This is a genomic window from Sagittula sp. (assembly GCF_052825245.1).
Genome location: NZ_JBRBWD010000015.1, coordinates 1 through 56650 on the forward strand (window position 1 = coordinate 1; position 56650 = coordinate 56650).

Annotated in this window: 52 protein-coding genes (1 of these 52 cut by a window edge); 25 read left to right on the plus strand and 27 right to left on the minus strand. The window is 67.3% G+C overall.

Translation table 11 applies throughout. The features are described 5' to 3' along the window. Positions 1-54: 54 nt before the first annotated feature. A complete protein-coding gene (locus ACU0DV_RS04605) occupies positions 55-1662 on the minus strand; it encodes a chloride channel protein (RefSeq protein WP_446241248.1) in 1608 nt (535 codons plus the stop codon). A 144-nt stretch (positions 1663-1806) separates the two neighbouring features. On the opposite strand from ACU0DV_RS04605, the gene ACU0DV_RS04610 reads away from it, so the two are divergent. Beyond that, on the plus strand, positions 1807-3180 hold the full coding sequence (locus ACU0DV_RS04610) for an FAD-binding oxidoreductase (RefSeq protein WP_446241122.1): 1374 nt from the start codon (positions 1807-1809) through the stop codon (positions 3178-3180). Positions 3181-3387: 207 nt separating this feature from the next. On the opposite strand, the gene recN is transcribed toward ACU0DV_RS04610, so the two are convergent. From recN to ftsZ, 4 genes are all read right to left on the minus strand, one after another. Beyond that, on the minus strand, positions 3388-5040 hold the full coding sequence (gene recN, locus ACU0DV_RS04615; protein WP_446241123.1) for a DNA repair protein RecN: 1653 nt from the start codon (positions 5038-5040) through the stop codon (positions 3388-3390). Between the two features lie 36 nt (positions 5041-5076). Next, positions 5077-5931, minus strand: coding sequence for an outer membrane protein assembly factor BamD (locus tag ACU0DV_RS04620; protein WP_100929885.1), 855 nt, complete (start codon positions 5929-5931; stop codon positions 5077-5079). A gap of 232 nt (positions 5932-6163) precedes the next feature. Continuing rightward, entirely contained in the window at positions 6164-7093 is a 930-nt protein-coding gene (gene lpxC, locus ACU0DV_RS04625; protein WP_446241124.1) for a UDP-3-O-acyl-N-acetylglucosamine deacetylase, read from the minus strand. Between the two features lie 532 nt (positions 7094-7625). Further along, positions 7626-9266, minus strand: coding sequence for a cell division protein FtsZ (gene ftsZ / locus ACU0DV_RS04630; RefSeq protein WP_100929883.1), 1641 nt, complete (start codon positions 9264-9266; stop codon positions 7626-7628). 445 nt (positions 9267-9711) lie between these two features. Here ftsZ and ACU0DV_RS04635 point away from each other — a divergent pair, with 445 nt between their 5' ends. Continuing rightward, positions 9712-10089, plus strand: a complete 378-nt coding sequence (locus ACU0DV_RS04635) for a hypothetical protein (RefSeq protein ID WP_446241125.1) — start codon at positions 9712-9714, stop codon at positions 10087-10089. 276 nt (positions 10090-10365) lie between these two features. Here the strand turns inward: ACU0DV_RS04635 and ftsA are convergent, their stop codons facing one another. The 8 genes from ftsA to ftsW all read right to left on the minus strand — a co-directional run bounded on the left by ftsA (position 10366) and on the right by ftsW (position 19363). Then, the gene (ftsA, locus tag ACU0DV_RS04640; RefSeq protein WP_005856862.1) at positions 10366-11694 is read right to left on the minus strand and encodes a cell division protein FtsA; all 1329 of its coding nucleotides are present in this window, start codon (positions 11692-11694) and stop codon (positions 10366-10368) included. Between the two features lie 31 nt (positions 11695-11725). Then, on the minus strand, positions 11726-12625 hold the full coding sequence (locus ACU0DV_RS04645) for a cell division protein FtsQ/DivIB (protein ID WP_446241126.1): 900 nt from the start codon (positions 12623-12625) through the stop codon (positions 11726-11728). Next, entirely contained in the window at positions 12613-13527 is a 915-nt protein-coding gene (locus ACU0DV_RS04650; RefSeq protein WP_370313290.1) for a D-alanine--D-alanine ligase, read from the minus strand. The genes ACU0DV_RS04645 and ACU0DV_RS04650 overlap by 13 nt, the downstream gene beginning before the upstream one ends. A gap of 285 nt (positions 13528-13812) precedes the next feature. Beyond that, positions 13813-14736, minus strand: a complete 924-nt coding sequence (murB, locus tag ACU0DV_RS04655) for a UDP-N-acetylmuramate dehydrogenase (RefSeq protein WP_370313291.1) — start codon at positions 14734-14736, stop codon at positions 13813-13815. Positions 14737-15101: 365 nt separating this feature from the next. After that, complete coding sequence (locus ACU0DV_RS04660; protein ID WP_446241127.1) at positions 15102-15356, minus strand: DUF2484 family protein; 255 nt, start codon at positions 15354-15356, stop codon at positions 15102-15104. A 196-nt stretch (positions 15357-15552) separates the two neighbouring features. Beyond that, a complete protein-coding gene (gene murC / locus ACU0DV_RS04665; RefSeq protein WP_446241249.1) occupies positions 15553-16950 on the minus strand; it encodes a UDP-N-acetylmuramate--L-alanine ligase in 1398 nt (465 codons plus the stop codon). 13 nt (positions 16951-16963) lie between these two features. Further along, a complete protein-coding gene (gene murG, locus ACU0DV_RS04670) occupies positions 16964-18106 on the minus strand; it encodes an undecaprenyldiphospho-muramoylpentapeptide beta-N-acetylglucosaminyltransferase (protein ID WP_283980683.1) in 1143 nt (380 codons plus the stop codon). A gap of 90 nt (positions 18107-18196) precedes the next feature. Next, a complete protein-coding gene (ftsW, locus tag ACU0DV_RS04675; protein WP_446241128.1) occupies positions 18197-19363 on the minus strand; it encodes a putative lipid II flippase FtsW in 1167 nt (388 codons plus the stop codon). 227 nt (positions 19364-19590) lie between these two features. On the opposite strand from ftsW, the gene ACU0DV_RS04680 reads away from it, so the two are divergent. Then, entirely contained in the window at positions 19591-20775 is a 1185-nt protein-coding gene (locus ACU0DV_RS04680) for an NAD(P)/FAD-dependent oxidoreductase (protein WP_446241250.1), read from the plus strand. On the opposite strand, the gene murD is transcribed toward ACU0DV_RS04680, so the two are convergent. From murD to mraZ, 8 genes are read right to left on the minus strand one after another with little or no spacing between them, the layout of a single operon-like run. Then, positions 20772-22235, minus strand: a complete 1464-nt coding sequence (gene murD / locus ACU0DV_RS04685) for a UDP-N-acetylmuramoyl-L-alanine--D-glutamate ligase (RefSeq protein WP_446241251.1) — start codon at positions 22233-22235, stop codon at positions 20772-20774. The genes ACU0DV_RS04680 and murD overlap by 4 nt on opposite strands. A 31-nt stretch (positions 22236-22266) precedes the next feature. Then, entirely contained in the window at positions 22267-23349 is a 1083-nt protein-coding gene (gene mraY, locus ACU0DV_RS04690) for a phospho-N-acetylmuramoyl-pentapeptide-transferase (RefSeq protein ID WP_100929872.1), read from the minus strand. Positions 23350-23360: 11 nt separating this feature from the next. After that, positions 23361-24797 (minus strand): UDP-N-acetylmuramoyl-tripeptide--D-alanyl-D-alanine ligase, encoded by a 1437-nt coding sequence (locus ACU0DV_RS04695; RefSeq protein ID WP_446241252.1) that lies wholly within the window; start codon positions 24795-24797, stop codon positions 23361-23363. Next, the gene (locus ACU0DV_RS04700) at positions 24794-26284 is read right to left on the minus strand and encodes a UDP-N-acetylmuramoyl-L-alanyl-D-glutamate--2,6-diaminopimelate ligase (RefSeq protein WP_100929870.1); all 1491 of its coding nucleotides are present in this window, start codon (positions 26282-26284) and stop codon (positions 24794-24796) included. Before ACU0DV_RS04700 ends, ACU0DV_RS04695 begins: the two co-directional genes overlap by 4 nt. Positions 26285-26342: 58 nt before the next feature. After that, positions 26343-28139: a peptidoglycan D,D-transpeptidase FtsI family protein gene (locus tag ACU0DV_RS04705; RefSeq protein ID WP_100929869.1), complete on the minus strand. Its 1797-nt coding sequence runs from the start codon at positions 28137-28139 to the stop codon at positions 26343-26345. Then, on the minus strand, positions 28136-28483 hold the full coding sequence (ftsL, locus tag ACU0DV_RS04710; RefSeq protein WP_100929868.1) for a cell division protein FtsL: 348 nt from the start codon (positions 28481-28483) through the stop codon (positions 28136-28138). Before ftsL ends, ACU0DV_RS04705 begins: the two co-directional genes overlap by 4 nt. A 1-nt stretch (position 28484) precedes the next feature. Then, a complete protein-coding gene (gene rsmH, locus ACU0DV_RS04715; RefSeq protein ID WP_446241129.1) occupies positions 28485-29480 on the minus strand; it encodes a 16S rRNA (cytosine(1402)-N(4))-methyltransferase RsmH in 996 nt (331 codons plus the stop codon). Continuing rightward, positions 29481-29987, minus strand: coding sequence for a division/cell wall cluster transcriptional repressor MraZ (gene mraZ, locus ACU0DV_RS04720; RefSeq protein WP_100929866.1), 507 nt, complete (start codon positions 29985-29987; stop codon positions 29481-29483). 723 nt (positions 29988-30710) lie between these two features. On the opposite strand from mraZ, the gene ACU0DV_RS04725 reads away from it, so the two are divergent. From ACU0DV_RS04725 to ACU0DV_RS04745, 5 genes are all read left to right on the plus strand, one after another. Then, a complete protein-coding gene (locus tag ACU0DV_RS04725; protein ID WP_446241130.1) occupies positions 30711-31532 on the plus strand; it encodes a TatD family hydrolase in 822 nt (273 codons plus the stop codon). After that, positions 31529-32329: an MBL fold metallo-hydrolase gene (locus ACU0DV_RS04730; RefSeq protein WP_283980688.1), complete on the plus strand. Its 801-nt coding sequence runs from the start codon at positions 31529-31531 to the stop codon at positions 32327-32329. Before ACU0DV_RS04725 ends, ACU0DV_RS04730 begins: the two co-directional genes overlap by 4 nt. Positions 32330-32565: 236 nt before the next feature. Further along, positions 32566-33501 carry an AEC family transporter gene (locus ACU0DV_RS04735; protein WP_100929862.1) on the plus strand — a complete coding sequence of 312 codons (936 nt, stop codon included), beginning with the start codon at positions 32566-32568 and terminating at the stop codon, positions 33499-33501. A 76-nt stretch (positions 33502-33577) separates the two neighbouring features. Next, the gene (locus tag ACU0DV_RS04740; protein WP_446241131.1) at positions 33578-34498 is read left to right on the plus strand and encodes a DMT family transporter; all 921 of its coding nucleotides are present in this window, start codon (positions 33578-33580) and stop codon (positions 34496-34498) included. A gap of 140 nt (positions 34499-34638) precedes the next feature. Continuing rightward, positions 34639-35574: a DMT family transporter gene (locus tag ACU0DV_RS04745; RefSeq protein WP_446241132.1), complete on the plus strand. Its 936-nt coding sequence runs from the start codon at positions 34639-34641 to the stop codon at positions 35572-35574. On the opposite strand, the gene ACU0DV_RS04750 is transcribed toward ACU0DV_RS04745, so the two are convergent. Beyond that, positions 35498-36181: a thiamine diphosphokinase gene (locus ACU0DV_RS04750; RefSeq protein WP_446241133.1), complete on the minus strand. Its 684-nt coding sequence runs from the start codon at positions 36179-36181 to the stop codon at positions 35498-35500. The two genes, ACU0DV_RS04745 and ACU0DV_RS04750, sit on opposite strands and share 77 nt — an antisense overlap. A 141-nt stretch (positions 36182-36322) precedes the next feature. Here ACU0DV_RS04750 and ACU0DV_RS04755 point away from each other — a divergent pair, with 141 nt between their 5' ends. Beyond that, a complete protein-coding gene (locus ACU0DV_RS04755) occupies positions 36323-38875 on the plus strand; it encodes a hypothetical protein (RefSeq protein WP_446241134.1) in 2553 nt (850 codons plus the stop codon). Between the two features lie 151 nt (positions 38876-39026). Here ACU0DV_RS04755 and ACU0DV_RS04760 read toward each other — a convergent pair whose 3' ends face one another. Continuing rightward, the gene (locus tag ACU0DV_RS04760; RefSeq protein WP_446241135.1) at positions 39027-39257 is read right to left on the minus strand and encodes a DUF2842 domain-containing protein; all 231 of its coding nucleotides are present in this window, start codon (positions 39255-39257) and stop codon (positions 39027-39029) included. A gap of 4 nt (positions 39258-39261) precedes the next feature. After that, positions 39262-40557, minus strand: a complete 1296-nt coding sequence (locus ACU0DV_RS04765) for an adenylosuccinate synthase (protein ID WP_446273482.1) — start codon at positions 40555-40557, stop codon at positions 39262-39264. Between the two features lie 163 nt (positions 40558-40720). On the opposite strand from ACU0DV_RS04765, the gene ACU0DV_RS04770 reads away from it, so the two are divergent. Further along, on the plus strand, positions 40721-41116 hold the full coding sequence (locus ACU0DV_RS04770; protein ID WP_283980693.1) for a DUF6524 family protein: 396 nt from the start codon (positions 40721-40723) through the stop codon (positions 41114-41116). A gap of 148 nt (positions 41117-41264) precedes the next feature. Then, positions 41265-41645, plus strand: coding sequence for a preprotein translocase subunit SecG (gene secG / locus ACU0DV_RS04775; protein WP_100929854.1), 381 nt, complete (start codon positions 41265-41267; stop codon positions 41643-41645). 80 nt (positions 41646-41725) lie between these two features. On the opposite strand, the gene ACU0DV_RS04780 is transcribed toward secG, so the two are convergent. Further along, positions 41726-42115, minus strand: a complete 390-nt coding sequence (locus ACU0DV_RS04780; protein WP_446269801.1) for a hypothetical protein — start codon at positions 42113-42115, stop codon at positions 41726-41728. A 425-nt stretch (positions 42116-42540) separates the two neighbouring features. Here ACU0DV_RS04780 and ACU0DV_RS04785 point away from each other — a divergent pair, with 425 nt between their 5' ends. Continuing rightward, complete coding sequence (locus ACU0DV_RS04785; protein WP_283980696.1) at positions 42541-44184, plus strand: CTP synthase; 1644 nt, start codon at positions 42541-42543, stop codon at positions 44182-44184. Between the two features lie 381 nt (positions 44185-44565). On the opposite strand, the gene ACU0DV_RS04790 is transcribed toward ACU0DV_RS04785, so the two are convergent. Further along, a complete protein-coding gene (locus tag ACU0DV_RS04790; protein WP_100929851.1) occupies positions 44566-44826 on the minus strand; it encodes a hypothetical protein in 261 nt (86 codons plus the stop codon). A 427-nt stretch (positions 44827-45253) separates the two neighbouring features. Between ACU0DV_RS04790 and ACU0DV_RS04795 the strand changes: the two genes are divergently transcribed. The 6 genes from ACU0DV_RS04795 (at position 45254) to ACU0DV_RS04820 (ending at position 49431) form a co-directional block, all read left to right on the plus strand. After that, positions 45254-46057, plus strand: coding sequence for a 23S rRNA (adenine(2030)-N(6))-methyltransferase RlmJ (locus ACU0DV_RS04795; protein WP_100929850.1), 804 nt, complete (start codon positions 45254-45256; stop codon positions 46055-46057). 34 nt (positions 46058-46091) lie between these two features. After that, positions 46092-46535 (plus strand): tellurite resistance TerB family protein, encoded by a 444-nt coding sequence (locus ACU0DV_RS04800; protein WP_283980698.1) that lies wholly within the window; start codon positions 46092-46094, stop codon positions 46533-46535. Positions 46536-46589: 54 nt separating this feature from the next. Next, positions 46590-47030, plus strand: a complete 441-nt coding sequence (locus ACU0DV_RS04805) for a tellurite resistance TerB family protein (protein ID WP_283980699.1) — start codon at positions 46590-46592, stop codon at positions 47028-47030. Beyond that, positions 47027-47752 (plus strand): PhnD/SsuA/transferrin family substrate-binding protein, encoded by a 726-nt coding sequence (locus ACU0DV_RS04810; RefSeq protein ID WP_446241138.1) that lies wholly within the window; start codon positions 47027-47029, stop codon positions 47750-47752. The genes ACU0DV_RS04805 and ACU0DV_RS04810 overlap by 4 nt, the downstream gene beginning before the upstream one ends. A gap of 104 nt (positions 47753-47856) precedes the next feature. After that, positions 47857-48630 carry an ABC transporter ATP-binding protein gene (locus ACU0DV_RS04815; protein WP_446241139.1) on the plus strand — a complete coding sequence of 258 codons (774 nt, stop codon included), beginning with the start codon at positions 47857-47859 and terminating at the stop codon, positions 48628-48630. A 75-nt stretch (positions 48631-48705) separates the two neighbouring features. Continuing rightward, positions 48706-49431 carry a transporter substrate-binding domain-containing protein gene (locus ACU0DV_RS04820; protein WP_100929845.1) on the plus strand — a complete coding sequence of 242 codons (726 nt, stop codon included), beginning with the start codon at positions 48706-48708 and terminating at the stop codon, positions 49429-49431. A 39-nt stretch (positions 49432-49470) separates the two neighbouring features. Here ACU0DV_RS04820 and ACU0DV_RS04825 read toward each other — a convergent pair whose 3' ends face one another. Then, positions 49471-49677, minus strand: coding sequence for a hypothetical protein (locus tag ACU0DV_RS04825; RefSeq protein ID WP_100929844.1), 207 nt, complete (start codon positions 49675-49677; stop codon positions 49471-49473). 187 nt (positions 49678-49864) lie between these two features. On the opposite strand from ACU0DV_RS04825, the gene ACU0DV_RS04830 reads away from it, so the two are divergent. The 7 genes from ACU0DV_RS04830 to ACU0DV_RS04860 all read left to right on the plus strand — a co-directional run. Beyond that, positions 49865-50746 (plus strand): ABC transporter permease, encoded by an 882-nt coding sequence (locus ACU0DV_RS04830; RefSeq protein ID WP_100929843.1) that lies wholly within the window; start codon positions 49865-49867, stop codon positions 50744-50746. A 91-nt stretch (positions 50747-50837) separates the two neighbouring features. Beyond that, positions 50838-51644: an ABC transporter permease gene (locus ACU0DV_RS04835; RefSeq protein WP_100929842.1), complete on the plus strand. Its 807-nt coding sequence runs from the start codon at positions 50838-50840 to the stop codon at positions 51642-51644. Between the two features lie 347 nt (positions 51645-51991). Next, positions 51992-52195 (plus strand): hypothetical protein, encoded by a 204-nt coding sequence (locus tag ACU0DV_RS04840; protein ID WP_100929841.1) that lies wholly within the window; start codon positions 51992-51994, stop codon positions 52193-52195. A gap of 68 nt (positions 52196-52263) precedes the next feature. Then, positions 52264-53610 carry a glutamine synthetase family protein gene (locus ACU0DV_RS04845; RefSeq protein ID WP_370313308.1) on the plus strand — a complete coding sequence of 449 codons (1347 nt, stop codon included), beginning with the start codon at positions 52264-52266 and terminating at the stop codon, positions 53608-53610. A 70-nt stretch (positions 53611-53680) separates the two neighbouring features. Beyond that, on the plus strand, positions 53681-54364 hold the full coding sequence (locus ACU0DV_RS04850; RefSeq protein WP_446241140.1) for a type 1 glutamine amidotransferase: 684 nt from the start codon (positions 53681-53683) through the stop codon (positions 54362-54364). Next, entirely contained in the window at positions 54361-55719 is a 1359-nt protein-coding gene (locus ACU0DV_RS04855; RefSeq protein WP_100929838.1) for a glutamine synthetase family protein, read from the plus strand. The genes ACU0DV_RS04850 and ACU0DV_RS04855 overlap by 4 nt, the downstream gene beginning before the upstream one ends. Before the next feature lie 99 nt (positions 55720-55818). After that, positions 55819-56650 carry the 5' portion of an NAD(P)/FAD-dependent oxidoreductase gene (locus ACU0DV_RS04860; protein ID WP_446241141.1) on the plus strand. 470 nt of this gene lie beyond the right edge of the window, so only the first 832 of its 1302 coding nucleotides appear in the window; it begins with the start codon at positions 55819-55821; its stop codon lies off the right edge, out of view.

The window sequence follows — 56650 nt, forward strand, 5'->3', positions numbered from 1 at the left end:
CGCCGGGGGCGCAGCCCCCGGCGGATCGCCTGCGCACCGCGCGGGCGAAACCCCTCAGGAATGCTCTTCCTCCGCCGTCGCCGCCAGCGCCCGGTTGTAGGCCTTCAGCGCGTCGACGTGGAACAGCGCGCCCTGGAACACCGGCACCCCGTCCTCCATCTTCACCACCGGCAGGAAGGCCACGCCGGAGCGGTCGAACATCGGCAGCGCGGTCTCCAGCGTCGCCGTCGACTGCACGAACAGCTCGCGCTCGATCATTCGCAGGCACGCCTCCTCGTCGGCGGCGCGCTCGTCGTCGGGCCTGCGCATCACCCCCTGCACCCGGAACATCGCCAGCAGGTAGGCCTGCGGTCCCGCCGCCAGCTGCACCTTGCGCCGCGCCAGCTGCGTCAGGAAAAACGACCGGTCGACCACCCGGCTCGCCAGCGCGGTCGACATCGACACCGACACCATCACCGCAAGTCCCGTCTGCCAGTCCCCGGTCAGCTCGAAGACGATGAGCGTGGTCGAGATCGGCGCCCCCAGCACCGCCGCCGCCACAGCACCCATCCCCGCCAGCGCATAGAGCGTGAAGGCTGAGGACATGTCCGGCGCCATCCCCGTGGCGACATGGCCGAAGGCCAGCCCCACCAGCGCCCCGACCATCAGCGACGGCGAGAAGATCCCGCCGCCCATCCGGCCCGCCATGGTGATCGACACCGCCGTGACCTTGATCACCGCAAAGACCACGGCCTCCCACATCAGCAGGTTGCCGGTCAGCGCGCGCGAGGTCGTCTCGTAGCCCACCCCGATGATATGCGGATAGAAGATCGCGATGCCGCCCAGCAGCAGCCCCGCCACCGCCGGGCGCAGCCAGTAGGGCAGGCCCAGCTTCTTCTGCAGGGCCGTCTCCACGTCGTCGGCAAAGAAGATCGCCCGCATCATCATCACCGCGACGATCCCGCAGACCAGCCCAAGCAGGAAAAACGCCGGCAACTCGAGGTAGAACTCCACCACCGTCGTCCCCGGCAGGGTGAACTCCGTCACGTCGCCATAGACCAGCCGGTTGATCACCGTGCCCGCCGCGCTCGCCACCACGATGGGCGCAAAGGCGTGCAGCGCGAAGTGCCGCAGCACCACCTCCAGCGCGAACAGCGCCCCGGCAATCGGCGCGTTGAACGAGGCAGAGACCGCCGCCGCCACCGCGCAGCCCAGAAGGTCGCGCCCGGTGATGCCGTCCACCTTCATCCGGTTCGCGACCCACGTGGCCGCCAGCGAGGCCATGTGCACCACCGGCCCCTCCCGTCCCGTGGAGCCGCCGGTCGACAGCGTGATCCACGAACAGAGCACCGAGACCACGCCCGCGCGCCTTTCCACCCGGCCGTCGTTCAGCGCCGCGCCCTCGATCACGTCGGCGACCGACCGCACCCGCCCGTCCGGCGTGAACTTCTGCAACAGCGCCCCCACCGCGATGCCGCCCAGCACCGGGATCACCAGCACCCAGGCCCAGTGCAGCTCGCCTGCCCAGCTCGCCAGCATGTTGACGTCGCGCGTGCCGTAGACCGCCGCCTGCAGGGTCTCGACCGCAAAGCGGAAGCCGATGGCGGCAAAGCCCGACACCATGCCGAGGAACAGCGCGATGAACCAGAAACTGACCTGTCCCGGCCCGTTGTGACGGATCATGTCCCAGCCGCGCGAAAAGTCGCCCCTGATGGTGGCAAGGTGTTGCGCGAATACGCCCGGCACGGCCTTCTCCTCCAAACCCGCGGGTTTCCCCGCCCCGCGTCGCCCGGTAAGGTGGCCTCCTGTCACTCACCGGAGACCAAGATGCCTATCGAACAGGCGCTCGACGACTTGCAGGCCTTCCTAGGCGAACGTCTCAGCCGGTCCAAGCCCGATCTGGACGCCCATGCCGGATCGGAGTCCTATTTCCCGCCCATCGCCCCCGATGCGGTCGCATATCCCGAAAACACCGCCGAAGTGTCGCGCATCGCGCAGATATGCCACGCCCACGGCGTGCCGCTGGTTGGCTTCGGCGCGGGCACCTCGCTCGAGGCGCAGACCCAGGCGCTGCGCGGCGGCATCTCGGTCGACTTCACCCGCATGAACAGGGTGACAGAGATCCGCCCCGCCGACATGGACGTGACCGTAGAGCCCGGCGTCACCCGCGAGGCCCTGAACGAGGAGCTGCGCGCCACCGGCCTGTTCTTCCCGGTGGACCCCGGCGCCAACGCCTCCATCGGCGGCATGGCGATGACCCGCGCCTCCGGCACCACCACCGTCCGTTACGGCACCATGCGCTCCAACGTCCTGGCGCTCGAGGCGGTGCTGGCCGACGGCACCGTGATTCGCACCGGCACCCGCGCGCGCAAGTCCTCCGCCGGCTACGACCTGACCGCGCTGCTCGTGGGTTCCGAAGGCACCCTCGCCCTCGTGACCGAGCTGACCCTGCGCCTGCACGGCATCCCTGAATCGATCTCCGCGGGCATCTGCGCCTTCCCCGACATGGATTCCGCCGTGACCGCGGTGATGGAGACCATCCAGATGGGCCTCCCCCTCGCCCGGATCGAGTTCGCCTGCGCCGCCACCGCGCGCGCCTTCAACGCCTACGCGGGCGCCGACATGGCCGAACAGCCGCACCTCATGGTGGAATTCCACGGCTCGCCGGAATCGACCGCGCAGGATGCCGAACGCTTCGCCGAGATCGTGGCCGACCACGGCGCCTCCGCCTTCCGCTGGTCCTCGCGGACCGAGGAACGCAACGCGCTCTGGGCGATGCGGCACAACGGCTATTACGCGATCCTCGCCTCGCGCCCCGGCGCCCGTGCCGTGGTGACCGACATCTGCGTGCCGATCTCCGAACTGGCCCGCGCGGTCGAGGAAACGCAGGCCGACATCGCCGCCTCCGGCATCAGCGGGCCGATCCTCGGCCACGTGGGCGACGGCAACTTCCACGCAATCCTGCTGCTGGACCCCGACAAGCCCTCCGACCTCGACGAGGCCAAGGGGATCTCCGCCCGCATGGCCGAGCGCGCCCTGCGCCTCGGCGGCACCTGCACCGGCGAACATGGCGTGGGCGTGGGCAAGAAACCCTTCATGGAGGCAGAGCACGGCGCCGCCTGGACCGTCATGGGCATGCTGAAGAACGCGCTCGACCCCACGGGCATCATGAACCCCGGCAAGCTGGTGCCCGGCAACTGACGGCCCCCTGCCCTCGACGGCCGGGAAACGCGGTGTCCTCCCTGCAGGGGACACCGGGGACAGAATGTTGGGGGCCGCGCGAAGCGCATTGTGCAAGATGACAGCCTGCCCGCGCCTCACCCGGCACCACGCCAGGCCGGGGCGTGGCCGGGAGGGTGGGCCGCCGGGGACCGCAAGGTCGCCGGTCGGGGCGCCCGGAGGCCGCGCCTAGCCTGCCAGCAGCGACCGTGCCGCGGCCCGCGCCGCGTCCGTCACCGTGTCGCCCGACAGCATCCGCGCCAGTTCCGCCTCGCGCGCGCCCGCGTCCAGCGCCACGACCTCCGACAGGGTCATCCCGTCCTCGACCCGTTTCGCCACGCGCCAGTGGTGCGCGCCAAGCGCCGCCACCTGCGGCGAGTGCGTCACCACCAGAACCTGCCCGCCATCGGCCAGCGCCTTCAGGCGCCGCCCCACCGCGTCGGCGGTGGCCCCGCCCACGCCGCGGTCGATCTCGTCGAAGATCATCGTCACGCCCTGCCCCGCCTGAACGTGCAGCGCAACCTTCAGGGCCAGCAGGAACCGCGACAGCTCCCCGCCCGAGGCGATGCGGTTCAGCGCCCCGGCAGGCGCGCCGGGGTTTGTGGCCACGCGGAAGGTCACCGCGTCGCGGCCCTCCGGCCCGGCCGTGGCCTCGGCCACCTCTGTCTCGAACACCGCGCGGCCCATCTTCAGCGGCTCAAGCTCCGCCGCCACCGCCGCGTCCAGCCGCCGGGCGGCATCGCGGCGCAGGGCGGTCAGGCGGCCCGCCGCATCGTCGAACCGCGCCTCCGCCTCGCGGATCGCCTTCTGCCACTCGCCCAGCCTGGCCTCGCCCGCATCCAGCGCCTCCAGCCGTTCCGACAGCGATGCGGCCAGCCCCGGCAACTCGTCGGGCATCACCTGATGTTTCCGCGCCAGCCCCCTGATCGCGAACAACCTTTCCTCGCAGGACTCGAGCTCTGCCGGATTGAAATCCAGCGCCTCGAGGCAATCCGCCACCCCGCGCGCCGCCTCGTCCAGCTCCGCCATGGCGCGCACCAGCGCCTCGATCGGCGCATCAAGCCGGCCCGACGCCTTCTCCGCAGCCCCTTCCAGCCAGCGCAGCGCGCCCGACATCGCGCCCTCCGCGCCCTCGTATCCCAAGGCGGCAGAGGCCTGCGCGATGTCCTCGCGGATCTTCTCGGCGGCCTGCATCGTCCGGCGCTGCGAATCCAGCGCCTCTTCCTCGCCCTCTTCGGGGGCGAGCGCATCCAGCTCGGCCACGGAATGGCGCAGGAAGCCCTCTTCGGCCCGCACCGCATCCATCGCCTTCTGCGCGTCCGACAGCCCCTTCCGGGCCGCCGCCAGCGCGCGCCAGGCCTCCCTAACCTCCGCCTGCAGGTCCTCGGCCCCGGCATAGTCGTCCAGGATCGCGCGATGCCCCTTGGGGTCCAGCAGGCCCTTGTCGTCGTGCTGCCCGTGCAGTTCCACCAGCGTGTCCGACAGTTGCCGCAGCACGTCGCCCGACACCCGCCGGTCGTTGACCCAGCCGGTCTTGCGCCCGTCCGCCGTGTTCACCCGCCGCAGGATCAGCTCGTCGCCCGCGGGCAGCCCGGCCTCCTCCAGCACGCCGCGCGCCGCATGGTCCGGCGCAAGGTCGAAGACCGCCACGACCTCGCCCTGCTCGGCGCCCGCGCGCACCAGTTCGGCGCGCCCGCGCCAGCCCAGCACGAATCCCAGCGAATCCAGAAGGATCGACTTCCCGGCCCCGGTCTCGCCGGTCAGCACGTTGAGACCGGGCTGGAAGTCGAGATCCAGCCGGTCGATGATCAGCATGTCGCGGATTTCAAGCGCCCGAAGCATGTCCAGCCGTAGGGTGGGTGTTCAGCCCACCGCCCCTCAAAGCCACTGGCCGCGCACCATCTGACGATAGACCTTGCCGAGCCAGTTGTTTTCGAACGCACGCGGTTCCAGCCCCTGCTTCGTCAGAAGCGCGTAGCTGTCCTCGTACCAGTCGGTCGACTGGTAGTTGTAGCCGAGGATCGCGGCGGCCGTCTGCGCCTCTTCCACCAGACCCAGCGACAGGTAGGCCTCCACCAGCCGGTGCAGCGCCTCCGGCGTGTGGGTCGTGGTCTGGAAGTCCTCCACCACCACGCGGAACCGCGAGATGGCGGCGCCGAAGTGGTCGCGCTTCAGATAGTAGCGCCCGATCTCCATCTCCTTGCCCGCGAGGTGATCGAAGGCGAGGTCGAACTTCAGGATCGAGGAGCGCGCGTATTCGCTGTCGGGATAACGCTCGATCACCGCGCGCAGCGCCTGCAGCGCCTGGAACGTCAGGCCCTGGTCCCGGCCCACCAGCTCGATCTGGTCGTAGTAGCTGAGCGCCAGCAGGTACTGCGCATAGGCCGCGTCGTCGTCCGCCGGATAGAAATCGATATAGCGCTGCGCCGCGGCGCGCGCGTTCTCGTAGTCCTTGTTCTTGTGGTAGGAATAGGCCTGCATGATCAGCGCACGCTTGGCCCAGTCCGAATAGGGATAAAGCCGCTCGACCTCGCCGAAATAGAACGCGCCGTCCTCGTAGTCCTTGCGCGACATCTCGTATTCGCCGCGCTCGTAGATCTGCTTGGCCGTGTAGGTTTCCAGCGGCTGGCCGTCCGGCCCGATGTCCTTGCGCTTGAGTTCTCCGCAGCCCGACAACAGCAGAGCCGCTACGCTCACCCCGAACACCAAAGCCCGCGATCTGCCCCCTGTCATGACACCGTCCTTCGTTCTTTTCGAACCCTTTGCGCCAACCTGCATAAAGGCCCCGTTGCGCAGGGTCTAGCACAGAAAATCAGCGGGCAAAACGCCCTATTGGCGGTGCCCCTGCCAATCCATCGCAAGATATTGCCGGTGGACGCAAGGGCATTCCGCAAGATGTGGAAAGCGCCGGTTTCTCCAACCGGCGCAGTACACATATACGTCATCGTTGATGTGGATAAGCGGGTCAGGCGACGGCCGGGATCTCGTCCAGCACGACACCTGCGCCCGGCAGCGTCGCCGCGGTCGCCGCGTCGCAGTCCACGAAGCGCCAGGCCTGTGCATCGGCGAACAGCGCGTGCAGCAGCGCGTTGGTCATGGCGTGCCCGGCCTTGTGCCCTTCGTAGAGGCCAAGGATCGGCGCACCGGCCAGCGCCAGATCCCCCAGCGCGTCCAGCATCTTGTGGCGCACGGCCTCGTCGGCGTGACGGAAACCGCCCGGCGACAGGACCTTGTCACCATCGACCACAACGGCGTTCTCATAGGTGCCGCCAAGCGCCTTGCCCGCCTTCTGCATCGCGTCCACGTCGGAGGCACGGCAGAAGGTGCGGCAGTCGCTCAGCTCGCGCACGAAGGTGCCGTTGGCGAGGTTCAGGCGCTTTTCCTGCACACCGATGGCCGCGTCGGCAAAGTCGATGCGGAACACCATGTCGAGCCCCTGCCCGGTCTTCGACGGGGACAGGCGGGCCCAGCCGCCCTGGGTTTCCACGGTGACCGGCTTCAGGATCTCGATGGCGCGCACAGGGGCGCCCTGCGCCCGCAGGCCCACGTTCAGGATGCCGCGCACGAAAGGCACGCTCGACCCGTCGAGGATCGGCGCCTCGGGGCCGTCGATCTCGACCAGTGCGTTGTGCACGCCGCAGCCGGCAAGCGCCGCCATCACGTGTTCCACGGTCGAGACGGAGACGCCCGCCCGGTTCTGGATCAGAGTGCAGAGCGGCGAGCGCACGACGTTGTCCCAGCGCGCCGGGATCATCGTGTCGCCAAGGTCGACGTCGGTACGTTTGAACCAGATACCACGGTTCACCACCGCCGGACGGATGGTCAGGCGCGCGGGTCGGCCGGAATGCAGGCCGATGCCGTCGAAGCTGATCGCTGAGCGGATGGTTGTTTGCACGTCGACTTCCCGAATTTGTGATGCGCACCGTCTGACAGGCGCGTCCTTGTACAATGGGATAAAGCGCAGGCGGCTCCGGTCTCAAATCAAAGATTGTAACCGAGTGAAACATCCCCCCGCCCCCCTAGGCGCCCCCCCGCCGCTGCAGGTGCACACTCAGGACAACCCTCTGGAATGCATAGGGAAATATGCCGGCCTGAGCGCGGTTTTATCAGGCGCCTGCGCCGCCAATGTGACCGCGATTTTGCACCTTTGTTGCAGAAGGGCGCCGAGACCGCGCGAAAAACCGTGGATCGGCCGGTTCGTTACCGCCATTCACGTCCACGAGCCCCGCACCTCATGATTCCTGAAGCGCCACCGGAAGAAGCCCAAGAGGCGTCAGGGATTTAGGCCGCGACCTTCGCGTTAACGCGGCCCGCCCGGTCACACAGGCGCCCACACAAAGGTAAAGAAAAAGGAAAGGCGCCCCCTGTTGCCAGAGGGCGCCGTCCACGAGGGTCTCGGGCGGGCCGAGGGTAGTGCCGTGTCCGCCTCAGTTCGCCTGGCGGCGCAGGAAGGCCGGGATCTCGATACGATCTTCTTCCGGATCGGCCTCCGGCGCCGGGGCCGGAGCGGGACGCTGCGCCTGCATCGGCGGCTGGCGGCGTGCCGGCTGCTGTTGCGGCTGCGCGTTCTCGGAGCCGTGCCCGGTCATCCGGCCGATCAGCGAATTGACGCTGAAGCGCGGCTTCTCCTCCGACGCATGCGCCGGGATGGCGCCGTGCTGGCGGACGGTCTCTTCGCGGGTCCGGGCGGCGGCCGCCTTCAGGCGGTCCAGCGTGTCCGGGCTCGGCACGCCTGGGGCGGGCTTGCGCGGTGCGATGAAATCGTTCGGATCGGCTTCGATGCTGTCCGGCTGCGGACGGAAATCGGCGACCTGCGGCTGGTAGGCCGGCGGCGGAAGGCCGTCGTCCTGCATTGCCGGGGCGGCCGGGGTCTGCGCCTCGTCCTCGAAGATGTCTTCCATCTCGTCCTGGGCTGCGGCGCGCTCTGCGTCCAGCTCACCGAACAGCGGCGCCTGCACGGGCTGCGCTGCGGGCGCCGTCTGTGCGACGACCTGCTCCGGGGCGCGCTGCTGCGGAGCGGGCGCCGGTGCGGCTTCCGCTTCCTGCTGGCGCAGCGGCTGGGACAGCTTGCGGCGCGGCACCGGCATGTCGCCGACGTTGTCCGACGCATCGATACCGGTCGCCACGACCGACACGCGCATCAGGCCGCCCATGCCTTCGTCCAGCGTCGAGCCGACGATGATGTTGGCGTCCTGGTCCACTTCCTCGCGGATGCGGTTCGCCGCCTCGTCCAGTTCGAACAGGGTCAGGTCCGCGCCGCCGGTGATGTTGATCAGCACGCCCTTGGCGCCCTTGAGGCTGATCTCGTCCAGCAGCGGGTTCGCTATGGCTTTCTCGGCCGCCTGGATCGCGCGATCTTCGCCCTCGGCCTCGCCGGTGCCCATCATCGCCTTGCCCATCTCGTCCATGACCGCGCGCACGTCGGCGAAGTCGAGGTTGATGAGGCCCGGACGGACCATCAGGTCGGTCACGCCCTTGACGCCCTGATAGAGCACGTCGTCGGCCATCGAGAACGCCTCGGTGAAGGTCGTCTTTTCGTTGGCAAGCCGGAAGAGGTTCTGGTTCGGGATGATGATCAGCGTGTCGACCATCTTCTGCAGCGTCTCGACGCCTTCCTCTGCCTGGCGCATCCGCTTGGCGCCTTCGAACTGGAAAGGTTTCGTGACAACGCCGACGGTTAGCACGCCAAGTTCACGTGCTGCCTGAGCGATGATCGGCGCCGCACCCGTCCCGGTGCCGCCGCCCATGCCCGCCGTGATGAAGCACATGTGAGCGCCGGCGAGGTGATCCACGATCTGTTCGATCGACTCCTCGGCCGCCGCCGCGCCGACCGATGCCCGCGCCCCTGCGCCAAGGCCCTCGGTCACCTTCACGCCCAGCTGGATGCGGCTTTGAGACATGCTCTGCTGCAGCGCCTGTGCGTCGGTGTTGGCCACCACGAAGTCCACGCCTTCGAGGTTCTTTTCGATCATGTTGTTGACAGCGTTGCCGCCTGCCCCGCCCACGCCAAAGACCGTGATGCGCGGCTTCAATTCATCCTGTCCGGGCATGGATAGGTTCAGTGCCATGGTGTCGTCCGCCTGTGTTCTTGTCGTGTGTGTCTTTTCGACCCGTCCAGGCACGTCGTTGGCCTGTTAGGGTTCAGTTTACTCACTGCAACCCTGATCGTCACGCAAAAATCAGCAGTTATCCACCAAATATGCCACATTTCCGGCCCATTTCCGCGAGTATTCGCCGAAAGCGCGATATCGTGTGGTCCGCGGCATACTTGGCACAAGCACGACAAAGCCACCACCCGCAGGGCGGCGACTCAACTGTGGTGTTTCAAGGATCCTGCCCGATCCTCCGGCCGCGGATTTCCCGCTGTTATCCACATGCTTGTTAACAGGGCGGGCGGGTTCTGTCACGGGGCGAAATGTCCTCTCCCGCCAAAAAATTTTTGAACGCGGCGGTGGCCTGTTGTAGGCGTGAAAGCACGACATTTTCCGTTTTCATTGAACAAAGGACCATATCATGACGCGATTTGCCCTTATGGCGCTGCCGATTTGTCTTCTGACCGCCTGCACCACCGCGCCGGTCCCCGCCACCGCGCCCGAGGCCGCAGCCCCCACCGAGGCCGACCTGCAACTCAGGGGGCGGCTGGCCGGCAAGACCCTCTCCAACGCCGGGTCCACCATGGCCCTGACCGCCGACGGCCGGCTGCTCGGCAAGGAAAGCACCGGCGAGATCACCCGCGGCACGTGGGAGATCCGGGACGGCAAGTGGTGCCGCACCCTGACCGAACCCGCCGAATGGGCGGGCACCGGCTGCCGCAGCGTGACCTTCAGCGGCAACACCGTCACCATGGCGAAGGACGACGGCACGTCCTTCACCTACACGATCAGCGGCTGATTGCGGCGTTCCCGAAGCGCCTGTGGCGACACGCTTGCGCCGCAGGCGTGACTGCCCCGAGGCAACAGGATTTTAGACGAAAATCCTGTGCGCCCCGTCCGACCCGTCCCTGCTCCGGTGTCACGTTTCCTGCCGGAAACATGACCTTCCGGCCGCAACAGGATTTTTCGGAGAAAATCCTCGACGTCCCGCCCGGAATGGCACCGTGCCGGTGTCACGTTTCCTGGCGGAAACATGACCTCCCGGCCGTGACAGGATTTTTCGGAGAAAATCCTGTCACCAGTTGTCGCGGAACCATTGGACGGCGCGCTTGAAGGAGCGTGCCGGGTAACGGTCCACGGGGATCTCGAAATCCCACCATTCGTCCTGCGGATGCGCCGCGAAGAGGCACAGGCCCACGGCCCCGGCGAACCCCGGACCCGTCGCCGCCTGTGGCAGCCCGTGCACCCGCAGCGGGCGGCCCAGCCGCACCTGCTGGCGCAGGATCTTCGACGCCAGCCCGTCCAGACCCGGGATCTGCGAGGCCGCGCCGGTCAGCACGATCTGCTGCGACGGCAGATGGTCGAAGCCCGCCGCGTCCAGCCGCACCCGCACCTCCTCGAGGATCTCCTCGACGCGCGGGCGCATGATGCCGATCAGCTCCGCCCGGCTCACCGTCCGGCGATCGTGTTCCCAGTCGCCGGTCTCGCCGCCGCATTCGATCATCTCGCGGTCGTCCATGCCGGTGGCCTCGACGCCGCCGTAGAAGGTCTTGATCCGCTCGGCGGTCGCCATCGGCACCTGCAGCCCCATGGAGATGTCCGAGGTCACGTGGTCCCCGCCCATCCGCACGCTGTCGGAATAGATCATGTGCTTCTTGATGAAGATCGAGATGCCGGTCGTGCCGCCGCCCATGTCGATGCAGGCAGAGCCCAGCTCCTGCTCGTCCTCCACCAGCGCCGCGATGCCCGATACATAGGCCGAGGACGCAAGCCCGGCGAGTTCGAGGTCACAGCGCTTCACGCAATGCGCGAGGTTCTGGATCGCCTGCGCGTCGACCGTCAGCATGTGCATGTCGCAGGACAGCTCCGTGCCGATCTGGCCGCGCGGGTCGATCAGGCCGGAACGGTGGTCCAGCGCGAAGTTCACCGGCTGCGCGTGCAGCACCTCGCGGCCGTGGCCGAAGTCCGGCACATCGCAGGCCGAGAGCACCCGGGCCACGTCCTGCTCGTCGACGGTGACACCCATCACCTCCACCTGCCCGGCCAGACCGTAGCTGCGCGGATCGGCGCCCGAGAACGCCGCGATCACGTGGTCGACGCGGATGCCCGCCATCTTCTGCGCCGCCTGCACGGCGGTGCGGATCGCGCGCTCGGTCTCGCCCATGGCGCTGATCTCGCCAAAGCGGACGCCGCGCGACCGTGTGGTGGCCGCGCCGATCACCCGGAACCCGGACTGCCCGGCCAGTGGCCCGATGCCGTCGTCGCGCGTTTCCGTGCCGTCGAACCGCAGGACGAGGCAGGCGATCTTGGACGTGCCCACATCCAGGATGGCGATCACACCCCGCTGCATCGCCGCGCGACGCATGTTCCGCATCGCCCGCTGGGACTCGTACAGTTCGATCATTGCCCATCATCCTCCGAAGTCTGCCGGAACATCATTGCTGGCCTGCCTCTATCATCTTGATACGCCACATCTCTTCGGTGGCATGTTCGCTCATCCGGATCGTCGGCCGCCGGGGCAGCCGCAGATCCACCGCCACGAGGTCGCGCGCCAGCAGGTCCACCTGCGGCGCCATCGCCATCGCGATCACCCGTTCGAGGGCCTGCACGGCCCCCTTGTCGGGCAGCATGATCCGCTGGTCGCGGTCGAGGACCACGTCCCAGCGCCGTGCGCCGATCCGTTCGAACCCGCGCAGCCGCTCCTTCAGAGGCCCGGCCACGGCCCAGAGCCGCAGCGCCTCGGGCACCGCCTCTTCCGCCGCCTCGCCCGCGATCACCGGCAGGTCCACGCGTTCCGCCCGCGACGCCGCCGGGCCGACCGTCATGCCGGTCTCGTCCAGCATCACCAGCCCCTCGGGGCCGCGCCACAGCACCGCCGGCACACGCTCCACCACGTCGATCTGCAGGACGCCGCCCTGCCGGATGCGCAGGTCGACCTTCTTGACCGCGTCCAGCGCGCCCGCCTTCAGCTGCATCTCGTCCAGATCCAGGTCGAAGCTCGACATCGGCAGGTTCAGCGCCAGTTCCGCGCGGATCGCCTCTGCCACCGCCTCGGTCGCGCCGTCGATCGCCATCAGCTTCACCTGGAATTCCGGGCGGTTCTGCACCGCCGCCTGCACGTCCGCCACCATCAGGGTAAAGGCCGTGCGGTTCGCCTCGACCGAGAACCACGCCGTCACGCCGCCAAAGGCCAGCGCGAAGGGCAGCACCACCCGTAGCGAAAAGCGGAACAGCGGCGTCAGCATCAGCCGCTCCAGCCGGTACTTCATCCGGCTCATGCGCGGGTCCAGCCGCGCCATTCCTGTGTCGGTCTCGGGCACGTTTATCTGTCGCATGAGGCATCCTCCACCATCCACGCGCAGAACTGGCCAAAGCTCATGCCGGCCAGCTGCCCGTGTTCCGGCGACAGCGAAGTCGGCGTCATCCCCGGCTGGGTGTTGGTCTCCAGGAGCCGCAGCCCGGCCAGCCCCTGCGTGTCGTCCCAGCGGAAATCGGTGCGCGACACGCCCCGGCAGCCGATCGCCTCGTGGGCGCGCAGCGCGTAATCCATGCAGGCGTCGTTGATCTCCTGCGGCAGCTCCGCCGGGCAGATATGCCGCGACCCGCCCTCCTTGTACTTCGCGTCGTAGTCGTACCAGCCGTCGGTCAGTATCTCCGTCACGCCAAGCGCCCGCCCGCCCATGACGGTCGCGGTCAGTTCCCGCCCCGGCACGAACTGTTCGACCATGACCCTCTCCGGCATCTTGTCGTCCAGCACCGGCGGGCCGTTGGCCTCCTCGTGGACGAGGTAGACGCCGACCGACGATCCCTCGTTGTAGGGTTTCACCACGTAGGGCGGCGGCATGACGTGCGCCGCCATGACCTCCGCCTTGGTCGCGAGAAAACTTTCCGCAACCGGAAGGCCCGCCGTCCGATAGGCCGCCTTCGTCTTTTCCTTGTCGATGGCCAGCGACGAGGCCAGCACGCCGGAATGCGTATAGGGCAGCCGAAGCCACTCCAGGAGGCCCTGGATGCAGCCATCCTCGCCCCAGCGCCCGTGCAATGCGTTGAAAACCACGTCCGGGGCAATCTCCTTCAGACGTTCGACCACATCCGGCCCCGCGTCCAGTTCGATCACCTCGTACCCTTCGCCCCTCAGAGCGGCGGCACATTCCCGTCCGGAAACCAGCGAAACCTCGCGCTCCGCCGAGGGTCCGCCTTTGAGCACCGCCACTTTCGGGAGTGTCCTGCTCGACATCCCAAAACTGCCTTTTTCCCGGGGGTTCACCCCCATGTTTGTAATGCAACCTGCCTGTGGTCGCGTCCCGCCGGTCCGCTGTTGTTGTCTCGACCGCCGGGAATGTCCGCCTTTGGCGTGGGCGCAACAGCCCCGCAAGTAGTGAGTGTAACGCCTTTATTCGGGCTTGGAAAACTCTTTTTCGCGGTTATGGCCTCACGATTCGGCCCCAAGCTGCCGAAAAGCAGGCGGCAGAGTCCGCCCGCCCGGCGCAATCCTTCCCGAAACGCCGGAAACCGTGCCGGATCAGCCCGGATCGCCGATCCGGATGACCTCCCAGATCAGTTCGATCCCCGACTGTTCGCGCACTTTCGCGCGCACGTCCTCGCCCAGACCTTCAAGATCCGCCGCCGTCGCGCCACCAGTGTTCACCAGGAAATTCGAGTGCTTCGGCGACATCTGCGCCCCGCCCCGCGTGGCCCCCCGCATCCCGGCATCGTCGATCACCTTCCACGCCTTCAGGTCGTGCGTGTCGTCCGCCCGCCCGGTCGAGGAATAGCCCGCCGGGTTGCGGAAGGTGCTGCCCGCCGACCGCTCCTTGATCGGCTGGGTGGCGTCGCGCTTGGCCAGCTGCTCTTCCATCCGCGCCTCCAGCGCCTCCGGATCGCCCGCGGCACCTTCGAACACCGCCTCGACCAGCACCCAGCCCTCGGGCAGGTTGCTCGACCGGTAGCCGAAGGCCAGCGCGTCGGGCGACAGGCTCACCAGTTCGCCGTCCCGCGTGACGGCCCGCGCCTCCACCAGGTGATCGGCGACGTAGGACCCGTAGCAGCCCGCGTTCATCCGGACCGCCCCGCCGATGCTGCCGGGGATGGTCCGCAGGAAGGTCAGGTCGACCCCCGCCTGCGCCGCCCGCTTCGCCACATGCGCATCGAGAGCCGCCGCCCCGCAGGTCACCCGCGTGCCCTCGACCGAGATCCCGTTGAATCCGCGCCCCAGCCGGATCACCACCGCCCGGAGGCCGCCGTCCCGCACGATCAGGTTCGACCCGACCCCCATCGGAAAGACCGGCACATTCGGATCGAGCGCGCCCAGGAACGCGCACAGGTCGTCATGGTCCGCCGGCTGGAAGAACCAGTCCGCGGGCCCGCCGACACGCAGCCAGGTAAGATCGTTCAGAGGCCGGTCGGGCGTCAGCCGCCCCCGGGTTTCGGGCAGGGAATATGTCATGACGACCTGCTACCGCCGCCGCGGGACGGGCGCAACGGGCCTTGCGCGTGGACGCGCGAATACCGGCCAATGCCCGCGACAAACCCGCCCGTTAACCACATTTCCGGCGCGCAACACCCGGCGCAGGGCAAAAGGTTACCAACCGGCCGTTTCGACACCCCGAACCGGCCGGATCGCCGGTAACGCGGGCCGCTGGGATCTTAACGATTTGAAGGATGGTCGTGCCAGGGCCGTCCGGTGCCACCACATCTGGTGCCACGCGGCCCTGCGCACGGTGGATCAACCCGACCGCGCGCTTCGTTAAGGGGGCGAAACCGTCCCAGCGGACGGTGCCTTAAGGGGCAATCGTCAAGCGACCGCGCGGGTCACTCCGTCCGCCACAGGACGCGGCGGCCCCAGCTTGCGAGGTAATACACCGGCCAGCGCAGCAGGCTCATCCCGGCCACCAGCGTGGCCAGCCCGATCCACGGCCCGTTTTCATAGGTCACGTAGCCCACAAGCGGGATTCCGGCTGCGATCAGCAGGTAGGCACGGGTCCAGTGATTGTCGGAAGACGGGATCATCGCTGCGATGTTCGCGGCCACTGCCCAGAGGCACGCGAGAGTCAATGAGAGCGTCATGGCTCCTACTCCTTTTTGCCCCCGCAGGCGCGATGACTGTGCCTGCATATGCCGGAATGCGCAAGCCTCGGGGCGCAAACGAAGCCGTGAATTGCAACGAAAAAGGGCCCCGCATGGGGGCCCTTCCGTGACACCGGGCCGGAACCCCGCGCGTCCATCCATCTGATTTCAAAAGCCTATTCCCGGCGTCCAGCGGTCACTTAGCCAGCCGCGCCGCCAGCCCGTTCGCCCATGCCGAGATCGTGCCCGCGCCAAGGCAGACCACCATGTCGCCCGGCTGAGCCTGCTCGCGGACCAGCCGCTCCAGGTCGTCCTCGTCGCGCAGCGCCCGCGCGTGGCGATGGCCGTGACGCACCAGCCCGGCCACCAGATCGTCGCGCGTCGCGCCCTCGATGGGGGTTTCGCCGGCGGCATAGACTTCTGCGATGGCAACCACGTCGGCCTCGTTGAAGCAGGAGCAGAACTCCTCGAAGTGGTGGTGCAGGCGGGTGTAGCGGTGCGGCTGGTGCACGGCGATGACCCGCCCTTCGGAGGCCTGCCGCGCGGCCTTCAGCACCGCCGCGATCTCCACCGGGTGGTGGCCGTAGTCGTCGATGATCGTGACGCCGTTGACCTCGCCCACCTTGGTGAAACGCCGGTTCACACCGCCGAACGCCGCCAGCGCCGACCGGATCTCCTCGCCCGTCATGCCAAGGTGACGCGCCACCGCGATGGCGGACAAGGCATTGGAAACGTTGTGATCTCCGGGCATCGGAAGGGTCATGCCCTCGATCACCTCACCCGAGACCTGGAAGTGCACGTCGAAATGCGCCACGCCCTTTTCGTAGCGCAGCCCCATGGCCCGCACGTCGGCCTGGGCGTTGAACCCGTAGGTCACCACGCGGCGGTCGGTCACACGGCCGACCAGCGCCTGCACCTCCGGATGATCGGTGCAGCAGACTGCCAGACCGTAGAACGGGATGTTCGACACGAAGTCGTAGAAGCCCTGCCGCAGGTTCTCGATCGAGCCCCAGTGCTCCATGTGCTCCGGGTCGATGTTGGTGACGATGGCGATGGTGGCGGGCAGGCGGTTGAAGGTGCCGTCGCTCTCGTCGGCCTCCACCACCATCCATTCGCCCTGCCCCATCCGCGCGTTGGAGCCATAGGCATGGATGATGCCGCCGTTGACCACGGTCGGATCGAACCGGCCCGCGTCCAGAAGCGTCGCGACCATGGTCGTCGTGGTCGTCTTGCCGTGGGTCCCGGCAATGGCGACGTTCGACTTCAGGCGCATCAGCTCGGCCAGCATCTCGGCGCGGCGCACCACCGGCAGACCGCGGCGCCGGGCCTCGTCCAGCTCCGGGTTTCCCGGCTTGATCGCCGAGGAAATCACAACGACATCAGCACCTTCGAGGTTGTCGGCCCGCTGGCCTTCGAACACCTTCGCGCCCATGCCGGCCAGCCGTTCGGTGATCTTCGAAGCCTTCAGGTCAGAGCCCTGAACGGTGTAGCCGTGGTTCAGCAGAACCTCGGCGATGCCCGACATGCCGATGCCGCCGATCCCCACGAAATGGATCGCGCCCACGTCGCCGGGCAGCTTGGTCGCGCCGGTCATGCAGGCGCTCCGCTCAATGGTCAAATCCTTCATGTCCCGCCTCATCTTCCTTTTCTTGTGTCCTGTAGCCCGCCAGTTCTTCGACCAGCGCGGCCAGATGTTCCGCCGCTTGCGGTTTCGATACCGACAGGGCCGCCTGCCCCATGCGGATCGCGCCCTGTTCGTCCGTCAGGATCGCCTCGATCGAGTCCTTTAGGCTCTCGATGTTGAGCTGGCTCTCCGGGATGCGGATCGCGGCCCCCGCATCGACCAACCCTTGCGCGTTCACCGTCTGGTGGTCCCCCGCCGCGACCTTGTAGGGGATCAGGATCGACGGCCGCCCGATGACCGAGATGTCCGCCACCGACGACGCGCCAGAGCGCGAGATCACCAGTTGCGCCTCGCTCATCAGCGCGGGCAGGTCGTGAAAGAAGGGCTGCACGTCCGCCTGCACGCCGTTCTCTGCATAGTAGGTGGCGACCCGTTCGCCGTCCTCGTCGCGCGCCTGGTGGCTGACGCGCAGGTTGCGCACCATGTCCAGCGGCAGCGCGGCGATGGCGGGGGGCACCACGTCCGACAGGATGCGCGCCCCCTGCGAGCCGCCGATCACCAGCATCGACATCGGGTACGGCCCCGGCGCGATGTACCCCGCCCCCGCCCGTTCCCGAACGGAGGCGCGCACCGGGTTCCCCACATGGACACCTTCGACACCTTCCGGCAGGGCCGTGGGCCAGGTCCCGCAGGCGACCAGGTCGACCTTCTTGGAAAAGATCTCATTCACCCGGCCAAGGACGCCGTTCTGCTCGTGGATCATGCGCGGCAGCTTCAGAAGCCACGCCGCCGTCAGTGCCGGGATCGACGGGTAGCCGCCAAAGCCCACCACCACGTCGGGCCGGTCGCGCCGCATCTTGCGGACCGCCGAGAGCACCCCGCCCGCGACCTTGAAGGGCACGCCCGCCTTGGCCAGCACGTTGCCCCGCGCGAAAGTCGCAGAGGGCACCTGTTCGATCTCGACACCCTCCGGGAAGGCGCCGGTATAGCGGGCGCCGCGGGCGTCGGTGGACAGCTTCACGCGCCATCCGCGGTCCAGCATGATCTCGGCCAGGGCCTGCGCGGGGAACATGTGTCCCCCGGTGCCACCCGCCGCCATGACCAACAAGGGCCGTCGCTCCGCCATCCCGATCTCCTATACGCGTATCCGCGGCCCTTATACCAGCGCCCCGTCTGCGTCCATAACGCCGGGGGCGCCGGGGCGCGGATGTTGCGTTCAGCGCGCGCGGGCGCGCAAGATATCGCCGATTTCACCCTGCGGACGGGCGCGTGTCAGCGCAAGAAGCATCCCCACGGCGATCCCCCCGGCAATCAGGGAGGAGCCGCCGTAGCTGACGAACGGCAGGGTCATGCCCTTCGCCGGCAGGAGCCGCACCGCCACGCCCATGTTGATCATCGCCTGCACGCCGAAGATCGCCGCCAGCCCCGTCCCGGCCAGCCGGATGAAGGGGTCGCGTTCGCGCATCAGCCGGATGAAGCTGCGCACCACGATGGTCGCGTAAAGCGCGAGGATGACCAGCACCATGACAAGGCCGTACTCCTCTGCCGCCACGGCGATGATGAAGTCGGTATGCGCGTCAGGCAGCGACCATTTCACCGTGCCCTCGCCGACACCCACGCCGAAGAAGCCGCCTTCGCGGATGGCGTTGGTGGCATAGCCAAGCTGGGTGGTCGGGTCGACCTCGGGGGTCAGGAAGCCGTCGATCCGACGGGCGAAGTGCTGGGAGGAGTTGTAGGCCAGCGTACCGGCCACCACCACGAGGCCGGCAAGCCCCACCAGCAGCACCATCGGCGCACCGCCCACGAACCACATCACACCCCAGGCGAACAGGATCAGCGAGGCCTGACCGAAGTCCGGCTGCATCGCCAGCATCAGCACGATCGTCACCATCATCACGAAGGAATAGAGCCGCCCCGGAGGGCCGCTCAGCTCCTGCCCGGCGGCAAGGAACCATGCCGCGACGATGACGAAGAAGGGTTTCAGGAATTCCGACGGCTGGACGGAGGCGAAGCCGAGGCTGTACCAGCGCACCGCCCCCTTGCCGAAGTCCGTGCCCAGCACCGGCAGGAAGGCCAGCGCCACGAAGCTGATGAGGAAGCCGACCACCGCCAGCCGGCGCACCACGGTCGGCGACATCATCGAGGTCAGCATCATCGCGATCATCGCCAGCCCGCCGAAGAAGGCCTGCCGCTGCACGTAGTGGAACGGGTTCAGCCCGTTGCGTTCCGCCAGCGGCACAGAGGCCGCCAGTCCCAGCAGGATCCCGACCGCGAACAGCGTCAGGATGCAGGACAGGCTCCATTTGTCGACCGTGCGCCACCATTTCGGCAGCACGGGTTCGCCGCCCGTGACCGGGACCGCGCCGTAAACCATTTCTGTCATGAGAGCACCGCTCGTCTGTCTCAGGAACGCCCGTTTTTCCGGGTCTGGTGGGAAGTGTATCGCAGAAGACATTCCAACTCCAGAAAAATCCCGGTATGGCCGCGCTTCGTGTCGGGGGCGCCGCACAGGCGCGCAGAACCCCGTCACGCGACTTTGCCCCGGGGCGGTTCCGGGGGTATCTGGGCAGAGAGAAACCGGGAGCGGCGTAGGGAATGGCTGGCGGACGGATGGAATGCAGGGCGCTGGTCCTCGGGGCCGGGGCCGCGGGCATGATGGCCGCCGCCCACGCCGGGCCGGACGTGATCGTGGTGGATCACGCCAAGGCCCCGGGCGAGAAGATCCGCATCTCCGGCGGCGGTCGCTGCAACTTCACCAACCTCGAGATCGAGCCGCACAAGTTCCTGTCGGAGAACCCGCATTTCTGCAAATCGGCCCTGGCGCGCTACACCCAGTGGGACTTTGTCGAGCTGGTCTCGCGCCACGGGATCGCATGGCACGAAAAGACGCTGGGCCAGCTTTTCTGCGACGAGAAGGCGACCCAGATCGTGGCCATGCTGCGGGCCGAGATGGAGAAGGCGGGCGCCCGGCTCTGGCTGCAGACGCAGGTGCTGGACGTGACCCACGCGGACGGCCGTTTCCGCGTGACCCTCGAGAGGGAAGGCCAGAGGGTCGAGGTTATCTCGCCCGTCCTCGTGCTGGCGACGGGTGGCAAGTCCATTCCCAAGATGGGCGCCACGGGCCTCGCCTACGACATCGCCCGGCAATTCGGCCACCAGATGGTGGCGACGCGCCCCGGCCTTGTCCCTTTCACCTTCGACGGCCAGCCGTTTGCGCCGCTGGCGGGTGTCTCCGTCCCCGCAAGGGTGTCCGCCGGGGGCACCTCCTTCGACGAGGCGCTGCTTTTCACCCACCGCGGGCTCTCCGGCCCGTCCATCCTCCAGATCAGCAGCTACTGGCGCGAGGGCGAGGCGCTGAGCGTCGACCTCCTGCCCGGCACGGACCTGCCCGCCGTGCTCAAGGCAAAGCGTCAGGAGGCGGGCCGGCGGGCGCTCTCGACTGAACTGTCTGCGCTATTGCCCTCGAAACTCGTGGGTTTCCTGCCGCTGGAGGAACAGCCGACCGTCAACCTGGCCGATCTCTCGGACAAGCGCATCGACGCCCTGGCCGACCGCCTGCACAACTGGCAGCTGAAACCCACCGGCACCGAAGGCTACCGCACGGCAGAGGTCACGCTGGGCGGCATATCCACAGAAGGACTGGACAGCAAAACGCTGATGTCCAAGCACCTTCCGGGACTGTACGCAATCGGCGAGGCGGTCGACGTCACCGGCTGGCTGGGCGGCTACAACTTCCAGTGGGCGTGGTCCTCCGCCGTAGCGGCAGGACAGGCCATCGCTGCCGGCGGACGTTAGGCTTTCCCCAGAACCTTCTGGACCTGCGCCACAAAATCCTCGCCGCGCTTTTCGAAGTTGTCGTACTGGTCGAAGCTCGCCGCAGCGGGCGCCAGCAGCACAACCTCTCCGGGCTGCGCATCCTCTGACGCGCGCGCCACGGCCTGCTCCATCGTGCCGCAGAGCTCCGCCTCGACGCCGCCCAGTTGCAGGGCAAACCCCTCCGGTTCGCGTCCGATCACGTAGGCCTTCGCCACGTGGCCCAGCCCCGGCGCCAGCGCCGCAAGCCCGCCTTCCTTCATCAGCCCGCCGCAGACCCAGCGGATACGGTCGAAGGCCAGCAACGCCTTCAGCGCGGAATCCACGTTCGTCGCCTTGGAATCGTTGACGAAGATCACCCCGCCCGCCTCGGCGATGCGCTGCGACCGGTGCGGCAGCCCGGCAAAGGACCGCAGCCCCGCCTCGATCTCGCGCGGGCCAAGGCCCAGCGACCGGCAGGCCGCCCAGGCGGCGCAGGCGTTCTGGTGGTTGTGCGCGCCGGGCAGACCGGACACGTCGCGCAGGTCGACCGATGCGATCTGCCGCCCCTTGCGCCATTCCGCCAGGAACCCCTTGCGGGCAAAGACCATCCAGCCCGGCCCCGTCAGCTTCTGCGTCGCCACCCGGATCACCCGGTCGTCGGCGCGCCCCTCGGCCAATTGCCCCGCCAGGAACTGCCCCTCGATCTCGTCCACGCCGATCACGCAGCGGTCCGGCCCGCCCTCCGCAAAGAGCCGCCGCTTGGCCGCGAAATAGCCGCCAAGCCCGGCGTGCCGGTCGAGGTGATCGGGCGAGAGGTTGGTAAAGACCGCCACGTCCGGGGTCAGCGCCCGCGCCAGTTCCGTCTGGTAGGACGACAGCTCCAGCACCACGACCCCGCCATCCTCGGGCGGGTCGATGTCCAGCACGCCGCGCCCGATGTTGCCCGCAAGCTGGCTGCTGCGTCCGCTGGCGGTCAGGATGTGGTGGATCAGCGCCGAGGTCGTCGACTTGCCGTTCGACCCGGTCACCGCGACAACGCGCGGCGGCCGCTCGAAGCTGTCGAAATCCGCACCGATGGAGCGGAAGAAAAGACCGATGTCGTTGTCGACCGGCACACCCGCTTTCAGCGCCGCGGCGGTCGCCGGGTTGGGCGCGGGATAGAGGTGCGGAATACCGGGCGAGGTGACAAGGCAGGCCACGTCGTCGAAGGCCCCCTCCCGGGTCAGTTCGCGCACGGCGAAGCCTTCCGCCTCTGCCGCCTCGCGTGCCCGGGGGGTGTCGTCCCAGACCACCACCTGCGCACCGCCCTCGCGCAGCGCCCGCGCCGCGGCCAGACCGGACCGTCCCAGCCCGAGAACCGCGACGGTCGCACCTTCAAACCCTTGAACAGGTATCATCTTACGCTCCCAGAGAGGCCACGGGCGGCCCGAGGAAGAGGCCGCAGGCCGATGACGAGACAGACTGCGCGCGCGGCACGCGCGCCCCTTTGCGTCAACGCACTTTCAGCGTCGCAAGGCCGATGATGGCGAGGATCAGCGAGATGATCCAGAAGCGGATCACGATGGTCGGCTCCGCCCAGCCCTTCTTTTCGTAGTGGTGATGGATCGGCGCCATCAGGAACACCCGCTTGCCCGTCCGCTTGAAGTAAAGCACCTGGATGATGACGCTCAGCGCCTCCACCACGAACAGCCCGCCGACGATGCCCAGCACGATCTCGTGCTTGGTCGCCACGGCAATCGCCCCCAGCGCCCCGCCAAGGGCGAGCGACCCGGTGTCGCCCATGAAGACCGCCGCCGGCGGCGCGTTGTACCACAGGAAACCGAGGCCCCCGCCGACCACGCCCGCGGCAAAGATCAGGATCTCGCCGGTGCCGGGCACGTAGTGCACGTCGAGGTACTCGGTAAAGTCGACCCGGCCCACCGCATAGGCAATGATCCCCAGCGTCGAGGTCGCGATCATCACCGGCATGATCGCCAGCCCGTCCAGACCGTCCGTCAGGTTCACGGCGTTGGCCGCGCCCACGATCACGAACATCGCGAAGGGGATGAACAGGAAGGACATGTTGATCAGCGTGTCCTTGAAGATCGGCAGGGCCAGCTGATAGCTCAGTTCGGTCGGGTGATAGGCCGCAGCCCAGAACCCGGCGATCCCGGCGATGATGAAGCCGAGGAGCAGACGCACCCTGCCTGGCACACCGGCCGAGTTCTGCTTCGACACCTTGGCGTAGTCGTCGGCAAAGCCGATGGCCGCAAAGGCCATGGTGACGAACAGCACGATCCACACGAACGGGTTGTCGAGCCGCGCCCAAAGGAGGGTCGAGGTCACCAGCGCACCGATGATCAGCAGTCCGCCCATCGTCGGCGTGCCCGCCTTGACGAAGTGGCCCTCCGGCCCGTCGGTACGGATCGGTTGCCCCTTGCCCTGCCGCTTGCGCAGCACGTTGATCAGCGGAAGCCCGAAGAGGAAGCCGAAGACCAGCGCGGTCAGAAAGGCCCCACCGGCCCGGAATGTGATGTAGCGAAACAGGTTGAACAGATCGCCGCCGTCACTGAGTTCGGCCAGCCAGTAAAGCATGCTTGGTCCTCTCAACCGTCCATGTCTGCGGGGGCTTGGCGCATTTTCCGGATGGCGTCAACCACGCGCCCCAGCCCCATCGAAAGCGATCCCTTGGCTAACACCACGTCACCCGCGTCGAGGTCGCGGGCCACGCGTTCGGCCATCTTGTCGCTCGTCTCGGTCCAGTGTCCGCGCTTCTCGCGCGGCAGCTTCAGCCACAGCGCGCGCATCAGCGGACCCACACAATGCACGAGGTCGATCTTCTCGATCCACGGGCTGTTGGCCAGCGCCTCGTGCAGGGCAATTTCCTGTGCCCCCAGTTCCTTCATGTCGCCCAGGTAGGCGATCCGGCGGCCCTTGTCGCGGCGGCCCACGTGATCATGCGTCTCGGCGGCGGCCAGCACCTCCAGCGCGGCACCGAGGCTCGCGGGGTTCGAATTGTAGGCGTCGTCGATCAGTTCCAGCGTCAGCCGGTCGTCGACGCGGTCCAGCCGGATGCGTTCGCGCAGCCCGCGGCCAGCGCCTGCGTTCCAAAGGGCCAGAGCATTGATCGCCAGGGCCCGGTCCAGCCCAAGGGCCGAGATCACCGCGATGGCGCCCATCGCGTTCATCGCGAAATGCCGCCCCGGCACCATGACCTTGAACAGCAGCGGCACGCGCCACGCCCGGCCCGTCGCCACCGTGCAGGCGTCCATCACCTGCACCGAGGTCAGCCGGTGGTGGTTGCCCGCCGCCTCGCCGAACGAGATCGACCGCCGCGCCATCTCTGCCGCCTTGTCGCGCAGGATCGGGCTCACGGCGAGGTCGCCGTTGTAGATCGCGATCCCGCGCGGCTCCAGCCCCTCGAAGATCGACGCCTTTTCCCGTGCGATCCCTTCGAGGTTCTCGAAGGCCGCAAGATGCGCGGGCGCGACGATGGTCACCATGGCCACATGCGGCCGGGCCATGCGGGCCAGCGGAGCGATTTCCCCGGGATGGTTCATGCCGATCTCGATCACCGCGAAATCGACGTCCTTCGGCATCCGCGCCAGCGTCAGCGGCACGCCCCAGTGGTTGTTGTAGGATTTCTCGGCGGCATGCACCGTGCCCTGGGCCGACAGGACCGTGCGCAGCATCTCCTTGGTGGAGGTCTTGCCAACCGATCCGGTCACCGCCACGACGCGGCCCGCGAACCGCGCGCGCGCAGCTTTGCCCAAAGCTTCAAGTCCGGTCTGCACGTCATCGACCAGCAACAGCTTTTCGGGGTTGTCCACACCCTCGGGAACCCGGCTGACCAGCGCCGCTGCCGCGCCCTTATCCAGCGCCTGCGCGACGAAGTCGTGCCCGTCCCGCGCCGCCTTCAGCGCCACGAACAGATCGCCCGGTTCGATGGTGCGCGTGTCGATGGACACGCCCGAAACCTGCCAGTCGGATGCCACGCGTCCGCCGGTGGCCGCCGCCGCCTCTGCCGCCGTCCAGAGCATCAGAGCCCCTTCCCGTCCAGCGCCGACACGGCGACGCTGGCCTGTTCAGCGTCGTCGAAGGGATAGACCGTGTCACCCACGATCTGGCCGGTCTCATGCCCCTTGCCGCAGATCAGCAGCGCGTCGCCCGGTCCCAAGGCATCGACGCCGCGCAGGATTGCCTCTGCGCGGTCGCCCACTTCCAGCGCTTCCGGCGCGCCCTCCATGACCATGGCGCGGATCGACGCCGGGTCTTCGGAGCGCGGGTTGTCGTCGGTCACGATCACGCTGTCGGCGAACTCCGCCGCAGCCTGCCCCATCAGGGGCCGCTTGCCCGTATCGCGGTCGCCGCCCGCGCCGACGATGGCCACGAGGCGACCCATGACGTGCGGGCGCAGCGCCTGGATCGCGGTCGCCACCGCATCGGGCGTGTGGGCGTAATCGACAAAGACCGCCGCGCCGTTGTCGCGCATCGCCGCCAGTTGCATCCGTCCGCGCACCGTCCCCAGCAGCGGCAGCACGTCGAACACGTCGTCCGGGTCGCCGCCGCAGGCGATGACCAGACCCGCCGCCAGCAGCACGTTCTCCGCCTGGAAGCCGCCGATCAGGCCAAGCCGCTCTTGCCGAACCTCGCCTTCAAAGCTCAGCCGGATCTCCTGCCCCGTGGCGTCAAAGCGCTGCGCCTCGAGGCAGATGTCCGCGGCTTCGCGACCGACGGTCAGAACCTCTTGCCCGCGCGCCCGGGCAATCGCCACCATGTCGACGCCGCGCGGGTCGTCGATGTTGATGACGGCCACCCCGTCCTCCGGCAGGACACGGGCGAAAAGCCCCGCCTTCGCAGCAAAGTAGTCCTCGAAGCTCGTGTGATAGTCGAGGTGATCCTGCGTGAAGTTGGTGAACCCCGCCGCCATGAGTTGCACCCCGTCGAGCCGCCGCTGCGACAGACCGTGGGACGAGGCCTCCATCGCGGCGTGGGTCACGCCCGCCTCCGCCGCGCCGGCCAGCATCCGATGCAGGGTGATCGGCTCCGGCGTGGTGTGTTTCAGCGGTGCGCTCCAGTCGCCCTCGACGCCCGTGGTGCCGACATTGACTGCGCGCAGACCCAGCTCCTGCCAGATCTGCCGCGTGAAGGTCGCCACCGAAGTCTTTCCGTTTGTTCCGGTAACCGCCACCATGGTCTCCGGCTGCGCGCCGAACCACAGGGCGGATGTATAGGCCAGCGCCTGCCGCGGATCTTCGGCCACGATCAGCGCCGCGTCGGCCCCGCCCAGCACGTCCGCGGCGATCTTCGCCCCGGCGGCATCGGTCAGCACCGCCCCCGCGCCCATCCGCAGCGCGTACTGGATGAATTCGGCCCCGTGGACGCGCGTGCCCGGCAGGGCGGCGAACAGATAGCCCTCCCGCACATCGCGGCTGTCGACCGCAAGGCCGGTGACCTTCACGTCACGCCCGCCCCGGGCCGTCAGGCCAAGGTCCCGAAGGCTTTTCACCACTGTCCCGTCAGACGACATCTCAGATTTCCCGGCTTTTCGCTGGCACATTATCCCTGCCCCGGCGGTTGCCAGCTCCCTAGTCCGAGGCACTCATGCTGACGTCCAATTGCCCCGTTTCGTAGTCCGGACGCAAGCCCAACAGCGGCGCAATCCTGCCGATCATCTCGGCCGCGACCGGCACTGCCGTCCAGCCCGCGGTGCGGCGCGGCTTCGATCCGGAGGTCTCCACCGGCTCGTCCAGCGTCACGACCAGCACATACTTCGGATCGTTGGCCGGAAAGATCGACGCGAAGGTGTTGATGTTCTTGTCCTTGTAGTAGCCGCCACCGTTTTCCTTGGGCTTCTCCGCCGAGCCGGTCTTGCCGCCGACGTGGTATCCGGGCACCTCCGCGAAGGAGGCCGTGCCATCCTCGCTTGCCACGACCTGCCGCAGCATGTGCAGCGCGTCCTGCGCCACGTCCTTCCTCAGGATCACGTCCTGGTAGCGCGGACCGGACTGCTTCAACAGCGTCGGCTTCACGATGTGCCCGCCGTTTGCGATGGCCGCGTAACCCGCGGCAAGATGCAGCGGCGTCGTGGAAATCCCGTGACCGTAGGAAATCGTCACCGCCGACAGGTCAGTCCAGCGCGACGGCCAGAGCGGCTTGCCCCCGGAGGCCTCTACGATCTCCAGCGGCGTGGCATCGAACAAGCCCATGGCCTTCAGGAACTCCTGCTGGCGGGTCGGGCCGATGGCCAGTGCCAGCTTGCCCGTGCCGCGGTTCGACGACTTCACGATGATCTTCTCGACCGTCAGCTTCCCGTAGTTGTGGTTGTCGAACTCGCCGATCCGGTGGCCGCCGACCTTGAAGGGAGGCGCGGTGTCGATCACCGACTGCGCGGTGACGAGCCCAAGCTGCATGGCCTGCGCCGCCGCGAAGATCTTGAAGGTGGAGCCCAGCTCGTACACCCCCTGCACCGCGCGGTTGAAAAGCGGCGAGTCGGACGGGCGCCCCTGGGTCGGCGGGCGCGGACGGTCGTTCGGATCGAAGTCCGGCAGCGACACGATCGACAGAACCTCGCCGGTGTGCACGTCCATCAGCACCGATGCCGCGCCCCTGGCGTTCATCAGCTTCATGCCGGCGTCCAGCACTTCCTCCGCCGCCGCCTGCACCGTCAGGTCGATGGACAGCGTCAGCGGCACGCCCTCGCGGCCCGGGTCGCGCAGCTCCTTGTCAAAGAACTTCTCGATGCCCGCCGTGCCGATCACCTCGGCGGAATGCACGCCCTCTGCCCCGAAGGAGGCGCCGCCCAGAACGTGCGAAGCCAGCGCGCCGTTGGGGTAAAGCCGCATCTCGCGCGGGCCGAACAGAAGACCGGGCTCGCCGATATCATGCACCGCCTGCATCTGCTCTGGGCTCAGTTTCTTCTTTACCCACAGGAACTTGCGCTTGGGGTCCATGAACCGCTTGGCCATTTTCTCCCCGTCGAGGTCGGGGAAAATCTCGGCCAGCCGCAGTGCCGCGCGCTCCGGGTCGATCATCTGGTTGGGATGGGCGTACAGCGAATGCGTCGACATGTTGGTCGCGAGGATGCGGCCGTGGCGGTCCACGATGTCGGCGCGGCTCGCGATGATCGACGCCCCCGACGCCTGGGCCCGCGGCTCTTCAGGCTCCGACGCCGACAACATGCCCATGCGCGCCCCGATCACGGCGTAGGCGCAGAAGAACATCATCGCCAGCACCAGCAGGCGGCCCTCGGCGCGCAGGCGCATCCTGTCGCGCATCGCCTCGTGGCGGATGCGGCGGTTTTCCTTCTCGATGGCGTCGGGGTTCTCGCCCTTGCGGCGGGCTTCGAGAATGCGCGCCAACGGGCGCAGCGGCACGCGTGTCATGGGTTGGTCGCTCCCCTCGTGGTGACTTCCTCGACCCCGTCCAGGGTCAGCTCCGGCGGCAGCGGATAGGCCACCTGCACGATCAGCCCGAACTGGTCGGGGCGCAGGGCCAGAAGCTGCAGCTTGTCGAAGTTCATTTCGGCAAGGTCGCGCAGACGGTCGGGGCGGTTGAGATAGGCCCACTCCGCCCGCAGGATCGACAGCCGTTCGCGCGCGGCGCCGATCTCGCGGCGCAGTCCCGCGACATGGTCCAGTTCGTCCTGCGTCTGGTAGTTCTCGCGGTAGGCCCAGTAGCCCGAGCCGATCACCGCCAGCGCCGAAAGGATGAACAACAGCGTCCGCATTTCAGATTTTCCCCTTGGAAGTCGCGCCCTTGAGCATGGGCATGGCAATCTCGTCCGCCTCGACAGCCTCGGCGGGCAGGTCGGTGCGGCGCGCCACCCTGAGCTTGGCCGAGCGGGCACGCGGGTTCGCCGTCAACTCGTCCGCGTCCGGCCCGACGGCCTTGCGGGTGACGATCTCGAAGGGCGCCTCGGCCTCGGGCGTCTCGGTGGCATACCGGTTGACGTGGCGCTTCTTCTCGCCGTGCAGCTGCAGGAAGCGCTTCACCATGCGGTCCTCGACCGAATGGAAGGTGACGACCGCCAGCATGCCGCCGGGCTTCAAAACCCGCTCCGCCGCCATCAACCCCTGCCACAGCGCCTCGTATTCGGCGTTCACCGCGATCCTCAGCGCCTGGAAGCTGCGGGTGGCCGCATGGGCCTGACCCGGCTTGGTGCGTCCGATCGTGCGTTCGATCAGCCCGGCCAGTTCCAGCGTCGTCGAGAACGGGCGATGCTCCACGATCCGGCGTGCAATCCGGCGCGACTGGCGCTCTTCACCGTATACATAAAGAACGTCCGCCAGCTCGCTCTCGGGCAAGTCGTTTACAAGATCGGCCGCAGTCGGCCCCGCCTGCCCCATCCGCATGTCGAGCGGCCCGTCCCGCATGAAGGAGAAGCCGCGCTCAGCCAGGTCGAGCTGCATGGAGGACACGCCGAGATCCAGCACAACGCCATCGACGCTCTCGGCCACCTTGTCCATATTGCAGAAATTTTCCCGAACAAGGGAAATGGCCGGCCAGTCAGCCAACCACCCTGCGGCCATCTCATGTGCCAGCGGATCGCGATCGATGCCGATGACACGTTCCGCCCCGGCCTCCACCAGACCGCGCGCATAGCCGCCCGCGCCGAAGGTCCCGTCGATCCAGACACCGCTGACCGGCGCGACCTCTCGCAGCAGCGGTGCCAGCAGGACGGGAACGTGCGGTGCCTCCCCCTGGATGCGCTCCGCGGCCGCCATTTACAGCCCCGCCCCGTCCAGCAATTGCGCCGGGTCGAAATCGTCCGGCAGCTCATCGAGGTAGTTCTCGGTCTGCGCCAGTTCCTCCGCCTCGTAGGTGGCGGGCTCCCAGATCTGGAAGGTGTCGACGTTGGAGGCAAAGTAGGCCTCGTCGCTGATGCCGATCTTGGCACGCAGCTTGGCGGGCAGCACGATGCGTCCGGTCTCGTCGACACTGGTGGTCATGGACTGGGTGGAATAGAGCCGCTCCAAGAGCTTGCGGTCCCGCGAACCGCGCGTCATCGCCGAGATCTTGTCCTCGACCGCCTCCATCTCCTGAATGGTGTAACATTCCAGGTACTTGCGGCGGTGGTCGCCGTAGACGATGACGAAGTTCGGGTTCAGGCCCTCGGTCCATTCGGGGTCGCCCTGCTCGAGGACACGGCGAAACGAGGCCGGTATCGAGACCCGCCCCTTCGTATCGACCTTGTGTCGACTCTCGCCTCTGAACCTCAGCCTGCGGCCCACTGCCCTCGGCCCTCCAAGCCCCCCTTAAACGTAAATGCGGCGGGTTGATCTGCTGCCACTGATCAACCCGCCGCTGACCCGCATCGCGGGTGTCTCCGACTGCGCGCGCCACCTGGGGGGATGTCTGCTCGCCCGCGCGCCGGATCTCTTTGCTCACGAAGAAAGCGGGCGCCTGTATGAAACCTGCTATTGTTGTTTTTGGAGTTCGGTGTGAGGTCGTTTGCGCCTCGTTTGCCCGTCTCTCTTCGTGTGAGTTAGGTTTGCCATGGGAATTCATGGGTGGCAACAGGAATTCGCGGCAACCGCGCCCTTCATCTGGTGCGCGGGACCTCTGTCGAACAAGATTTAGTGCCGATTTTGGCCACATTCTTGCCCGATCTGGTATGGATGCGCGGAACATCCAACTAGATGTAGGCAGATCTGGCGCCCCAAATTTTTTCCCATGATTTCCCACCGGGCTGGCATGACGCATGGGATGTGGGTCATATTTACCACAATTCAGGGTCAGATATACGCTCTTATCCACAGGGAATCATCTCACCTCGCCGTGAATCACCGCGACTCGGCCAATTTCAGCCGAGTCGCCCATGACGGATTCGGCGGAGCCACCCCTCTCCCATCCATTCCCATGCGAAACCGCCCATGCTGTCCCACGCCATCCCGCGGGACGCTCGTCTTGACCCTCCCGGCACGCTCCTAGATACCGGGCGCAAAGGAGGCCCCATGACGACGCCCCGCATCACCGACAGCCATTGCCACCTCGATTTCCCGGACTTCGCGGACAGCCGGCCCGACGTCATCGCCCGCGCGCTCGACGCAGGCGTGCACCGGATGGTCACGATCTGCACGAAGCTCGCGAACGAACCCGCGGTCCGCGCCATCGCCGAGGACAACGACGCCGTGTTCTACGCGGCGGGCGTCCATCCCATGAGCGCCGCCGACCACCCGCCCGTCACCACCGGGATGCTGGTGGACATGGCGAAGCACCCGAAGTTCGTGGGCATCGGCGAAACCGGCCTCGACTACCATTACACGGCCGAAAGCGCCGAGATCCAGAAACGGAGCCTGCGCACCCATATCGAAGCGGCGCAGGAAACCGGCCTGCCGCTGATCATCCACGCGCGCGCCGCGGACGACGACATGGCCCGCATCCTCACCGAAGGCTACCGCGCCGCTCCTTATACCTGCGTGATGCACTGCTTCTCGTCCTCCGCCGAGCTGGCAAAGGCCGCGCTCGACCTCGACTTCTACCTCTCGATGTCCGGCATCGCCGCCTTCCCCAAAAGCCAGGAGCTGCGCGACATCTTCGCCGCGGCCCCGCTCGACCGCATCCTCGTGGAAACCGACAGCCCCTACCTCGCGCCGCCGCCCTACCGCGGCAAGCGCAACGAACCGGGCTACGTCGTGCACACCGCCGAGAAGGGTGCCGAGGTCTTCGGCCTCTCCTACGAGGCGTTCGCCGCAAGGACAGAGGCCAACTTCGACCGCCTCTTCGCCAAGGCCGCGGCCTGGCAGCGCGAACCGGCCCGGGAGGCGCGTGCATGAGCGCGACGCTGCGCTTCACCATCCTCGGCTGCGGATCGTCGGGCGGCGTGCCCCGCCTCGGCGGGCACTGGGGCGACTGCGACCCGGCCAACCCGCGCAACCGCCGCCGCCGCTGTTCCCTGCTGGTGGAACGGACCACGCCCGACGGCACCACCTGCGTGCTGATCGACACCAGCCCCGACATGCGCGAACAGCTTCTCGACGCCCGCGTGGGCCACCTCGACGCCGTGGCATGGACCCACGCGCATGCCGACCATACCCACGGGCTCGACGACCTGCGCCAGATCGTCTTCAACACCCGCAAGCGCCTCGACGTCTGGGCCGACGGCGACACCCAGAACGATCTGATCGCACGCTTCGGTTACGCCTTCGTCCAGCCCGAAGGCTCGCCCTACCCGCCGATCCTCAACCTGCACACCATCGACGGCGCCTTCACCATCGAGGGCGCGGGCGGCGCCATCACCCTGACCCCCTTCAAGGTCAACCACGGCAGCATCGACGCGCTGGGGTTCCGCATCGGCGACCTCGCCTACCTGCCGGACGTGATCCGCATCCCCGAGGACGCCTGGCCGCATCTCGAGAATCTCGACTGCTGGATCCTCGACGCCCTGCGCCGCACGCCACATCCCACGCACGCCCATCTCGACCTCGCGCTCGAATGGATCGCGCGGGCCGCGCCGAAGCGCGCCGTCCTGACCAACATGCACATCGACCTCGACCACGACACCGTGGCCGCCGAGACGCCCGCGCACATAACACCGGCGCACGACGGCATGACCATCAGCTATGCCGTCTGACTGTCGCCAGACGCGCATCCCGTTCCCGGCGCAGCCCGATACCCTTCATCTTGGCCCCAAATACCTCCGCCGGAGGCACCCGGCCCCACCGGCGGCACGAGGCCCGCAACTCCGGTATCCGGCCAAACCGGCGCGCCACCGCGACGCGCCAAGCGCGGCGCAACCCCGCACCCCACACATCGCATCCTCTTGCCGACGCCCGGGCGTTGCCGCATGATTTCCGGACTTTCCTGACCATGTTCGCCCTTCTCAGCGTCATCCTGCCTGTCTTCCTCGTCATCGCCGCGGGCTATCTCGCCGCGTGGAAGGGCGGGTTCGGCGACACCGCCGTCGACGGGCTGATGAAGTACACCCAGCAATACGCCATCCCCTGCCTGCTGTTCCGCGCGCTCTGGACGCTGGACCTCGGGCCCGAGATCGACCCCCTCATCCTCGTCTCCTTCTACACTGGCTCCGTGACCTGCTTCACCGTGGGTCTGCTCGCCGCACGCTTCATCTTCCGCCGCGACTGGGAAGACTGCGTGGCCATCGGCTTCTGCTGCCTCTTCGCCAACTCCGTCATGCTGGGCCTGCCGATCACCGAGCGCGCCTTCGGCACCGATGCGCTGGCCGCCAACTACCTCATCATCGCGCTGCACTCGCCGATCTGCTACGGCATCGGCATCACCGCGATGGAGATCGTGCGCGCCCGCAGCGCCGGCACACCGAACTCGAAACTGCCCGCGATGGTGGTGCGCGCGATGTTCCGCAACGCGCTGGTCATCGGCATCGTGCTCGGGCTCTTCGCCAATCTCGCCAGCCTGCAACTCCCCGCGGTCATCACCGATGCGCTCGACATGATGATCCGCTCGGCGCTGCCCGCCGCGCTCTTCGGCATGGGCGGGGTGATGTTCCGCTACAGGCCGCAGGGCGACTTCCGGGTGATCGCGATGATCTGCGCCGTCTCGCTGGTGCTGCACCCGGCGATCACCTGGACGATGGGCACGCTGACCGGCATCTCCACCGGCGCCTTCCGCTCTGCGGTGCTGACCGCGGCCATGGCGCCGGGCATCAACACCTACGTCTTCGCCAACATGTACGGCCGCGCCCGCCGGGTCGCGGCCTCGGGCGTGCTCTTCGCCACCCTGCTTTCGGTGCTGACCGCCGCCGTCTGGCTGGCACTTCTGCCCTGAAACAGTCACAACACGTGAGCAATGCGCATGGCCCAGCCGGGCAATGCGCCCCCAAAATACGAAAGACAGGACGACCATGGCCCGCAGGAACACCACGCTCGGCATCTTCTTCATGCTGGTCTTCTGCGCCTTCGCGCCGGTCATGGATGCCTCGGCCAAGGCCACCCCGGCCGAGGTCCCCGTCACCCAGATCCTCGCCTTCCGCTTCGGCATTCAGGTGCTGCTGCTCTACCCGCTGGTGATGGCGCTTTCGCTGCCCTCCCGCACCACCGGCCGGGAAGTCGTCTTCCACCTCGCCCGCGCCGCCACGCTGACGCTGGCCACCTACTGCTTCTTCACCGCCCTGCGCTACATGCCGGTGGCCGACGCCATTGCGATCTTCTTCGTCTCGCCCTTCATCGTGACCCTGCTGGGCGCGCTCTTCCTGAAAGAGCCGATCGGCTGGCGCCGCAGCCTGGCCAGCCTCGTGGGCTTCGGCGGCGCGCTGCTGGTCATCCGGCCCAGCTTTGCCGACCTGGGCGTCGTGGCGCTCTTGCCGCTCGCCACCGCGCTGATGTTCGCGATCTACATGCTGCTGACCCGGGCCATGTCGCAGCGCGCGCACCCGCTGGTACTGCAGGCCCACACCGCGCTCGCGGCCAGCCTGATGACCATCCCGCCGATGCTGCTGCTCGACGGCACGGGCTTCACGTATTTCGACCCGGTCTGGCCCAGCCCCTACGCGTGGATGACCCTCATCGCGGTCGGCACCGTCGCCACGATCTCCCACGTCTTCCTGACCTTCGCGCTGCGGCTGATCCCGGCGGGGACCGTCGCCTCGCTGCAGTATTTCGAGATCGTCGGCGCGACCATCGTCGGCTTCCTGATATTCGGAGACTTCCCGACCCCGCTCACCTTCCTCGGGATCGCGATCATCATCGCCTCCGGGCTCTACAACATCGCGCGCGAAAGCCGCCTGTCGGAGATCCCCGAGCGCGCCGCGCCCCCGCCGCCGTAGGCCGGCCGCCCTGAAGCGCCCTGCGGGATGGCGGGTGGGGCGATGCGCAAAGCGCGAGCGTCCGGGTGAAACCCGGCCCACCCGGCATCCCGGCGAGCATCCGTCTGGACCTCCCGCGCGGCCGCACTTAGGGTCGCCGCATGTCCAGTGATCGCCCCCTTCTCGGCATCGGTCTGATGCTCGCCTTCTGCCTGCTCGCCCCCTTCGGCGACGCACTTGCCAAGCTTCTCGGCCCGCACCTGTCGGTCGGCCAGATCACCACCCTGCGCTTCGCCGCGCAGGCCATCGTGCTGGTGCCGCTGTCGATTGCCCTGCGCCGGTCCTGGCGGATGAGCGCGGCGACCTTCGGGCTGCTCTTCCTGCGCACCCTGATGCACATCGCCGGGATCGCGCTGGTGGTGACCTCTCTCCTGTACCTGCCGCTCGCCGACGCCATCGCCATCGCCTACGTGATGCCCTTCATCGCCCTGCTGCTGGGCCACCTGTTCCTGGGGGAAACCGTCGGGCCCCACCGGCTGGCCGCCTGCGTCGCGGGCTTCGGCGGCACCCTCCTCGTCCTGCAGCCCGCCTTCGCCGACGTGGGCGCGCCCGCGCTGATCCCGCTGGGGGTGGCGCTGGTCTTCTCGATCTACATGCTGCTCAGCCGCCAGCTCGGCAGCCGCCTCGACCCGATCGCGCAGCAGGCGGCGGCAGCCCCCATCGCGCTGGCCATCCTGGTCCCGCTCATGGCGCTCACCCCCGAAAGCATGACGCAAACAAGCTGGATCGATCCGACACCGCAGCTCTGGGGGCTGATCGCACTCATGGGGCTGGTCGGCAGCACCGCGCACCTGACCATGTCCTGGGCGCTGAAATACGCCCCGGCCAGCACGCTCGCCCCGATGCAATACCTCGAGATCCCCTTCGCCGCCTTCGTCGGCTACCTGATCTGGGGCGACCTGCTCGGGCCGCTGGCCACGCTGGGAGTCGCGATCACCATCGCCTCGGGCCTTTACGTCGTCATGCGCGAGCGGGCCACCGCGGCGCGTGCTCCAGCCCCGAAACCAGTGCATTCAGGTGCGCCACCGACAGGATAAGCAGCATCGACGGGGTGGCGAAGGTCAGGCGCACCGGACCCACCGCCTCATTCGAGGTGCCCACGGCCCCGCCGGGGCGGAAGTGCAGCCCCTCCAGCGGCCAGCGCAGCCCCTCGGACAGCCCGCCTGCCTCCGCCATCGGGAACAGCGACACGCGCTCCCCCGGCCCGAGGTCCAGCGTCAGGTCCGGCGGGCACAGGCAGACCACGTCCTCCGGCCCGACCAGCACGCACCGCCGGTCCGGCCGCCGCACCAGCACGTTGATCGCCGCAAGCTGATGGTCCAGCCGCGCGCCCAGAAACCCGTAGCCCAGCACCAGCGGCGCCTCGATATGGCGCAGGCACTTGTCGAAATCGGTGCTGTCCTGTTCCGTGATCGGCCGCAGCACACCCGGTGCAAGCTGGGTCTGGATGTCGCCTGAAAGGGAGTCCATGTCGCCGAAGACCGCCTCCGGCATATGGCCCAAGCGCAGCACGCGTTCGGCACCACCGTCCGCGGCCACGACCGGATTGTTGCCGGAAAGTGCAACCGCCAGAGCGTCATCATGGCACTCTCCACCGCCCACCAGCACGACTGGCCCGGAACTTTCAACAATTTTAGTCTTCATGTACGCTTAATGGCCTTCTGGGAAACAGATCACAATCTGGTCACGAAATGATACTCTTAACGGCGCAGATTCGGTCAGCTTTGGCCCGGGTGATCGTGGTAAACGCACTGTTGCATACCGAATGAAAGTGAGCAGCACATGGTGAGTTCGAGCAAAATCCTTACGGTTTCTTACGGCACCTTCTCCTGTACGGCCGAAGGTTTCGAGGATCCGCTCGCCGTGGTGAAGGACACGACACACTTCTTTCGCGGTGTCGTCAACGCCGACCGCTTCTTCGGGGCCGAACCTCCACAGTTCGATCCGGAACTCGCGACAGAGATGATGCGCGCCCGGCTCGCTGCCGAGGGACAGGAAGGCACGCTCACCCTCGGGTCCGCGGCGGCCGCCTCCTCCGGTGCCCTGGCTGCCGCCCTCGCCGCCGGCCCTGCCCGCGCCGCGACACATCAGGCCGAGGCCTTCGACGACGACCGCGACAGCGCCGGTCTTCTGCCCGACGACGACACGATCGAGGCGACCGCAGTTCTGACCGAACGCACCGTCGACCTCGAAGAAACGGACATGACCGGCGCTGCATCCGGGATCATGGACCACACGGCGGCCTCGCCCGCCCCGGAGGTCTCCGCGCCTGCTCCGCGGACCTCCCCCTCTGAAAGCGTGGCGGCCAAGCTCGACCGCATCCGCGCCGTGGTGGCCAGCACCGCCGCCGCGGAGGACGCCCGCGCCGCGGCCGCCGCGCAGGACGCCGAAGCCGAAAAGGCCGATGACGCGGCAGAGCCCGTCACAGGTTTCGAGGACGAGCCCGCCTTCGTCTCCGAGGTCGAGCTGGAACCCCACCTCGACGCCGATGAGGCGCCGGACACCGCGCACGTCATGGCCGAGGAGGACGCGGCAGAGGACGAGAGCCCCGATCCGGAGGAGGCAGCCACCTTCGACACGGCCGACGACCTGTCCGAACCGGAGGTTGCCGGGGAAGAGACCTACGACGACGACATCGAGGATGTCGACGACGACGCCCTGTCGGCCCTTCTGGGCGAACTGGAAAGCGACTCCCGCGACGCTTCCGTCTTCTCCGACAAGTCCCTGGCCGACGACATGTCCGCCGCGCCGGTCTCCGAACCGATGGACGACAGCGTCTTTGCCGACAGCATCGCCAGCCTGCTGGGAGAATCCGCCGAAGACGAGGAAGACGACGACACGCTCGCCGCCGATCCCTCCATCGCCGCCGCCCTCGCCGGTCTCCATGCCTATGACGAGGACGACGAGGATGAGGCCGTCGCAGACGAAGACGCGGCCTTCGACGACACGGACGACACGGACGCCCCCTACGCCTCCGCCGATGTCGACAACGTCTTCGCGGAGGACATGGCCGACGAACCGCAGGACGAACCGGCGCCGCAGCCCCGCGCCCGCGTGGTGAAGGTGAAACGCGCCGATTTCCTCCGCGCAGTCGAGGCCGGTCACATCGAAGAGGTCGAGGATGAGGACGACGAGGACACCGCAGCCGCACCGCCGGCGGTCCCGATGTCCGATCTCAGCACGCTCTCGCCCGAGGAAGAGGAAGAACTCGCCCGCGAACTCGCGGCGGTGAAGGCCGAACTCACCGGCGAATTCGACGACTGGGACGAAGAGGACGACGAGACCCACAGCGCCGCCCTGGCAACCGCCGCCACGGCGCTGCCCGAGGACGAGGACGACAGCTGGGACGCCCCCTACGCCGCGGCCGTCACATCCGGCGACAACGCCTTTGACGAGGACGACGACACCTACCTCTCCGACGACGGGATGGACGATTACGAGGACGACGAGGAAGACGATGAGCCGCGCGCAACCGCGCCGCTGCGCCTCGACAACCCCGTCTCCACGCCCGACGCCGAAGACGACGCGGCGGGCGACGATTCCCTCTCCGCCCTGATCCGCGACTCGGCCCGCAAGACGGTGAAGATGGCGAGCCCGGCCCGCGCCCTCCTGACGGAGCGCGAGGTCAAGGACGTCGACACCCTGCGCCTGATGGACCAGACCGACACGGAGATGGACGAACCCGAGGGCAGCCGCCGCCGCACCGCGATCGCCCACCTGCGCGCCGCCGTCGCCGCGACCAAGGCCGACCGCCTGCTCGGTCGCCGTGCCGACGCCGCCGAAGAACAGGAACCCTACCGCGAGGACCTGGCCAACGTGGTCCGTCCGCGCCGCCCGCAGGCCACCGCCACCCGCACCGAACGCCCCGCCGAGGTGACGCCTGTCACCCGCCCCGCGCCGCTCAAGCTGGTGGCCGAACAGCGGGTCGAGGACCGCATCGGCGGCAGCACGGGCGCGCCCACAGGCCTGCCCCGCACGGTGCCGGTCCGCCCCCGCCGCGTCCGCCGCGCGGCCGACCTCCAGCCGCAGGAAACGCCGGAGGATGCCGCCTCCGCCGACGGTTTCGTCGCCTACGCCGAGAAGGTCGGCGCCAGCGACCTGCCGGAGCTTCTAGAGGCCGCGGCGGCCTACATGGCCTACGTCGAAGGCCGCGACCAGTTCTCGCGCCCGCAGCTCATGTCGACCGTGCGGCTCGCCGAGGCCAGCGAATCCAGCCGCGAGGACCGGCTGCGCAGCTTCGGTCAGCTCCTGCGCGAGGGGAAGATCAAGAAGACCGCCGGGGGCCGCTTCACCGCCTCCGAACGGATCAGTTTCAAGCCCGACCGCGCCGCGGGCTGATCCGCCGCCACGGCATCCACACACAAAGACGCCCCGCCGGTCATCCCGGACGGGGCGTTTTCTTTTTCCAGACCGGCAAGGACCGAAGCGGACCCTCACGGGACGGTGGGCGGGGAGCCTTTATCGTCAGGCAAACAGCGCCCGCCCGGCGTCACTCCTTGTCGCGCGGCGCGTCCGGGTCGGCCTGCCCCACGCCGCGAAAGACGAAGCGGAAGGGCACCGCCCAGAGCACGCCCAGCACCACGTAGACCAAGAACTCCAACCAGATCGCCGGACGGTCCAGCCAGTTCACCAGCGTCACCGCCGCCACCACGTAAAGCGGCATGCCGATCACCAGGATCACCAGCGACCACCGCCGCCGCGCTTTGTAGGACAGGGCCATGCGCTCAGTCCGCGAACGGGTCGGTCACGAGGATCGTGTCCTCCCGCTCCGGCGAGGTCGAGAGCAGCGCCACCGGGCAGCCGATCAGCTCCTCCACCCGGCGCACGTACTTGACCGCGGCGCCCGGCAGGTCCGCCCAGGACCGCGCGCCTTCGGTCGATTCCGACCAGCCTTCCATCTCCTCGTAGACCGGCACGCAGCGCGCCTGCTCTTCCGAGGCGAAGGGCAGGTAATCCAGCCGCTTGCCGTCGAGGTCGTAGCCCACGCAGATCTTCAGCGTCTCGAACCCGTCCAGCACGTCCAGCTTGGTCAGCGAGATGCCGTTGACGCCGCTCGTCGCGCAGGTCTGGCGTACCAGCGCCGCGTCGAACCAGCCGCAACGCCGCTTGCGGCCCGTCACCGTGCCGAACTCGTGGCCGCGCTCGCCCAGCCGCTGGCCGTCCGCATCGTGCAGCTCCGTGGGGAACGGACCCTCGCCGACGCGCGTGGTGTAGGCCTTCACGATGCCCAGCACGTAGTCGATGGCGCCCGGGCCGATGCCCGTCCCGGTGGCCGCCTGCCCGGCGATCACGTTGGACGAGGTGACAAACGGATAGGTGCCGAAGTCGATGTCCAGCAGGGCGCCCTGCGCCCCTTCGAACAGGATACGCGACCCGGAACGACGCTTTTCGTTCAGAACCTTCCACACCGGGGCCGCATAGGGCAGGATCTGAGCCGCAATGTCCTTCAGCGCGGCGATCAGGCCCTCGCGGTCCACCGGTTCGATGCCAAGGCCCTTGCGCAGCGGATCGTGGTGCTGCAGCGCCCGGTCGACCCGCGCGACCAGCGTCGCCTCGTCCGCCAGGTCCGCGACACGGACCGAACGGCGCCCGACCTTGTCCTCGTAGGCGGGGCCGATGCCGCGCCCGGTTGTGCCGATCTTCGTCCCCTTGGAGGCCGCCTCTTCCCGCGCCCGGTCCAGTTCGCCGTGGATCGGCAGGATCAGCGGCGTGTTCTCGGCGATCATCAGCGTCTCGGGCGTGATCTCGACGCCCTGCTCGCGGATCGTCGCGATCTCCTTGACCAGGTGCCAGGGGTCCAGCACCACGCCATTGCCGATCACCGACAGCTTGCCGCCGCGCACGACGCCGGACGGCAGCGCGTTCAGCTTGTAGACCTTGCCGTCGATCACCAGCGTGTGGCCCGCGTTGTGGCCCCCCTGGAAACGGCAGATCACGTCGGCGCGCTCGGACAGCCAGTCCACGATCTTGCCCTTGCCCTCGTCGCCCCACGGGGCGCCCACGACAACCACGTTTGCCATATCCCCGAGTCCCTCCGGTGTTCTCAAACCCGCGCACGTATAACGTCGGTGCCCGGGGCGCGAAACCGCAAAATGTGCGGCATCCCGCCCGCTTCAGCATGCCGCGGGACTGGACAGCCGCCGTGGCAAGGGCCACCTAGGCCAAAACCAGACGGAGACGCCCATGTCCTTCTTCGCCCGCTGGCTCTTTGCCTTCCTGCTGCTGGCCGCCACCTACAACCCGACGCCATGGAACTACACCCGCTGGGCGCTCGCCAACTACGAAGCCCAGCTACCGCTGACCGTGCTGCTGGGGCTCCTGCTGTTCGTCGGCTACGTCATCTACCTGCGCGCGACCCTGCGCTCCATCGGCGCCTTCGGCATGATCCTCGTGCTGGCGATCGTCGGCGCGGCGCTCTGGGTCCTGTGGGATGTCGGGCTGATCGACCTTTCGGACCCGGGCTTCGCCACATGGATCGCGCTCCTCGCGCTTTCGGTGGTGCTGGGCATCGGCCTCAGCTGGTCGATCATCCGCCGCGCGCTCTCCGGCCAGGTCGACACCGACGACGTGGAGGAATAGGCGGGCGGGCGCTCTCGGCGCAGGGCGGAACAGGGCCGCCCCGGCCCGTTTCGCCGCCCCCGCGACCTGCCGTCACCCGTCATCGGCTTGCGCATGCCGGCTCATTCCCCTACATGACCGCAAACCCAAAGCGTGACCGCGAGCACCAATGCAAAACGTCATCCTCATCATCCACCTCCTTCTCGCCCTCGGCCTGATCGGAGTCGTGCTTCTCCAGCGCAATGAAGGGGGCGGCCTGGGTATGGGCGGCGGTGGCGGTCCGGCGGGCGCCCGCGCGCCCACCACGCCGCTGGCAAAGGTGACTTGGGTGCTGGCCATCGCCTTCATCGTCACCTCGATCACCCTGACGATCATCGCGGCGCAGAACTCTGCCGGGACCTCGATCCTCGACCGTCTCGCACCCGCGGGCCGCTCCACGCAGGAAGAGCCCGCGACCACGCCCGGCGGTGACATCAACACCGACGACCTGCTGGCGCCGCCGTCCTCGGGCGGCAACACCGACGCGCCGCTGGTCCCCAGCGCGGACTGACACGCGCCACAACGGCGAAACGCATGACAAAAGGCGGCCTCCGGGGCCGCCTTTTCCGTTTCGTCATTATGCCCGGCGACTCAGCCGAAGTCGAAATACCCGTCCCCGGTGCCAAAGGCATCGAAGCCCGGTCCGTCGTCCACGTCAGCGGCCGGATAATCGTCCATGCCGCTTGAGCCGCCGGTCTGGACGGAGGTCACGAAGACCGGCTTCACCTTCACCGCTTCACCGTCCCCGCCGTTGTCACGGAAATCGAAACCGTCTTCGTCCTCGCCGAAAAAGCGCCGCACCGGCACATAGCGATACTCGTTGTCGTTGCCCGCCGCGGCACCCGCCGTGCCGCCCTCGCGGTACTCGATCACCTCGGTCTCTGTGCCCAGCCCGGACACGTCGGAGAATCCCCCCAGCGCGCTGCCGCTTCCGCTGTAGGTCCCGGTGATCCTTCCGTAGTTCAGTGAAAACTGTTCCATACTCATGCCCTGCTTCGAAAATGTCTGGTTCGGTCAATGCGGCGATCCTGCCGCATGTTTTGCCGCAGCGACAGTCCGTCATTCCCGACCTTGAAGCGCACCGGCTGCACGCAGCCCCGCCACCCCGGCAGACCCACGCCCGCAGGACCGGCAGGACCCGGGCGCCCCGGCCCGCCTCACCGCGGAAAACCGCCCGGTCACGCCCCGACAGCCCGATCCCGACCTACAATCCCTTGCACCGCCCCCCGCCGGAGCCAACAGCATATTGCGCCCCGGCTGGACTTTCCGGTCCGAATCCGCTATACGCCAAATCCCGTGTTGCAGCCGATGACACATGCGGTACAAGCCGCCTGTCCAACGGCTGATCACCCGGTCGGACGACACTCGAAAGACCGGAAATACAGGCAAAGACACGGGGTTTCCTGATGGCGCGTTTCATCTTCATCACCGGCGGTGTGGTCTCTTCGCTCGGCAAGGGACTGGCTTCCGCCGCGCTGGGGGCGCTGTTGCAGGCAAGGGGCTTCTCCGTCCGTCTGCGCAAGCTCGACCCCTATCTGAACGTCGATCCGGGCACCATGTCGCCCTTCGAACACGGCGAGGTCTTCGTCACCGACGACGGCGCAGAGACCGACCTCGACCTCGGGCACTACGAACGCTTCACCGGCGTTCCGGCCCGCATGACCGATTCCATCTCCTCTGGACGGATCTACACCAACGTGCTCGAAAAGGAGCGGCGCGGCGACTACCTCGGCAAGACGATCCAGGTGATCCCGCACGTCACCAACGAGATCAAGGACTTCATCTCCATCGGAGAGGACGAGGTCGACTTCATGCTCTGCGAGATCGGCGGCACCGTCGGCGACATCGAGGGGCTGCCCTTCTTCGAGGCCATCCGCCAGTTCTCCCAGGACAAGCCGCGCGGCCAGTGCATCTTCATGCACCTCACGCTGCTGCCCTACATCAAGGCCAGCGGCGAGCTGAAGACCAAGCCCACGCAGCACTCCGTCAAGGAACTCCGTTCCATCGGTCTCGCGCCCGACATCCTTGTCTGCCGCTCCGAAGGGCCCATCCCGGCGAAGGAGCGCGAGAAGCTGGCGCTGTTCTGCAACGTCCGCCCCGACAGCGTGATCGCCGCGCAGGATCTCAAGTCGATCTACGAGGCGCCCATCGCCTACCACCGCGAGGGGCTGGATCAGGCCGTGCTCGACGCCTTCGGGATCACCCCCGCGCCGAAACCCAACCTCGAAAAATGGGAAGACGTCAACGACCGCATCTTCAACCCGGAGGGCGAGGTCACCGTCGCCATCGTCGGCAAGTACACCCAGCTCGAGGACGCCTACAAATCCATTGCCGAGGCGCTGACCCACGGCGGCATGGCGAACCGCGTCAAGGTCAACGTCGAATGGGTCGACGCGGAACTGTTCGAGCGTGAGGACCCCGGCCCCTACCTCGAGAACTACGATGCCATCCTCGTCCCCGGCGGCTTCGGCGAACGTGGGACGGAGGGCAAGATCAAAGCCGCGCAATACGCGCGCGAGCACAAGATCCCCTACCTGGGCATCTGTCTGGGCATGCAGATGGCGGTGATCGAGGCCGCCCGCAACGTCGCGGGCGTCAAGAAGGCCGGCTCCGAGGAGTTCGACCACGAGGCCGGCGAAAAGCGGTTCGAGCCGGTGGTCTACCACCTCAAGGAATGGATCCAGGGCAACGAGAAGGTCAACCGCCGCCCGGACGACGCCAAGGGCGGCACCATGCGCCTCGGCGCCTACGACGCCGTGCTGACCGAAGGCTCGCGCGTGGCGAAGGTCTACGGCCGCACAACCATCGACGAGCGTCACCGCCACCGCTACGAGGTCGACATCAAGTACAAGGAGGCGCTGGAGGCCTCCGGCCTGCGCTTCTCGGGCATGTCCCCGGACGGCCGTCTGCCGGAAATCGTCGAATGGCCGGACCACCCGTGGTTCATCGGCGTCCAGTTCCATCCGGAGCTGAAGTCCAAACCCTTCGACCCGCACCCGCTGTTCAGGGACTTCGTGCGCGCGGCCAAGGAAGTGTCGCGGCTGGTCTGAACCGGCCAAGGCGGGGCGTGCCAAGGCGCTCCCGCCCGCCCGTCAACTGTCCGGTTACCTGGCCGAAGAACTACCCTGAAATGTGAACGCCCCGGGGCACGTTCTGCGACGTGTTCGCCAGGGCGTTCTCTTTCCCCGCTCTGCGGTTTTCCGGGTGGTCCGGCTGCCCTCGGCGGCCCGGTTACCAGAACCTTGACGAAAAACCCGGAACCGTGACGCAGCGTCACGGTCCAATGGTTAAGAACCGGCCGGTTAGACCCCTCAAACCGGCCGGTTCGCCCCTTCCAGCCCATCAACCTTTGTTGGAAAGGGGTTAAGTTCGTGCCCGGTCGCCCGCCCCGGGGCCCCGTTGCACGACATAGCGCGCAGCGTTAACGGCGCTCAGGTCCGCCAGACCTCGCCAGTCCGCGCGTTGATGACATAGACCTGCTTCCCCGCGCCGTTGTCACAACTTACACGGTACACGTGTTCCGCCGGCGTCGGCGCGACGGCCTTCACCTCGACGCAGGTGAAACCGCTCGACGCGATCATGTAGTCGGACAGCGCGTGCATGTCCGCCCGCGTCAGCGACGCCACCGCGCCGGACGAGAAGCCCAGAACAACCGTGGAACACAGGACGATATCGAGGATTCTTTTGTACATTGCTCTATGCCTCTTCGGTTCGTTTCCTTGAGGCTTACAATGCAAGACGGCAAAATCTGGGCAGAGCAGACCGCCCCGAGGCAACCTCAAGGTTGCATTTTTTCGGTGTTGTCATATCAACCTCAGATTGCCGCAAGGTCGGGACCTGCGCGTTTCCGGCAGTTTCACCTGCCCCTTGCCGTACCCGCGAGGCCTGCCGGGATCCGGCATGCCCTGCCGATCCGGCGGGGAGTGCCAGTCTTTCGAAGCCGCATCCAAGTAAAACCCAAAGCACTGAAAAATATGGATTTAAATACGGTTCGCAAAGCCCGCACACGAACGCCCCCAACCGGTGCAAAGTCACTGCACATCCAGTCAGCCCGGCAAATTCCCGTCGCACCGAGTCAGAACACTTGCCCCGGCAGAGGGCGCGCCTTACGCAGCATCCATGCTGTCCTATCAACACGCCTATCACGCCGGGAATCTGGCGGACGTCCACAAGCACGCCGCGCTGGCGTGGGCGCTGGACTACATGATGAAGAAGCCCAAACCGCTCACCTACATCGAGACGCACGCCGGGCGCGCGCTCTACGATCTGGGCGGTGCGGAAGCGCAGAAAACCGGCGAGGCGGCGCAGGGCATCGCGCGGCTGCTGGAACAGATCCCCGCCACGCATCCCTATCGCGTTGCGGTTGAGCAGGTCCGCACGGCCCATGGCCCGAACGCCTACCCCGGATCGCCGATGATCGCCCAAACCCTGCTGCGCGACGACGACCGCCTGCACCTGGCCGAACTGCACCCGCAGGAACACGCCGCCCTGCGCACGGCCCTCCGCTCCCCCACCACCCAGATCTACAACCAGGACGGTTTCGAGCTCGCTCTGTCGCTCACCCCGCCCGATCCGCGCCGGGGCCTGATGCTGATCGACCCGAGCTGGGAGGTGAAGTCCGACTACGTCACCGTGCCCCGCACCGTGCAGGCCATCGCGGCCAAGTGGAACGTGGGCATCGTCATGATCTGGTATCCGATCCTGACCGAGAAACCACATCTGCCGATGATCCAAACGCTTCAGGCCGCCTTCCCCGATGCGCTGACGCACGAGGTCGCTTTCCCGCCCGCGCGCGAAGGGCACCGGATGGTCGGCTCCGGCCTGTTCGTCATCAACCCGCCCTGGGGGCTGGAGGCAGAGTTGCAACACCTCTCCGGAAGTTTGTTTTCCGACCGGAAACCGCCCCGGCGCAGCGGGCGTTGAGAGTATCCTGACCGCCGACAACACGGGGGATTCCATGTTCGAACGCCTGACAACCTTCTTCCGCAGCAAGCCGGCCACACCTGAACCGCTGCCGGAACTGGACGCGAAATACGCGCTGGGGACTCTGCTGGTTCGGGTGGCGCAAGCGGACAGCGCGTATCTCTTCGAGGAAATCGAGCAGATCGACCGGACGCTGGCCGAGTGGAACGACCTCAACCCGGTCGAGGCCGCCAAGATGCGGGCCATGTGCGAGCGGCTGGCCCACACGATCGCCGACGATGCAGAGCTGGCCGGGCTGATTCGCAACCACGTGGACTACGCTCACCGGCTGGAGGCCGTGCAGGCGCTGTGGCGGGTGGCGCGTTCGGACGGCATCACCGATACGCGCGAACAGGCGCTGGTCGATCTCGTGGAAACCCACCTGGGCATCGAACGGATCGATTCCGAGGAAGCGCGGCTGGCCTCTGTCATTCCGTGATCCGCCGCGCGGGACACCACTTGCCGCCACCGGGAGAGAGGTTATATCCCCCTGATGTTCGCCGATTTTCTAAAAAGACTCACCGATCCTCAGCCCGCGCAGCTTCCGGATGAAGATGCCCGACTGGCCCTGACGGCGCTGTTGGTTCGGGTCGCCCGCGCCGACGGTGTCTATGACAGTGCCGAAGCGCAACGCATCGACCGGATCACCACCGCGCGCTACGCGCTCAGCCCCGAGGCTGCGCAGGACCTGCGCGCACAGGCCGAAGAGCTCGAGTCGCAGGCGCCCGACACCGTCCGCTTCACCCGCGCCATCAAGGATGCCGTGCCCTACGACCAGCGCATCGCGGTGATCGAGGCGCTCTGGCTGGTGGTGCTGGCGGACGACGACCGCGACGCCCGCGAAGATGCGCTGCTGCGGCTGGTGTCGAACCTGCTGGGCATCAGCGACGTTGACAGCGCGCTGGCCCGCCAGAGGGTCGAAGACAGGGCATGATCGCCAGCCTGCCGATGTACTGGCGGCAGGAAAACGCGACGGCGTGGCGGCGGCTGTGGACACTGGTGCGGGACACCTCACCGGGCCTGCCGCCCCTGACCCCGCCCGAAGACCTGCCGCAGGACTGGATGGATCACTGGCGCGCGCCGGACCTCGCCCTGTCCCAGACATGCGGGCTGCCCTTTCGCGCCGCCCTGCACAGGTCCGTCGACTACGTGGGCACCCTCGACTTCGACCTGCCCGATACGCCGGCCGGTCACTATCATTCCGTCGTTCTGACCCGCACTGGCGAGGACCGGCCGGAACAAGACCTGCGCCTTGCCTACAATTCCGCCGACAGCCAGTCCGGCTGGGCGGCGACGGAGGGTGCCCCGTTCGCCGGCTACATCCCGACCGGCGCGCACCGTGCGTCGGCGGAGGCCGTGGCGCAGGGCGCGGCGGACGTGGCCTTTGTCGACGCGGTGACCTGGCGGCTGGTGGAGATATACGACCCGGATCTGGCCCAACGGCTGGCCGTCCGGCGACGTACGCGCGCCACCCCCGGCCTGCCCCTGATCGCGGCGCGCGGGTCCGACCTCTCGCCGCTCCAGAAGGGCATCTCCCACGCGCTCGACCGGCTGACCGCCGAGGACCGGCATGCGCTTGGCGGGCCGCGCGGGCCGGTGGTCCTGGAGGTGGATGCCTATCTCGCCCTGCCCATCCCGGCGCCGCCACCTCTTTGACGAAACGTCAGCGGCGCGTTTTTGCCCTCTGCCCTCTTGCCAAGATCACGTGATTGCGCGTTGATACCCGGCAACGCGCCAGACCGGACCCGCAAGAGGCCTTCTTGACCGAAACACCCGTCATCGAAATCCGTAATCTTCACAAGGCGTACGGCAGTCTCGAAGTGCTGAAGGGCGTGGATGTGACCGCCCGCCGTGGGGATGTGGTGTCGCTGATCGGATCGTCCGGGTCGGGCAAGTCCACGCTGCTGAGGTGCTGCAACCTGCTTGAGGACAGCCAGCAGGGCGACATCGTCTTCAAGGGCGAGCCGGTGCACTGGAAGGGGTCGGGCCACGCCCGCAGGCCGGCCGATCCGAAGCAGGTGCTGCGCATACGGACCAACCTGTCGATGGTGTTCCAGCAGTTCAACCTCTGGTCCCACATGACCATCCTGCAGAACGTGATGGAGGCACCGCTGACCGTGCTGGGCCGTCCGCGCGACGAGGTGGAGACCGCCGCCCGCGGCTACCTCGACAAGGTGGGGATCGGCGACAAGTGCGACGCCTTTCCCGCCCAGCTTTCGGGCGGCCAGCAGCAGCGCGCCGCCATCGCCCGCGCCCTGTGCATGGAGCCGGAGGCGCTGCTGTTCGACGAACCGACCTCCGCGCTCGACCCAGAGCTGGAGCAGGAAGTGGTGAAGGTCATCAAGGCGCTGGCCGAGGAAGGCCGCACCATGCTGATCGTCACCCATGACATGAAGATGGCCTCTGACGTGTCGGACCACGTGATCTTTCTGCACCGCGGTCTGATCGAGGAACAGGGCCCGCCGGAGACGCTCTTCGGTGCACCGAAATCGGAACGTCTGCAGGGGTTCCTGCAGTCGACCGTTCATGCGTGAGGCGGCAACGACCGTCTGACCACATACGCCGGGCCGGACCAAGGGACGGGACCCGGGAAACTCAGGGAGCAAGACATGAAGAACCTTCTGATCGGAACCGCGGCGCTGGCGATGATGGCCGGTGCAGCCATGGCCGAGAGCCACTCCGTCGTGCGCATGGGGACCGAGGGCGCCTACCCTCCGTACAACTTCATCAACGACGCGGGCGAGGTCGACGGCTTCGAACGCGAGCTGGGTGACGAGCTCTGCGCACGCGCCGAACTGACATGCGAATGGGTGACGAACGAATGGGATTCGATCATCCCGAACCTCGTCAGCGGCAACTACGACACGATCATCGCCGGCATGTCGATCACCGACGAGCGCGACGAGGTGATCGATTTCACCCAGAACTACACCCAGCCGGACCCGTCCGCCTTCCTCGCCATGGACGGCACCGAGCTTGACCTCGAAGGCGGCGTGATCGCGGCGCAGGCCAACACGATCCAGGCTTCCTATGTGGCCGAGCAGGGCGCGACCCTGCTGGAATTCGCCACCCCGGACGAGACCATCGCCGCCGTGCGTAACGGCGAGGCGGACGCGGTTCTGGCCGACCGGGCCTACCTCGAACCGATCGAGGCAGAGAACGCAGACCTCGTCTTCGTGGGCGAGAACGTCCTGATCGGTGGCGGCATCGGCCTGGGCCTGCGCGAAAGCGACGGCGAGCTGCGCGAGAAATTCGACGCGGCGATCCAGTCCATGAAGGACGACGGATCGCTGAACGAGCTGATCGCCAAGTGGGAAATCGGCGAAGGCTTCTGATCCGGGGACGGGCCGCGCGTCCTGCGCGCGGCCCCTTTCTCAGCCAAAGCTCGGATCTTCGAAGGCCGGCGGCAGAAAGCCGAACGAGGGGTCTTCGAAAACCGGCGGCGGGTTCTTCCCGAACGAAGGATCTTCGAACGCTACCGGCAGGAGCGAGCCGTCATCCGAGTACTCATAGGACACGGTCGGGGGAAACTGCTTGCCGAACGACGGGTCTTCGAACACCGGCATCGGTGGCTGGAACATCCCGGATCCATTGTCGATAACGGCTGCAGGGCTTGGTTTCTTGAACTGGAATTCGTCGCTTATAATGTGGTCCTCTGAATTGAGTTTTTAAAACCCGTCCAGCTTACAGGACGGATCGGACCCGACAAAACGCTAAGAGGCGTCAAGTCAGGTATTCGCCCGTGCGAGGGCGCAGCAGGAGCCCGGAATGTTCAATTTCTGCACGGACCCGAGCGTTTTGGACGGCCTCGCGTGGCTGTCGTGCTACCTGACCACGGGCAAGCACGTTGCGATCTACTGGTCCATCGGCACGGTTCTGCTGCTGCTGGCGATCACCGCGCCCGTGGCCTTGGCCTTCGGGCTTGGCGGGGCAATGGCGGCCCGGTCGCGGTTCCTGCCGCTGTCGCTGTTCGGTCGCGGCTACATCGCCATCGTCCGGGGCGTGCCGGACATCGCCTTCTTCCTGTTCTTCGTGATCGCGCTCGACCAGTTCTTCGAATGGATCCGGCACGAGGTCAAATGCCCGGACTGGGACATGCCGATCCGGCAGGGCAACGACTTCGTGGTCTGCGCCGCCGCCAAGCTGCCTCTGGGCAACGCGCCGCAATGGCAGCACGAAACCTACGGGTTCCTGCTGGCCGTGCTGACCTTCTCCATCGTCTTCGGGGCCTTTGCCGCCAACGTGCTGTTCGGCGCCATGCGTGCGGTGCCACAGGCGCAGCTCGAGACGGCGGAGGCCTACGGCATGTCCCCCCGCCAGACGACATGGCGTATCCTGATCCCGCAGATGTGGGTCTATGCCCTGCCCGGCCTGTCCAACCTCTGGATGGTGCTGATCAAGGCGACGCCGCTCCTGTTCCTGTTGGGGGTCGAGGACATCGTCTATTGGGCGCGCGAGCTGGGCGGCGCCAAGACCGCACGCTTCACCGACTACCCGCACGGCGACTGGCGCATGTGGTACTTCCTCGCGCTGCTGGTCTTCTATCTGCTGTTCACATGGGTGTCCGAGAAGGTGCTGGCGCGCGTGATGCAAAAGCTGACCCATGGACAGGCCACCATGGGCGGCGAAACACAAAGGAAGGCGGCATGATGACACCCACCGCGCCCCACGCCGCCCCGTTCATCGCGACGACCGCACAGCCGAATGGCCCTATGCCCGACGCCCTGCGGGAGCGGGCCTCATGAGCTGCTGGGACACGGTGCAGATGTACGCCTTCCGGTCGCTGGGCTACGGCGAGCGTCTCTTGCCGCGCGACGACTTCACCCTCTGCAAGCAGGTCGTCCTGATCGGGTCCGGGATGATCTGGAACGTCTACTTCGGGCTCGTGGCGCTGATGACCGGGTTCGTCCTCGCCACGGCTCTGGCGCTTGGCAAGGCGTCCGTCCGGCCGTGGCTGCGCAAACCGGCGGAATGGTTCATCTTCATCTTCCGCGGCAGCCCGCTGTTCATCCAGTTCTTCTTTGCCTACTTCACCTTCCAGTCGCTGAAGTCGGTCTACCCGTTCTTCGATCCCTTCACGTCCGCGTGGCTCGGGGCGCTGATCGTCCTGTTCCTGAACACCGCTGCCTATTCCGGAGAGATCTTCTACGGCGCGCTGCTGTCGGTGCCCAAGGGCGATCTGGAGGCGGCGGATGCCTATGGCTTCGCGGGCTGGGCCAAGTTCCGCAAGATCACCTGGCCCACGATGCTGCGACTGGCGTGGCCCGCCTACACAAACGAGGCCATCTTCCTCTTCCATGCGACGACGCTGGTCTTCTTCTCGGGCTTCCCGGCGCGCCAGCAGGGGGGCGACGCGCTCTATTACGCGCAGTACTTCGCGGACAAGACGTTCAACCCGTTTGTCCCCTACCCGATCCTGGCCTGCTACTTCATCCTCGTCACGCTCGCGATCATCGGCGTGTTCGGGCTGGTGAACCGGCGGCTGAACCGGCACCTGCCCAGTGCGGTCCGGTCCCGGCTGCGGCTGAAACCTCAACTTCTGCGCTGACAAACTCCGCTGGGACGTCTGCGCCGCGCGTCCCGTAACTAACGAAGCGCGGGCGACTTTGCGGCCTTATGCCGGCACGCTTCGACAGGTTGTCTCCTGCGCAGACAGAATCACCCTATTGGTGTATCTCGGATTTCGAGTAAAATGGTCGGGTAAGGCCATCAACCGCCGTTCTCCGCCTTCCAATTGCGCACGATTTGGGGGCGACCGCATTCCCGCTGCCATCGAACCGGGCATCTGACGGCGCCATTGACCGCCGCCTCTTCGCAGCGACCGCCACTTCGCCGATGATGGTTACGTCGTCCACACTCACAGACGCCGGGCAATCTGATTGGAGGCCCTCATCCATGACAGTCACACTCATCCTCGCCTTGTTTGTCCTGAGAATGATCCTGATCATTTTCACCTATGTCGCCATGCAATCGTCGACGAGCTACCAGAACATGACGCGCATCGGACGCCGCCGGATGTTCTTCACCGTCATCGGTTTGCTGCTGCTTCCGGTGGAATTTGCGTCGGCGCTCCTCTTTTACAGCATCGGGACACCGTAGCGGCCTTGTCAAACAGGGCCGCTTCTCGTTATCAGTAATTTGATCAAAAAACGATAACGAGGCCCACAATGCCCGCCCCCGCTGCCTCCTGGCTGCACGAGCGCCCGCAGATCCGTACCATCCGAGCCGCCGCCTGCGACCTGAACGGTGTCGCACGCGGCAAACGGATGCCCATCCCCTCCGCAATCAAGCTGCTGTCGGACGGGACCCGCTTTCCGTTTTCCGCCCTCTCCGTCGACATCTGGGGCGAAGACATTGACGACAGCCCGCTGGTCTTCGATTCAGGTGACCGCGACGCGACGCTGTTCCCGACCGAACGCGGCTTTGTTCCCATGCCCTGGCTGGAGGCGCCCTCGGCCTTGCTTCCCTTGTGGATGTTCCACGAGGACGGGCGACCCTATGACGGCGATCCGCGCCACGCGCTGAACGCGATCCTGCAACGCTACACCGAGCGCGGCCTGACCCCGGTCTGCGCGGTCGAGCTGGAGTTCTACCTGATCGACGACAGCGGCCGCACGCTCCGGGTGCCGGTGTCGCCCCGGTCGGGCAAGCGGCGCGACATGGCAGAGGTCCTGTCGATCCGCGCCCTCGATGCCTTCGACACGTTCTTTACCGACCTCTACGACGCCTGCGAGCTGATGGACATCCCGGCGGACACGATGATCTCGGAGGCCGGTCTCGGCCAGTTCGAGGTCAACCTGCTGCACCAGGACGACGCGCTGAAGGCCGCCGACGACGCGTGGCTGTTCAAGACGCTGGTGAAGGGTCTGGCCCGCAAGCACGGCTTCGCCGCCTCCTTCATGGCGAAACCTTATGCGGATTACGCGGGCTCCGGGATGCACGCGCACTTCTCCGTGCTCGACAAGGACGGCAAGAATATCTTCGACAACGGCGGACAGGAGGGGACGGAGGTCCTTCACCACGCCATCGCCGGCTGCCTGAAGGCGCTGCACGACAGCACGCTGATCTTTGCCCCGCACCTCAACAGCTACGAACGCTTCGTGCCCGGCGCGCACGCGCCCGCGGCCCTGTCCTGGGCCTACGAGAACCGCACCGTGGCGATCCGCGTGCCTTCGGGCAGCCCCGCCGCGCGCCGGATCGAGCACCGTGTGTCCGGCGGCGACGTGAACCCCTACCTCGTGCTGGTGGCGATCCTCGGGGCGGCACTGATGGGCATCGAGGACGGCGAGATGCCCCCGCCGCCGATCACCGGCAACGCCTACGTGCAGGACCTGCCGTCCATCCCCCGCGACTGGGACAGCGCCATCGACGCCTTCGAGAAAAGCACCGTCCTGCCGCGCATCTTCCCGCGCGAGATGATCCGCAACACAGTCATGCTCAAACGTCAGGAAAGCCGCGACATGGAAGACCTGACCGAGCAGGAGCGCGTCGACATCTACCTCGACACCGTCTGAACCCGTCTCGCGCGGCCCCCTTGCGGCGGGTCGCCGAGCCGCTTAACGTCCCGACAAACCGTGGTGATCCATGAAGATCGGTATTCTGCAAACCGGCCCTGTTCCTGCTGATCTCGTCTCCGAGTTCGGCGAATATCCGGATTTCTTCGTCCGTATGCTGAAACCCTACGGCTTCGACTTCGAAAGCTGGTCGGTCGTCGACGGCGTCTTTCCGGACAGCGTCGACGATGCGGATGGCTGGCTGATCACCGGCTCCCGTCACGGGGTCTACGAGGATCATCCGTGGATGGAGCCGCTGATGCAGTTCATCCGCGACGCCTTTGCCGCCGACAAGCCCATGGTCGGCGTGTGTTTCGGGCACCAGGCCATTGCGCAGGCGCTTGGCGGGCACGTCGAGAAGTTCCGGGGCGGCTGGTCCATCGGCCCCGTCACCTACCGTTTCCCCGACGGCGACCGGGTGATCCACGCCTACCACCAGGACCAGGTGATCACGCCCCCCGACGGGTCCGAAACCATCGCGTCGAGCGATTTCTGCACCCACGCGGCGCTGCTCTACCCCGGCAAGGCGGTGAGCGTGCAGCCGCATCCGGAGTTCGATGACGCCTACACCCGCGCCCTGATCGAGACGCGCGGGCCCGGCGTGGTGCCGGATGACAAACTGGCGGCGGCCGCAGCGAAGCTTGGTACGCCCCTCGACAGCGGAAAGATCGCCGAGATGTTCGCGCGGTTCTTCCGGGAAAGGAAGATTTCATGAGCGGATTCGAGGACGAACTGCCAGAGGCGGCGCGGGAATACCTTTCGCAACGGCGGCTGGACGAGGTGGAGTGCATCATCTCCGACCTGCCGGGCATTGCCCGCGGCAAGGCGGTGCCTGCCTCGAAATTCGCCCGGCAGAAACACTTCCACCTGCCGGATTCGATCTTCTACCAGACGATCACCGGCGACTGGGGCGAGGCCGCAGGCGAAGACGGCTTCATCGAGCGGGACATGATCCTGAAGCCGGACATGTCGACGGCGACGGCGGCCCCCTGGACCGGCGACTGGACGCTGCAGGTGATCCACGACGCCTTCGACCGGCATGGCGAACCGATCCCCTTCTCGCCGCGCAACGTGCTGAAGCGCGTGGTGAGCCTTTACGAAGCCAAGGGCTGGAAACCGGTCGTGGCGCCGGAGATGGAATTCTTCCTCGTCGCCCGCAACATCGACCCGGCGCATGACATCAAGCCGATGATGGGCCGTTCGGGCCGTCCGGCAGCGGCGCGGCAGGCCTATTCCATGACCGCGGTGGACGAGTTCGGTCCGGTGATCGACGACATCTACGACTTTGCAGAGGCGCAGGGATTCGAGATCGACGGCATCACGCAGGAAGGCGGCGCAGGCCAGCTCGAGATCAACCTGCGGCACGGCAACCCGGTCAAGCTTGCGGACGAAGTCTTCTACTTCAAGCGGCTGATCCGCGAGGCGGCGCTGCGGCACGACTGTTTTGCCACCTTCATGGCCAAGCCCATCGCGGACGAGCCCGGCTCGGCCATGCACATCCACCATTCGGTGCTGGACCTCGAGACCGGGCAGAACGTCTTTGCCGGACCGGAGGGCGAAGAGACCGCCATGTTCCGCCACTTCATCGGCGGGCTCCAGCGGCACATGCCGACGGCTATCGCGGTGATGGCGCCCTACGTGAACAGCTACCGGCGGTACGTGAAGGACCACGCCGCGCCCATCAACCTCGAATGGGGCCGCGACAACCGCACGACGGGCATCCGCGTGCCGCTGGCCTCGCCCGACGCGCGCCGGGTGGAGAACCGCGTCGCGGGCATGGACTGCAACCCCTACCTCGGGATCGCGGCCTCGCTGGCCTGCGGATACCTCGGGCTGGTGGCCGAGCTGGAACCCTCCGACGAATTCATGGGCGATGCCTACGAGGGCGACGGCGACTTCCCGCAGGTGCTGGGACAGGCGCTGGAGCTGTTCGAGGAGGCCCACGCCCTGCACCAGGTGCTGGGGCCGGAGTTCTGCCGCGTCTATGGCATCGTCAAGCGGGCGGAGTACGAGGAGTTCCTGCAGGTGATCTCGCCCTGGGAACGGGAACACCTGCTCCTGAACGTATGACACCCGCCGCGGGCGGTTTGTCCCTCGCCGCACCCCGACCGCCGGGCGCATGACGCCCGGTCGCCGTCCGGCGTGTGGCCAAAGACATGTGGAGGTCGCGTGAACCTGTTGTTTTCAAATGATCGCCGCGGCGAATACCCGCAAAGCTGGTACGCAGATACGGCGGAACCGCTGCCGCCTTACCCGGTGCTCAAGGGCACCGTTCAGGCGGACGTCTGCGTGGTCGGCGGCGGCTACACCGGCCTGTCGGCAGCGCTGCACCTGGCCGAAACCGGTCTGGACGTGGTTCTGGTCGAGGCGCATCGCGTGGGCTTCGGCGCCTCCGGGCGCAACGGCGGGCAGTTGGGGTCCGGCCAACGGCAGGACCAGTTCACGCTGGAAAAGATGGTCGGCCCGGAAGAGGCGCGGCGCCTCTGGGACCTGGGCGAGGATGCCAAGGCGCTGGTCCGCGACCTGATTGCGCGGCATGACATCGACTGCGCGCTGAAACCGGGTGTGGCCTGGGCCGCGACCTCGGCTGACTCCGCCGACTGGATGCACCGCTACGCCGCACACATGGGCGACCAGTACGGCTACCAGATAGAGGCGATGGACAAGGACGCGTTCCACGCGATCTGCCCCTCCCCGGCCTATTGCGGCGGGATGCTCGACATGGGCGCCGCGCACCTGCACCCCCTGAAGCTGGCGCTGGGGCTGGCCCGGGCGGCAGACGGCGCGGGCGCACGGATCTTCGAACGCTCGGCGGTGCACCACATCAAGGAAGGCGCCCGCGTAACCGTACAGACCGAGGCCGGGCGGGTCGAGGCCGACCACCTGATCCTCGCCACCGGCGGCTACCTCGGCGGGCTCGACACCAACGTCGCGGCGCGGGTCATGCCGATCAACAACTTCATCGTCGCGACAGAACCGCTGGGCGATGCCGCCGACAGGG

Excerpts from the sequence above, each read along its gene's own strand:
- ACU0DV_RS04605 (WP_446241248.1), bottom strand. The coding sequence starts at position 1,662 with ATGATCCGTCACAACGGGCCGGGACAGGTCAGTTTCTGGTTCATCGCG.
- ACU0DV_RS04610 (WP_446241122.1), top strand. The coding sequence starts at position 1,807 with ATGCCTATCGAACAGGCGCTCGACGACTTGCAGGCCTTCCTAGGCGAA.
- recN (WP_446241123.1), bottom strand. The coding sequence starts at position 5,040 with ATGCTTCGGGCGCTTGAAATCCGCGACATGCTGATCATCGACCGGCTG.
- ACU0DV_RS04620 (WP_100929885.1), bottom strand. The coding sequence starts at position 5,931 with ATGACAGGGGGCAGATCGCGGGCTTTGGTGTTCGGGGTGAGCGTAGCG.
- ftsZ (WP_100929883.1), bottom strand. The coding sequence starts at position 9,266 with ATGGCACTGAACCTATCCATGCCCGGACAGGATGAATTGAAGCCGCGC.
- ACU0DV_RS04635 (WP_446241125.1), top strand. The coding sequence starts at position 9,712 with ATGACGCGATTTGCCCTTATGGCGCTGCCGATTTGTCTTCTGACCGCC.
- ftsA (WP_005856862.1), bottom strand. The coding sequence starts at position 11,694 with ATGATCGAACTGTACGAGTCCCAGCGGGCGATGCGGAACATGCGTCGC.
- ACU0DV_RS04645 (WP_446241126.1), bottom strand. The coding sequence starts at position 12,625 with ATGCGACAGATAAACGTGCCCGAGACCGACACAGGAATGGCGCGGCTG.
- ACU0DV_RS04650 (WP_370313290.1), bottom strand. The coding sequence starts at position 13,527 with ATGTCGAGCAGGACACTCCCGAAAGTGGCGGTGCTCAAAGGCGGACCC.
- murB (WP_370313291.1), bottom strand. The coding sequence starts at position 14,736 with ATGACATATTCCCTGCCCGAAACCCGGGGGCGGCTGACGCCCGACCGG.
- ACU0DV_RS04660 (WP_446241127.1), bottom strand. The coding sequence starts at position 15,356 with ATGACGCTCTCATTGACTCTCGCGTGCCTCTGGGCAGTGGCCGCGAAC.
- murC (WP_446241249.1), bottom strand. The coding sequence starts at position 16,950 with ATGACCGGCGCGACCAAGCTGCCCGGCGACGTGGGCGCGATCCATTTC.
- murG (WP_283980683.1), bottom strand. The coding sequence starts at position 18,106 with ATGGCGGAGCGACGGCCCTTGTTGGTCATGGCGGCGGGTGGCACCGGG.
- ftsW (WP_446241128.1), bottom strand. The coding sequence starts at position 19,363 with ATGACAGAAATGGTTTACGGCGCGGTCCCGGTCACGGGCGGCGAACCC.
- ACU0DV_RS04680 (WP_446241250.1), top strand. The coding sequence starts at position 19,591 with ATGGAATGCAGGGCGCTGGTCCTCGGGGCCGGGGCCGCGGGCATGATG.
- mraY (WP_100929872.1), bottom strand. The coding sequence starts at position 23,349 with ATGCTTTACTGGCTGGCCGAACTCAGTGACGGCGGCGATCTGTTCAAC.
- ACU0DV_RS04700 (WP_100929870.1), bottom strand. The coding sequence starts at position 26,284 with ATGTCGTCTGACGGGACAGTGGTGAAAAGCCTTCGGGACCTTGGCCTG.
- ACU0DV_RS04705 (WP_100929869.1), bottom strand. The coding sequence starts at position 28,139 with ATGACACGCGTGCCGCTGCGCCCGTTGGCGCGCATTCTCGAAGCCCGC.
- ftsL (WP_100929868.1), bottom strand. The coding sequence starts at position 28,483 with ATGCGGACGCTGTTGTTCATCCTTTCGGCGCTGGCGGTGATCGGCTCG.
- rsmH (WP_446241129.1), bottom strand. The coding sequence starts at position 29,480 with ATGGCGGCCGCGGAGCGCATCCAGGGGGAGGCACCGCACGTTCCCGTC.
- ACU0DV_RS04725 (WP_446241130.1), top strand. The coding sequence starts at position 30,711 with ATGACGACGCCCCGCATCACCGACAGCCATTGCCACCTCGATTTCCCG.
- ACU0DV_RS04730 (WP_283980688.1), top strand. The coding sequence starts at position 31,529 with ATGAGCGCGACGCTGCGCTTCACCATCCTCGGCTGCGGATCGTCGGGC.
- ACU0DV_RS04735 (WP_100929862.1), top strand. The coding sequence starts at position 32,566 with ATGTTCGCCCTTCTCAGCGTCATCCTGCCTGTCTTCCTCGTCATCGCC.
- ACU0DV_RS04740 (WP_446241131.1), top strand. The coding sequence starts at position 33,578 with ATGGCCCGCAGGAACACCACGCTCGGCATCTTCTTCATGCTGGTCTTC.
- ACU0DV_RS04745 (WP_446241132.1), top strand. The coding sequence starts at position 34,639 with ATGTCCAGTGATCGCCCCCTTCTCGGCATCGGTCTGATGCTCGCCTTC.
- ACU0DV_RS04750 (WP_446241133.1), bottom strand. The coding sequence starts at position 36,181 with ATGAAGACTAAAATTGTTGAAAGTTCCGGGCCAGTCGTGCTGGTGGGC.
- ACU0DV_RS04760 (WP_446241135.1), bottom strand. The coding sequence starts at position 39,257 with ATGGCCCTGTCCTACAAAGCGCGGCGGCGGTGGTCGCTGGTGATCCTG.
- ACU0DV_RS04765 (WP_446273482.1), bottom strand. The coding sequence starts at position 40,557 with ATGGCAAACGTGGTTGTCGTGGGCGCCCCGTGGGGCGACGAGGGCAAG.
- ACU0DV_RS04770 (WP_283980693.1), top strand. The coding sequence starts at position 40,721 with ATGTCCTTCTTCGCCCGCTGGCTCTTTGCCTTCCTGCTGCTGGCCGCC.
- secG (WP_100929854.1), top strand. The coding sequence starts at position 41,265 with ATGCAAAACGTCATCCTCATCATCCACCTCCTTCTCGCCCTCGGCCTG.
- ACU0DV_RS04780 (WP_446269801.1), bottom strand. The coding sequence starts at position 42,115 with ATGGAACAGTTTTCACTGAACTACGGAAGGATCACCGGGACCTACAGC.
- ACU0DV_RS04785 (WP_283980696.1), top strand. The coding sequence starts at position 42,541 with ATGGCGCGTTTCATCTTCATCACCGGCGGTGTGGTCTCTTCGCTCGGC.
- ACU0DV_RS04790 (WP_100929851.1), bottom strand. The coding sequence starts at position 44,826 with ATGTACAAAAGAATCCTCGATATCGTCCTGTGTTCCACGGTTGTTCTG.
- ACU0DV_RS04795 (WP_100929850.1), top strand. The coding sequence starts at position 45,254 with ATGCTGTCCTATCAACACGCCTATCACGCCGGGAATCTGGCGGACGTC.
- ACU0DV_RS04800 (WP_283980698.1), top strand. The coding sequence starts at position 46,092 with ATGTTCGAACGCCTGACAACCTTCTTCCGCAGCAAGCCGGCCACACCT.
- ACU0DV_RS04805 (WP_283980699.1), top strand. The coding sequence starts at position 46,590 with ATGTTCGCCGATTTTCTAAAAAGACTCACCGATCCTCAGCCCGCGCAG.
- ACU0DV_RS04810 (WP_446241138.1), top strand. The coding sequence starts at position 47,027 with ATGATCGCCAGCCTGCCGATGTACTGGCGGCAGGAAAACGCGACGGCG.
- ACU0DV_RS04820 (WP_100929845.1), top strand. The coding sequence starts at position 48,706 with ATGAAGAACCTTCTGATCGGAACCGCGGCGCTGGCGATGATGGCCGGT.
- ACU0DV_RS04825 (WP_100929844.1), bottom strand. The coding sequence starts at position 49,677 with ATGTTCCAGCCACCGATGCCGGTGTTCGAAGACCCGTCGTTCGGCAAG.
- ACU0DV_RS04830 (WP_100929843.1), top strand. The coding sequence starts at position 49,865 with ATGTTCAATTTCTGCACGGACCCGAGCGTTTTGGACGGCCTCGCGTGG.
- ACU0DV_RS04835 (WP_100929842.1), top strand. The coding sequence starts at position 50,838 with ATGAGCTGCTGGGACACGGTGCAGATGTACGCCTTCCGGTCGCTGGGC.
- ACU0DV_RS04840 (WP_100929841.1), top strand. The coding sequence starts at position 51,992 with ATGACAGTCACACTCATCCTCGCCTTGTTTGTCCTGAGAATGATCCTG.
- ACU0DV_RS04845 (WP_370313308.1), top strand. The coding sequence starts at position 52,264 with ATGCCCGCCCCCGCTGCCTCCTGGCTGCACGAGCGCCCGCAGATCCGT.
- ACU0DV_RS04850 (WP_446241140.1), top strand. The coding sequence starts at position 53,681 with ATGAAGATCGGTATTCTGCAAACCGGCCCTGTTCCTGCTGATCTCGTC.
- ACU0DV_RS04855 (WP_100929838.1), top strand. The coding sequence starts at position 54,361 with ATGAGCGGATTCGAGGACGAACTGCCAGAGGCGGCGCGGGAATACCTT.